The organism is Novosphingobium mathurense, assembly GCF_900168325.1.
Taxonomy (GTDB): Bacteria; Pseudomonadota; Alphaproteobacteria; order Sphingomonadales; family Sphingomonadaceae; genus Novosphingobium; species Novosphingobium mathurense.
The window spans coordinates 55,112-112,782 of sequence record NZ_FVZE01000007.1 but is presented as its reverse complement, the minus strand read 5'-3'; the positions used below and the strand labels follow the sequence as shown (position 1 = coordinate 112,782).

Annotated in this window: 52 protein-coding genes (2 of these 52 running past the window's edge); 24 read left to right on the top strand and 28 right to left on the bottom strand. The window is 62.4% G+C overall.

The window, feature by feature from the left end; all coding sequences use genetic code 11:
* The 4 genes in view from B5483_RS18360 to B5483_RS18345 are tightly spaced (at most 58 nt apart) and all read right to left on the bottom strand, a layout consistent with a single transcriptional unit that may run on beyond the window.
* Positions 1-319 carry the 5' end (the start) of a type-F conjugative transfer system secretin TraK gene (locus B5483_RS18360; RefSeq protein WP_079731463.1) on the bottom strand. Its footprint begins 476 nt before the window's first position, so 319 of the gene's 795 nt are visible here — the first part of the coding sequence; it begins with the start codon at positions 317-319; its stop codon lies beyond the left edge, outside the window.
* Complete coding sequence (locus B5483_RS18355) at positions 319-927, bottom strand: type IV conjugative transfer system protein TraE (protein WP_079731462.1); 609 nt, start codon at positions 925-927, stop codon at positions 319-321. The genes B5483_RS18360 and B5483_RS18355 overlap by 1 nt, the downstream gene beginning before the upstream one ends.
* 1 nt (position 928) lies before the next feature.
* On the bottom strand, positions 929-1,213 hold the full coding sequence (gene traL / locus B5483_RS18350) for a type IV conjugative transfer system protein TraL (RefSeq protein ID WP_079731461.1): 285 nt from the start codon (positions 1,211-1,213) through the stop codon (positions 929-931).
* Between the two features lie 58 nt (positions 1,214-1,271).
* Complete coding sequence (locus tag B5483_RS18345) at positions 1,272-1,586, bottom strand: hypothetical protein (RefSeq protein WP_079731460.1); 315 nt, start codon at positions 1,584-1,586, stop codon at positions 1,272-1,274.
* 336 nt (positions 1,587-1,922) lie between these two features.
* Between B5483_RS18345 and B5483_RS18340 the strand changes: the two genes are divergently transcribed.
* From B5483_RS18340 to B5483_RS18330, 3 genes are all read left to right on the top strand, one after another.
* Positions 1,923-2,282, top strand: coding sequence for a hypothetical protein (locus B5483_RS18340; RefSeq protein WP_079731459.1), 360 nt, complete (start codon positions 1,923-1,925; stop codon positions 2,280-2,282).
* A 105-nt stretch (positions 2,283-2,387) separates the two neighbouring features.
* Positions 2,388-2,894, top strand: a complete 507-nt coding sequence (locus tag B5483_RS18335) for a hypothetical protein (RefSeq protein WP_245829367.1) — start codon at positions 2,388-2,390, stop codon at positions 2,892-2,894.
* Positions 2,895-2,902: 8 nt separating this feature from the next.
* Positions 2,903-3,175, top strand: a complete 273-nt coding sequence (locus B5483_RS18330; RefSeq protein ID WP_079731457.1) for a hypothetical protein — start codon at positions 2,903-2,905, stop codon at positions 3,173-3,175.
* Here the strand turns inward: B5483_RS18330 and B5483_RS23555 are convergent.
* Both B5483_RS23555 and B5483_RS18320 read right to left on the bottom strand, forming a co-directional pair.
* Positions 3,145-3,633, bottom strand: coding sequence for a lytic transglycosylase domain-containing protein (locus B5483_RS23555; protein ID WP_281251253.1), 489 nt, complete (start codon positions 3,631-3,633; stop codon positions 3,145-3,147). The genes B5483_RS18330 and B5483_RS23555 overlap by 31 nt on opposite strands.
* An 892-nt stretch (positions 3,634-4,525) precedes the next feature.
* Positions 4,526-5,005 (bottom strand): Lrp/AsnC family transcriptional regulator, encoded by a 480-nt coding sequence (locus tag B5483_RS18320; protein ID WP_079731456.1) that lies wholly within the window; start codon positions 5,003-5,005, stop codon positions 4,526-4,528.
* A gap of 127 nt (positions 5,006-5,132) precedes the next feature.
* Between B5483_RS18320 and B5483_RS18315 the strand changes: the two genes are divergently transcribed.
* The 3 genes from B5483_RS18315 to B5483_RS18305 all read left to right on the top strand — a co-directional run bounded on the left by B5483_RS18315 (position 5,133) and on the right by B5483_RS18305 (position 10,633).
* Positions 5,133-7,478 carry a transketolase family protein gene (locus B5483_RS18315; protein ID WP_079731455.1) on the top strand — a complete coding sequence of 782 codons (2,346 nt, stop codon included), beginning with the start codon at positions 5,133-5,135 and terminating at the stop codon, positions 7,476-7,478.
* A gap of 2 nt (positions 7,479-7,480) precedes the next feature.
* Positions 7,481-8,749 (top strand): dihydrolipoamide acetyltransferase family protein, encoded by a 1,269-nt coding sequence (locus B5483_RS18310; protein WP_079731454.1) that lies wholly within the window; start codon positions 7,481-7,483, stop codon positions 8,747-8,749.
* 258 nt (positions 8,750-9,007) lie between these two features.
* Positions 9,008-10,633, top strand: a complete 1,626-nt coding sequence (locus B5483_RS18305; RefSeq protein ID WP_079731453.1) for an FAD-dependent monooxygenase — start codon at positions 9,008-9,010, stop codon at positions 10,631-10,633.
* Between the two features lie 370 nt (positions 10,634-11,003).
* Here the strand turns inward: B5483_RS18305 and B5483_RS18300 are convergent, their stop codons facing one another.
* From B5483_RS18300 to B5483_RS18240, 13 genes are all read right to left on the bottom strand, one after another.
* Positions 11,004-12,080, bottom strand: a complete 1,077-nt coding sequence (locus tag B5483_RS18300; RefSeq protein WP_079731504.1) for an IS5 family transposase — start codon at positions 12,078-12,080, stop codon at positions 11,004-11,006.
* A gap of 180 nt (positions 12,081-12,260) precedes the next feature.
* Positions 12,261-13,385, bottom strand: a complete 1,125-nt coding sequence (ribB, locus tag B5483_RS18295; RefSeq protein ID WP_079731452.1) for a 3,4-dihydroxy-2-butanone-4-phosphate synthase — start codon at positions 13,383-13,385, stop codon at positions 12,261-12,263.
* Between the two features lie 281 nt (positions 13,386-13,666).
* Positions 13,667-15,955 (bottom strand): TonB-dependent receptor, encoded by a 2,289-nt coding sequence (locus B5483_RS18290; protein WP_176168104.1) that lies wholly within the window; start codon positions 15,953-15,955, stop codon positions 13,667-13,669.
* Positions 15,956-16,404: 449 nt separating this feature from the next.
* A complete protein-coding gene (tnpC, locus tag B5483_RS18285; protein WP_079731503.1) occupies positions 16,405-17,931 on the bottom strand; it encodes an IS66 family transposase in 1,527 nt (508 codons plus the stop codon).
* Positions 17,932-18,084: 153 nt separating this feature from the next.
* Positions 18,085-18,438 carry an IS66 family insertion sequence element accessory protein TnpB gene (tnpB, locus tag B5483_RS18280; RefSeq protein WP_245829361.1) on the bottom strand — a complete coding sequence of 118 codons (354 nt, stop codon included), beginning with the start codon at positions 18,436-18,438 and terminating at the stop codon, positions 18,085-18,087.
* A complete protein-coding gene (tnpA, locus tag B5483_RS18275; RefSeq protein ID WP_162896113.1) occupies positions 18,435-18,863 on the bottom strand; it encodes an IS66-like element accessory protein TnpA in 429 nt (142 codons plus the stop codon). The genes tnpB and tnpA overlap by 4 nt, the downstream gene beginning before the upstream one ends.
* Positions 18,864-19,318: 455 nt before the next feature.
* Positions 19,319-19,810, bottom strand: coding sequence for a flavin reductase family protein (locus B5483_RS18270; RefSeq protein WP_079731448.1), 492 nt, complete (start codon positions 19,808-19,810; stop codon positions 19,319-19,321).
* A 227-nt stretch (positions 19,811-20,037) separates the two neighbouring features.
* Positions 20,038-21,144, bottom strand: a complete 1,107-nt coding sequence (locus B5483_RS18265; RefSeq protein ID WP_079731447.1) for an AraC-like ligand-binding domain-containing protein — start codon at positions 21,142-21,144, stop codon at positions 20,038-20,040.
* A gap of 278 nt (positions 21,145-21,422) precedes the next feature.
* Positions 21,423-21,749: a DMT family transporter gene (locus tag B5483_RS18260; RefSeq protein ID WP_079731446.1), complete on the bottom strand. Its 327-nt coding sequence runs from the start codon at positions 21,747-21,749 to the stop codon at positions 21,423-21,425.
* 120 nt (positions 21,750-21,869) lie between these two features.
* Positions 21,870-22,727 (bottom strand): fumarylacetoacetate hydrolase family protein, encoded by an 858-nt coding sequence (locus B5483_RS18255; RefSeq protein ID WP_079731502.1) that lies wholly within the window; start codon positions 22,725-22,727, stop codon positions 21,870-21,872.
* Positions 22,728-22,750: 23 nt separating this feature from the next.
* A complete protein-coding gene (locus tag B5483_RS18250) occupies positions 22,751-23,680 on the bottom strand; it encodes a VOC family protein (protein WP_079731445.1) in 930 nt (309 codons plus the stop codon).
* Positions 23,681-23,792: 112 nt separating this feature from the next.
* Complete coding sequence (locus tag B5483_RS18245) at positions 23,793-24,902, bottom strand: LLM class flavin-dependent oxidoreductase (protein WP_079731444.1); 1,110 nt, start codon at positions 24,900-24,902, stop codon at positions 23,793-23,795.
* Positions 24,903-25,092: 190 nt separating this feature from the next.
* A complete protein-coding gene (locus tag B5483_RS18240; RefSeq protein WP_079731443.1) occupies positions 25,093-26,076 on the bottom strand; it encodes an AraC-like ligand-binding domain-containing protein in 984 nt (327 codons plus the stop codon).
* A 307-nt stretch (positions 26,077-26,383) separates the two neighbouring features.
* Here B5483_RS18240 and B5483_RS18235 point away from each other — a divergent pair, with 307 nt between their 5' ends.
* The 7 genes from B5483_RS18235 to B5483_RS18205 all read left to right on the top strand — a co-directional run bounded on the left by B5483_RS18235 (position 26,384) and on the right by B5483_RS18205 (position 32,355).
* On the top strand, positions 26,384-27,340 hold the full coding sequence (locus tag B5483_RS18235) for an alpha/beta hydrolase (protein WP_079731442.1): 957 nt from the start codon (positions 26,384-26,386) through the stop codon (positions 27,338-27,340).
* An 8-nt stretch (positions 27,341-27,348) separates the two neighbouring features.
* Positions 27,349-28,131, top strand: a complete 783-nt coding sequence (locus B5483_RS18230; protein WP_079731441.1) for an SDR family NAD(P)-dependent oxidoreductase — start codon at positions 27,349-27,351, stop codon at positions 28,129-28,131.
* Between the two features lie 24 nt (positions 28,132-28,155).
* The gene (locus B5483_RS18225) at positions 28,156-28,884 is read left to right on the top strand and encodes an SDR family NAD(P)-dependent oxidoreductase (RefSeq protein WP_079731440.1); all 729 of its coding nucleotides are present in this window, start codon (positions 28,156-28,158) and stop codon (positions 28,882-28,884) included.
* Positions 28,885-28,905: 21 nt separating this feature from the next.
* Positions 28,906-29,688, top strand: a complete 783-nt coding sequence (locus tag B5483_RS18220) for a glutathione S-transferase family protein (protein ID WP_079731439.1) — start codon at positions 28,906-28,908, stop codon at positions 29,686-29,688.
* Between the two features lie 28 nt (positions 29,689-29,716).
* A complete protein-coding gene (locus B5483_RS18215; RefSeq protein WP_079731438.1) occupies positions 29,717-30,613 on the top strand; it encodes a sugar phosphate isomerase/epimerase family protein in 897 nt (298 codons plus the stop codon).
* A 66-nt stretch (positions 30,614-30,679) separates the two neighbouring features.
* On the top strand, positions 30,680-31,564 hold the full coding sequence (locus B5483_RS18210; RefSeq protein ID WP_079731437.1) for an NAD(P)-dependent oxidoreductase: 885 nt from the start codon (positions 30,680-30,682) through the stop codon (positions 31,562-31,564).
* Positions 31,561-32,355: a TIM barrel protein gene (locus B5483_RS18205; protein WP_139384060.1), complete on the top strand. Its 795-nt coding sequence runs from the start codon at positions 31,561-31,563 to the stop codon at positions 32,353-32,355. The genes B5483_RS18210 and B5483_RS18205 overlap by 4 nt, the downstream gene beginning before the upstream one ends.
* 51 nt (positions 32,356-32,406) lie before the next feature.
* Here B5483_RS18205 and B5483_RS18200 read toward each other — a convergent pair whose 3' ends face one another.
* Together B5483_RS18200 and B5483_RS18195 are read right to left on the bottom strand one after the other, a co-directional pair.
* Positions 32,407-33,153, bottom strand: a complete 747-nt coding sequence (locus tag B5483_RS18200; protein ID WP_079731435.1) for an SDR family NAD(P)-dependent oxidoreductase — start codon at positions 33,151-33,153, stop codon at positions 32,407-32,409.
* 76 nt (positions 33,154-33,229) lie between these two features.
* The gene (locus tag B5483_RS18195; protein WP_176168103.1) at positions 33,230-33,964 is read right to left on the bottom strand and encodes a dienelactone hydrolase family protein; all 735 of its coding nucleotides are present in this window, start codon (positions 33,962-33,964) and stop codon (positions 33,230-33,232) included.
* 315 nt (positions 33,965-34,279) lie between these two features.
* On the opposite strand from B5483_RS18195, the gene B5483_RS18190 reads away from it, so the two are divergent.
* The 3 genes from B5483_RS18190 (at position 34,280) to B5483_RS23775 (ending at position 37,385) form a co-directional block, all read left to right on the top strand.
* Positions 34,280-35,173, top strand: coding sequence for an acetoacetate decarboxylase family protein (locus B5483_RS18190; RefSeq protein WP_079731433.1), 894 nt, complete (start codon positions 34,280-34,282; stop codon positions 35,171-35,173).
* A 26-nt stretch (positions 35,174-35,199) separates the two neighbouring features.
* Positions 35,200-36,693, top strand: a complete 1,494-nt coding sequence (locus B5483_RS18185; protein ID WP_139384059.1) for a flavin-containing monooxygenase — start codon at positions 35,200-35,202, stop codon at positions 36,691-36,693.
* A gap of 158 nt (positions 36,694-36,851) precedes the next feature.
* The gene (locus tag B5483_RS23775) at positions 36,852-37,385 is read left to right on the top strand and encodes a hypothetical protein (RefSeq protein ID WP_139384058.1); all 534 of its coding nucleotides are present in this window, start codon (positions 36,852-36,854) and stop codon (positions 37,383-37,385) included.
* 59 nt (positions 37,386-37,444) lie between these two features.
* Here B5483_RS23775 and B5483_RS18175 read toward each other — a convergent pair whose 3' ends face one another.
* On the bottom strand, positions 37,445-38,476 hold the full coding sequence (locus B5483_RS18175) for a site-specific integrase (protein WP_079731430.1): 1,032 nt from the start codon (positions 38,474-38,476) through the stop codon (positions 37,445-37,447).
* Positions 38,477-38,611: 135 nt separating this feature from the next.
* Here B5483_RS18175 and B5483_RS18170 point away from each other — a divergent pair, with 135 nt between their 5' ends.
* Positions 38,612-39,583, top strand: a complete 972-nt coding sequence (locus B5483_RS18170) for a MarR family transcriptional regulator (RefSeq protein ID WP_079731429.1) — start codon at positions 38,612-38,614, stop codon at positions 39,581-39,583.
* Here B5483_RS18170 and B5483_RS18165 read toward each other — a convergent pair.
* The 4 genes from B5483_RS18165 to B5483_RS18150 form a co-directional block, all read right to left on the bottom strand.
* Positions 39,556-39,699: a hypothetical protein gene (locus tag B5483_RS18165; protein ID WP_245829379.1), complete on the bottom strand. Its 144-nt coding sequence runs from the start codon at positions 39,697-39,699 to the stop codon at positions 39,556-39,558. The two genes, B5483_RS18170 and B5483_RS18165, sit on opposite strands and share 28 nt — an antisense overlap.
* 48 nt (positions 39,700-39,747) lie before the next feature.
* Complete coding sequence (locus B5483_RS18160; RefSeq protein ID WP_079731428.1) at positions 39,748-40,761, bottom strand: ParB/RepB/Spo0J family partition protein; 1,014 nt, start codon at positions 40,759-40,761, stop codon at positions 39,748-39,750.
* Positions 40,762-40,852: 91 nt separating this feature from the next.
* Positions 40,853-42,055 (bottom strand): AAA family ATPase, encoded by a 1,203-nt coding sequence (locus B5483_RS18155; protein WP_079731427.1) that lies wholly within the window; start codon positions 42,053-42,055, stop codon positions 40,853-40,855.
* 166 nt (positions 42,056-42,221) lie between these two features.
* Positions 42,222-43,382 (bottom strand): replication initiation protein, encoded by a 1,161-nt coding sequence (locus tag B5483_RS18150; RefSeq protein ID WP_176168102.1) that lies wholly within the window; start codon positions 43,380-43,382, stop codon positions 42,222-42,224.
* Between the two features lie 577 nt (positions 43,383-43,959).
* On the opposite strand from B5483_RS18150, the gene B5483_RS23770 reads away from it, so the two are divergent.
* Both B5483_RS23770 and B5483_RS18140 read left to right on the top strand, forming a co-directional pair.
* Positions 43,960-44,802 (top strand): DUF7146 domain-containing protein, encoded by an 843-nt coding sequence (locus B5483_RS23770; protein ID WP_425435055.1) that lies wholly within the window; start codon positions 43,960-43,962, stop codon positions 44,800-44,802.
* A 58-nt stretch (positions 44,803-44,860) separates the two neighbouring features.
* Entirely contained in the window at positions 44,861-49,072 is a 4,212-nt protein-coding gene (locus B5483_RS18140; RefSeq protein ID WP_079731424.1) for a strawberry notch-like NTP hydrolase domain-containing protein, read from the top strand.
* 23 nt (positions 49,073-49,095) lie between these two features.
* On the opposite strand, the gene B5483_RS18135 is transcribed toward B5483_RS18140, so the two are convergent.
* The gene (locus tag B5483_RS18135; protein WP_079731423.1) at positions 49,096-49,686 is read right to left on the bottom strand and encodes a VapC50 family PIN domain-containing toxin; all 591 of its coding nucleotides are present in this window, start codon (positions 49,684-49,686) and stop codon (positions 49,096-49,098) included.
* 12 nt (positions 49,687-49,698) lie between these two features.
* Positions 49,699-50,157, bottom strand: coding sequence for a helix-turn-helix domain-containing protein (locus tag B5483_RS18130; protein WP_079731422.1), 459 nt, complete (start codon positions 50,155-50,157; stop codon positions 49,699-49,701).
* A 258-nt stretch (positions 50,158-50,415) separates the two neighbouring features.
* On the opposite strand from B5483_RS18130, the gene B5483_RS18125 reads away from it, so the two are divergent.
* The 5 genes from B5483_RS18125 to B5483_RS18105 form a co-directional block, all read left to right on the top strand.
* Positions 50,416-52,470, top strand: a complete 2,055-nt coding sequence (locus B5483_RS18125; RefSeq protein ID WP_079731421.1) for a ParB/RepB/Spo0J family partition protein — start codon at positions 50,416-50,418, stop codon at positions 52,468-52,470.
* Between the two features lie 76 nt (positions 52,471-52,546).
* Positions 52,547-54,211 carry an ATP-binding protein gene (locus B5483_RS18120; protein WP_079731420.1) on the top strand — a complete coding sequence of 555 codons (1,665 nt, stop codon included), beginning with the start codon at positions 52,547-52,549 and terminating at the stop codon, positions 54,209-54,211.
* Positions 54,208-54,984 (top strand): ArdC family protein, encoded by a 777-nt coding sequence (locus B5483_RS18115; RefSeq protein ID WP_245829359.1) that lies wholly within the window; start codon positions 54,208-54,210, stop codon positions 54,982-54,984. The genes B5483_RS18120 and B5483_RS18115 overlap by 4 nt, the downstream gene beginning before the upstream one ends.
* 109 nt (positions 54,985-55,093) lie before the next feature.
* The gene (locus B5483_RS18110) at positions 55,094-56,485 is read left to right on the top strand and encodes a tyrosine-type recombinase/integrase (protein ID WP_073974081.1); all 1,392 of its coding nucleotides are present in this window, start codon (positions 55,094-55,096) and stop codon (positions 56,483-56,485) included.
* Positions 56,482-57,671, top strand: partial view of a hypothetical protein gene (locus tag B5483_RS18105; protein ID WP_073974080.1) — the 5' portion only. It continues 598 nt past the right edge of the window; 1,190 of the gene's 1,788 nt are visible here — the first part of the coding sequence; its start codon is at positions 56,482-56,484; its stop codon lies beyond the right edge, outside the window. The genes B5483_RS18110 and B5483_RS18105 overlap by 4 nt, the downstream gene beginning before the upstream one ends.

The window sequence follows — 57,671 nt, the reverse complement described above, 5'->3', positions numbered from 1 at the left end:
GGACCGAGAGGTAGATGTCGCCGCGCACCGGCTCGTTGACGATCTTGAAGTCCTCGGCCGGGTTGCCGGTGCTGATCTTCGAGACCGAGGCGAACTGGTCGCCGGCAAGGCTGATCCGGGTGAGGTCCTTGGCCGAGGCGAGGCAGGCAACCGTGCCGTTATCGGCGGCAGGGATATTCTGGTCGGCCATAGCGGGTGCGGCTAGGCAGAGCGCGCCAAGGCAGATGAGCGCCGCGCCCACCGGTCGTCCAGTAATCGCGTAGGGCCTGCCGGCGAGCACCGCGCCCACCCCAATCGCGCCCCATCCAAGCTGGGCCATCACCCCTCTCCCCCTTCGCTTTTGTTGTTGGTGGGCTTCCCGCGCTCGGTGCCGGCACCATCCTTGATGACGCGCCCGAACCCGGCGAGCTTGAGGCTGACGCCCGAATAGCTCCACACGAAGCGGAAGGTCCGCGCCTCCGCGGTCACTTCCTTGGAGCCGACGACGGTATGGAGCACGCCATTGACCTCGCTGGTCAGGGCATCGGGATCGACGCTCAGCTGCTCGATCGTGAAATACTGCGAGACGTTCGAGCCGTTCTGCTCATTGAACACTTTCATGAGCTCGGCCTTCATCCGGCCGTGGGTCCTCGGATCCGTGATCGCCAGGATCGAATCCATCCAGTACTGGAGGTTGGACGGCGAGCGGTTGAGCGTGAGCAGCGCGGCGTCGCGCGTCACCAGCTCGAGATAGTCCTTGTCGACGTGGCTGGATGACAGCGTAAGCGGTTTGGCCAGCACCGGCTGCAGCACGACCTCCCGGTCGCGGTGCGCGGCGGTGAGCGTCAGCAGTACGCTGAGGCCAAACAGCCCTGTCGCCGTGATCGCCAGGAGGTTGCGCTGCTTCAGGAGCCGCTGCGCCTGGCCGTGGGAAATCGAGAGGTCCATATCAGCCCGCCATCAGTCGAAGATGGGAGGGCGGCGTCGCCTTAAGGCCCATGAAGGCACCAGGCAGGTACCAGTAGGCCCAGTGAATGATCCACGAGACGGCACGTCCCGCCTTCAACTTGCGCAATCCCCACCAGGCCAGCACGCTTGCTGAAATCCCAATCAGAATATGTTGAGACAGGATCCCCCACGCGAAGGGCAGGATCATCGCGAGAAACTCATCGAGCGTCCAAAAACCGATGAGCTCGGGATCATCGAGATGCGCGGGAACCGTGTAGCGATTCATGAGACGACACCGCCCTCCAGGTTGTCCGGCCGAATGGGCCGGAGGGGGACCGCTTGGGTCAGATCGTCGCGGTGACTGCGGCGGTGACGATCGGCACGCCGGTCCCGGCGCCGACACCGACGCCCACCGGAATGGCGACCTGCGCCAAGCTGAAGCGGCCCGAGGCGAGGCCGACGATGCCGCCGGCCAGGCTCAGCACGGTGATGATCTTGCCGCCGGAACCTTCGAGGAAGCCGGTGAAGGCGGTGAGCGCCGTGTTGAAGGTGGCGTCCGCGCCGGCCATCGCGACCTCGCTGCCGAAGACGGCCGCGACTGCGACGACCGCCGCGCCCTGGAGCAGGGTCTGCCCCTTCCCTTGTGTGATGCGTTTCATCTCTCGTCCTTTTTCCAAAAGCCGCGTCATTCACGGCCTTCAGAATGAACAGAGGTGCGCTCCGCCGGGCAATTAACAGGTGGTTGAGGCGCCCAAGCGAATCGGAAGTTTTCCCGGGGCGGCAACTTGGGGCGTGCTTTGTTTCCCGTTTGGGGAAACGGAATCCCCTCTACGGGAACTGCATTTTCCTTTTCGGGAAACGTTTTTGCCCCAAGGGGAATTGCTGTTCCCGCGGCAGGAAACGAGTATGGCGACTCGCCTCGTCCGGACCGGATTCGCCAAATTTACAATTTCGGCCCATTATGTGCTGCGACAGATGTCCTGGATGACCCGCCTATGGCTACCGGAAACCGCAATGTCCGGATCCACCTGAGCCAGCAGTGCTTCGACCTGCTGGCCGAGGCGATGTGCGCCTATTCCAAGCGTACCGGGCGCTTCCAGACGATGCGAACGACGGTGCAAAGGGCCTGTGGACGCCTTAAATCCCATGGGATTTCCAAGGAAGAGCTCGACCTCTTCCTTAGCGAATTCGCGGTCGACGGCGACATCGCGGTGTGGCTTGAGGTCACGCCGAAGTGGTCGAGCGACTACGATGCGCTGCGCGACAAGGTAAAGAAGATCGGAGAGAAACAGGGCGTTGATAAGATCCTCGTGCCGCTCGCAGTCTACCTCGCCGAGCGCCACAATCTGATCTAGGTAGAGCACCGGAGCAAAGCCCAAGCGCTTCTTAAGACTCTTGACAGGTTATGCCATCCCATAGACGTTTTGCCTTGGGAGGGATGGAAAATGCCTCACAGGAACTTGACGCCTGAGACGGTCTTCAAGCCGAGCACTGATCCCGAGACGGAACCGGTCTTTCTCTTTGCCAATCCGAACCCGGGACCCGGGGAACAGGACCAATACAAGCAGCTGATCAACGCCGAGCTTGCACGACAGGGCATCCCGTCCGCGCATCTGGCTGACCGGATGCGGATCTCCCGTGCGAGGCTCCACAAGATTCTCAAGAAAACCAACCCACTGACTGACGGCATGCGCGACAGGATTTTCAACGAACTTGGCATGGACCACGTTCGGGCTAAAATCAGTGTAGCCTTGCTCCACGATCCAAATGCCTACGCCAATCAGGCCGTGTTCCTGGCTGCCGAAAGTCTCAAGAGCTTCTATCTCGAGGTCATGACCTGCCGGCGCGGCTCGATCGAGGTCGACCTGCGGCCGGCGATCATCCACGAGGCCGCCCGGCGGGCCTATGATCTGCTGCTCTCGCATCAGGACCGGGTCATGCAAAACGACCAGACCCTGCAGGCCTGACGAACGTAATGGCCCCTGAGACCGTTCTGGCATGGCAGAAGCTGTACGGCGCTGTAACCCTGCTCGCCGCGATCTGCTCAGCCTGTGCGGCGCTCAAGACATGCTACGACATTCGGACGGGCGTGATCAGGCCCCCGCAAAAGTCGGTAGTGGCCTGGATTCTCTGGTTGCCGCGCGTGTGGTTGCATTTCCAGCTCGCATATTTCCTGGGGTTTCCGAGCATTCTGGCGATCGGTGTCCTCTATGCGCACTATATCGGGTTTGCGGCATTTATGCCGTAATAGATCAATAGATCGACCTCCCTATAACCCGCAGTTCGGACCGCGACAGTGGCGGCGCTGGCTCTTGCCGCCGCGGCTGTCAGGTCGGGGGTATAGGCTGCAAGCCGAGTCCAATTTGTTGTTATCGTGCGCACGTAACCCAAGGTTTCCGGGATCGCCGGAATGTACCCTGCATTGAGAGACTTCCGTTCTGGTCCGGCATTATAGGCGGCTAACGCCAAGTCCATGCGTCCGAACCGGTAAATTTGGTTGCGTAAATAGCGGGCACCGGCGCGCATGTTTGCGACAGGATCCCACGGGAATGCGAGCCCCAACGAGCGGGCGGTCTCCGGCATGATTTGCATCATCCCCATCGCACCTGCCCTGCTGATTACATTGGGGTTATAACCGGATTCATGCGCCACTACTGCATCCATGAGATCAACTGGAATGCCAAATTCGCACGCCACCTGAGTCATAATCGGATAGTACGTTGCCCTTCGAAGCTCCACACTCGGTTTGAGCCACCAAGTCGGATGATACCTGGACTCCAAGCAGCCAAATTCGGCCCCAGCGCCAGCTCGATCTGGTGAGCTCATGGCATTCCGCATGGCAGAACTCACCGAGTTCGCAGAGAGAAAGGAGGTCGAGTACTCTGGCTCGAAAACCGCTACCGAAACTTCATGGGCCTCTACAACTGTCGACATCAAGGCGGTAACCGCAACCGCCACATTCAACATCACACGCATAGCTCAACCTCTTTTCGCGTGATGGCCAAGTGTGAACTGCGCCTCCCGAGCTAATCATATGAAGCCATTCTCGTCAAACATTGAACGATCAAGGCATGGTAGGCATCAGTCGATGCCTGCTGCCTGGGATCGGCATGCGATCAATTATCCAGACGGCAAAGCAGCTCAATCCTAATTGCTGGCTAGGACGCCGTAGCTTCTGGAGAAGCGACAAGGAATGTCCCTTCACTTCACCAAGCCGTTTGGTCGCATTCGAAGGCATCAAACAGTCTCTCAGAGATGACGGCGAAAGCTGGAGTTTGGTTGGAATGGGCGACATTCACTGGAAATATGTAAGCCCAGCGGGCCAACTTAGAGAGCCTCCCAAGTCGGACGAAAAGACATCACGGACGAAACCAATCATTATTTCTCTTAGAGAAATAGTCTGTTGAATTCTTTCTTGAGCTGGACCCCGTTTCTGGACCCCGCTGCTGGCGGCTATCCAGCGCGGACCGTCGGCTCTACTCATAGGTGGAGGAAGGTCGGTACTCAGACTAAATTTAAATACTTAAAAATGACCATTTGCCGATTTCGTGGTGAAATTCGAACTGCTGTTTTGGGGATTGCCATTCCATAAAAAGGATCAGCTTATATCCATTGTAGGCAGGGCAGTCTTGTAGGCAACCGGCCTGAGGGCAAAGCTGGTGGTGACATTGTACACGCCTTTCACGCGGGTAAGACGGTGACGCAGGAAATCCTCGAAGGCGCCCAGCGACTTGACCAGCACGCGTAGCTGATAATCAGCCTCGCCGGTCATTAAGTAGCATTCCATCACTTCGGGAAACCCGACGACCGCGCTCTCAAACATGGCGAGGTGCCGGTCGTCCTGCTGGTCCAGACGGACCCGGACGAAGGCCGTGACCGACAGCCCGACCGCCTCCGGATTGATCAGTGCGACATATCGAGAGATCACCCCCGCACCCTCGAGCAGGCGAACCCGCCGCAAGCAGGGGCTGGGCGACAGGCCGACCTGCTCCGACAGTTCCTGATTGGTCATCCGCCCGTCAGCCTGAAGTGCATCGAGGATTCGGCAATCAATCGCATCTGGAGTAAATTCTGACATGATCCCCTGCAGTATCGCACATTTGCAGCATCTTATGCCAATTTTCTAAGCCAAAGCCTTCCAATTAGCAAGGACATGCCAAGCGTGATTCCGGTACCTTACTGTCGCAGTGCTCCGGAGAGGCCAAATGGCTATTGCTACTAAGACCGATACCCGCGCCGAAAAGGTTGCCACGCTCGAAGTGATTGACGCACGTCTGCGGTGGCTCTCGGCTTGGACGGTTCACAATGCTAACCATCTTCGCGAAAAGCGCGACGGGCTGAAGGTGGGTGGTCACCAGGCAAGCTGCGCCTCGATGACCGCTATAATGGCCGCGCTCTATTTCCATGCGCTGCGCCCGCAGGACAAGGTCTCAGTCAAGCCCCACGCCGGGCCGTTGCTCCAAGCCATTCACTACATGCTAGGCAACCAGAGCCTCGAGCAGCTGCGGCGCTTCCGCGCGCTGGGCGGCGCGCAATCGTACCCCTCGCGGACCAAGGACGAGATCCCGGTCGACTTCTCGACCGGCTCGGTCGGCCTCGGCGTTGCGGTCACCGCCTTCACCAGCCTGGTTCAGGACTACCTGATCGCCCACGGCCACATGGCGGAGGCCGACGCGGGGCGGATGATCGCGCTGATGGGCGATGCCGAGCTGGACGAGGGCAACATCTACGAGTGCCTGATCGAAGGCTACAAGCACGATATCCGCAACTGCTGGTGGGTGGTCGACTACAACCGCCAGTCGCTCGACAGCACGACCGCCGACCGCATGTTCCGCCGGTTCGACGATATCTTCGAGACCTGCGGCTGGCGGGTGGTCACGCTCAAGAGCGGCAAGCTCCAGCGCGAGGTCTTCGCCCGGCCCGGCGGCCAGTCGATCTCGGAATGGATCGACAATTGCCCGAACGCCGAGTTCGCGGTGCTGACCTATCAGGGCGGCGCGGCCTGGCGCACCCGGTTGCTGGCCGACATCGGCAGCCGCCCGCACGTCAGGAAACTGCTCGATTCGTTCGACGACGACGGCCTTGCCGCGCTCATGACCAACCTGGGCGGGCATTGCATAGAAAGCCTGATGGAGGCCTTCGACAGCGCGCAGGACGAAACGCCCACACTGTTCATCGCCTACACCGTCAAGGGCTATGGCCTGCCGCTGGCCGGGCACAAGGACAACCATTCGGGGATGATGAACCCCGCGCAGATCGAACAGCTGCGCGCATCGATGAACATCGCGCAAGGAAGCGAGTGGGAGCCGTTCGGCGGGCTGGGCGACAATCAGGCCGCCCAGCTCAAGGCATTCCTCGCCGAGAGCCCGCTGGCGCGCAAGGGGCCCGAGCCGGTTGCCCCGGCCGTGCCGGTCCCGGCGCGGCTGGCCGTGCCCAAGGGCGATACCCAGTCCACCCAGGCCGCCTTCGGCAATGTCATGCTGGACCTCGCCAAGTCGTCCGAGCCGCTGGCCGACCGCATCGTCACCACGGCGCCCGACGTGACCCAGACCACGAACCTGGGCGCCTTCGTCAACCAGCGCGGGCTGTTCCGCCGTGCCGAGATGGCCGACGTGTTCCGCGCGGCGAAGATTCCCTCGGCCCAGAAGTGGGCTGCCCACGCCGCCGGCCAGCATGTCGAGCTGGGCATCGCCGAGACCAATTTCTTCATCGCCCTCACCTCGCTGGGCCTTGCCGCGCCGCACTTCGGCACGCGGCTGCTGCCGGTCGGCACGGTCTACGATCCGTTCATCGCCCGCGGCCTCGATGCGCTGAACTATGGCTGCTATTCCGATGCCCGGTTCCTGCTGGTGGGTACGCCTTCGGGCCTCACCCTCGGGCCCGAAGGCGGCGCGCACCAGTCGATCAACACGCCGCTCATCGGCATGGGCCAGCCGGGCCTCACCTACTTCGAGCCGGCCTATGCCGACGAGGTGGCGCTGATGATGCGCTGGGCGTTCGATCACATGCAGCAGCCCGACGGCGGCTCGGTCTACCTGCGCCTGTCCACCCGGCAGGTGCCCCAGATCGCCCGCCCGGACGAGAACTGGGAGGCCGACGCGCTGAAGGGCGCCTACTGGGTGCGCCGCCCCGCCCCCGGCGCGGAAGCTGCCATCGTCTACACCGGCGCGATTGCACCCGAAGCCCTCTCGGCCTGGGAGCAACTGGCCGACGACATCCCCGGCCTCGGCCTGCTCAGCGTGACCTCGCCCGACCTGCTCCACCGCGACTGGTCCGCCGCCCGCGCGGCCCGCTGGACCGGCAAGGCGGCCGGCAGGAGCCACGTCCAGGCCATCCTGTCCGACCTCGCGCCGGGCGCTGGGCTCGTTACCGTGCTCGATGGCTCGCCGGGGGCGCTGTCGTGGCTTGGCGGGGTTGCGGGCATGCGGGTCAGCCCGCTGGGCATCGACCGCTTCGGCCAGACCGGCGACCTGCCCGACCTCTACCGCACCTACCGGCTCGACGCGGACGCGATCATCGACGCCGCCGCCGAACTTTTCATGGGGAACTGACCGTGGCGCTTGAACTGAGGATGCCGGCCCTCTCGCCGACGATGGAAAAGGGCACGCTCGCCCGCTGGCTGGTCGGCATCGGCGACGTGGTGAAGGCGGGCGACATCATCGCCGAGATCGAGACCGACAAGGCCACGATGGAATACGAGAGCGCCGACGAGGGCCGGGTCGAGGCCCTGCTCGTGCCCGACGGCAGCACCGACGTGAAGGTCGGCACGGTCATCGCCACGCTGGCGGATGCCGATGCCCCCCAGGCGACACCCGCCGCAAGCGCGCCCGCCGCCCCTCCGGCGGCCCCGGCTGCCGTGGCCACGCCGGCCCCTGCCCCGGCTGCGGCCAACCCGGCTCCGGCACCCGCACCCGCCCCCCTGATTACCGACGATCCGCGCGCCACCCCGCTGGCCGTCCGGCTGGCTTCGGCCCACGCCATCGACCTTGCCGGCATCCCCGGCAGTGGCCCGCGCGGCAAGATCGTCCGCGCGGACCTTGGCCTCGCCCCCGTCGCGCCCGCGCCGGTCGCCGCTCTGGCGCCCGCGCCAGCCCCCGCGCCCGCCGCCGATATCGCCCCGCCGCCGGCCGGCGTGCCGGTCGAGACCGTGCGCCTGTCCGAAATACGCAAGACCATCGCCCGGCGCCTCACCCAGTCCAAGCAGACGGTGCCGCATTTCTATCTCACCGCGCGCTGCCGGCTCGATCCGCTGCTGGCCCTGCGCACCGAGATCAACGCCAGCTTGGCCGCCACCGGCATCAAGATCTCGGTCAACGACATCCTGATCAAGGCCATGGCCCGCGCCATGAGCCAGGTGCCCGAAGTCAACGTCCAGTTCGGCGGCGACAGCCTGCACCGCTTTGCCCGCGTGGACATCGCCATGGCAGTCGCCATCGACGGCGGGCTGATCACCCCGGTCATCCGCGATGTCGGCAATGCCTCGCTCTCGGCGATCGCAGTGCAAAGCAAAGCGCTTGCCGAAAAGGCCCGTGTTGGCAAGCTCCTGCCCGAGGACTGGCAGGGCGGAACAGCCACGATCTCCAACCTCGGCATGTTCGGGATCGATCAGATGTTCCCAGTGATCAACCCACCCCAGGCCCTTATTCTCGGCGCCGCTGCCGCGATCGAGCAGCCATGGAAGGTCGATGGCCAAATCGCCCTCGCCTCGATCATGGCTGCCTCGGCAAGCTTCGATCATCGGGCGATCGACGGCGCAGATGCAGCTCGCTTCATGGCTGCACTCAAGTTTGCCATCGAAAGCCCGATCCAACTACTTTGTTGAGAGACGGATCTGGTCGACCGCCCCCACAGCAGAATCTAAAGGCAATACTCGAATCTCTTGTTACGTATTGCCGGGTCGTGCGCGATCTCTGTTCTCTCAGCGCCACGAGCCGCAGAGCCATTCCCTAGCTCTATTAGCCCGATTAGGCCTGAGCGCCTGGCAACTCACGGCGTGATGATTCCAACACGCAAATTGCATGGCTCAGAGAGCCATGCAGTATCCGGCGAAGCCACCTAGATGTGAAACATCAGAGAGAGAATGCTAATGAACGTTGATGTTGTGATTGCGGGTGCCGGAGCCGCCGGATTGAGCGCTGCGATCGAACTGGGGCGGCGGGGAATCAACGTCGTGATCCTCGAGTGTCTGGATAAAGACGACTACCGCGGGCCGCGGACCTATCTCATTAACAGCCGGTCGATGGAGCACCTGCGGCGCTGGGGCATCGCGGACCGGCTGGCCGAGCGAAATCCGATCGATCCGGAAATGCAGCCCGACGTTATCTTCGCGACACGGCTAAACGGCTACCTGCTGCATCGCTTCGACCGGCCATTCGTGGGCACCGAACGGGTCGAGGAAGCCGCCGAGAACGCACAGTGGATTCCACAACGCTCGATCGAGGAAACGATGATCGAGCTCGTCAATACAATGCCCACCGTGAAGCTGCTGTGGAGGCACGCGCTGGTATCGTTCACGGAAGTCGAGGATGGCGTGTCATGCGTCGCAACCGATCCTGATGGCAAGGAGTTCGAAATCTCCGGCAAATACTTGGTTGGCGCCGACGGCTCGAAGAGCCTGGTCCGCAAAAGCCTTGGCATTCGACTGCAGGGCCGGGGCAATATGCTGGCGGCCTTCGTCTATCACGTGCGCGTGCCTGAACTGAAGCGCATCTCGAAGGTCGGCCACTCGTCGTTCTACTGGTTCGTCAACGGCTCCTACGGGGGCTACTCAGGGGTTACCATCAACTGCGTGCGCGAAGGGGAATACAGTATCGGCAGTTTCCCCTGCCCACCCGGGATAGACGCCAGCGACGAGGCGCAGGTGCGCAAAGTCATCTATGCCGGTTTCGGCGAGGAGACGCCGATGGAGTTCATCGGCGGTCGTAGCTACAACATGCACGCGATCATCGCGCCCGAAATGCTGCGGGGCCGGGTAGCCATCGCGGGCGATGCGGCCCACCTGCTCCCCAATCTTGGTGGCTTCGGTTTCAACGTGGGCTTGCTCGACGGCGTCGATATCGGCTGGAAGCTGGCCTACCTGCTGAAGGGCTGGGGTGGCGACAGGCTGCTGCTGTCCTACCAGAACGAGCGCCAGGAAGCCCTGAACTGGGTCGCCAAGATCCAGATCGAGAACGTCGACGTACTCTCGCACGACATTTACATGCCCGGGCTGGAAGATGACACGCCCGAGGGCGAGCGCCTGCGCCAGCGCGCCAAGGAGATCATCGTTCGCGAGAAAACCCAGGAATTCCACAGCCTGGGCACACAAAAGGGCTACCGCCTGACCAAGTCGGAGATCATCTCCGACGATGGTTCACCGCCTGCGCCGACCGACGCGATCCAATATTTCCAGACATCGAGGCCAGGTTCGCTGGCTCCCCACGCCTGGCTGACCGACGGCAGCTCGCTCTACGACCATTTCGGCCCCGAGTTCACGCTGGTTGTGCGCGATGGCTCGGCAGCCGAGGTGGACAGCACGATCGCGGTCGACGTGCCAATCAAGGTTCTGGTTCTGCCCGACCCGGCGATCGCGAAGCTCTATGATACCCGCTTCACGCTGGTCCGGCCCGACCAGATGGTGGCTTGGCGAGGCGACGAGCTGCCGGAAGACTTGGCTGGTTTGATGGCACGGCTTACCGGGAGGGCCGCATCGGCGGCAACGCACTGACGGCGCGATCGCCGGCGCGCGGGCCGCTACCGAACGGTCGTCAGGACTTGGGTCGCGGTCGCACGCCTTTTCGTCGGTCCCGCCATCTCTGATCGCCCCGCGTAAAGTTCCGGACAAGAAAGGCTCGCGCTTCGTCCGTCCGGGACGCAGATTTCCAGGCTGTTCTGGGTTTTAGAATCGCCGACCGGGCGGCTCTAAAACGGGTGACAACTCCGCAGGAGAGCGGAGCATCCGGACACCCTGATTTACCCGCTCACGGTGCTGGGCATAACCTGAAGGTGCGAGGCCGACCGTTTCGGGTTTCCATATCCGGGCATTTTCCGGTCACCGCGTAGGCGTTACGGGCCGTTTCGGGACCTTGGCCGCGTGATCATGCGGTGCTCGCCCGGTTTTCCCAGTAGAGGAAGCGTTTGAAGTTGAACGCGATGTTGGCGAGGCCGATCTTCACCTTGGCCCGCTCAATGCCGATCGTGCGGATGAACAGGCCCATGCGGTGCTTCTGTGTGGCAAAGACGTGCTCGACAGCAGAGCGCACTTTGGATCGGGCGGCATTGGCGCGTTGGCGCTGCGTGGGAAGCGGCTTTCCTGGTGCGCGGCGGAAGTGGATTTTCGATACCAGCCCCGCGCGCAGGATAGCCCGCTCGTTCTTTTGGCTGCGATAGGCGGTATCCGCCCAGATCGCGCTGCCGGTGTTGGCCGGATCGATCAGGTTCGGCAGTTCGCGGCCATCGTAGCGGGCGGCATCACTGGCGCCCCACGTGCGGATGAAGCCGTGCCGCTGGTCGATGCCGATGTGGGATTTGTAGCCGAACATGGGCGTGGCTATCTCGGCCATGAGTTTGCCATCTGGGCCTTTCTTGCGGCGCCCGCGCTTGAGCGTCCAGCGCGCGTCGCGATCCTTCTGCGCGAGCTTTGCCGGCTTGGCGGCCCAGTCTTCCGGAATGCCGCCGCCCTTGACCAGGGCGCGCTCCTCGTCGGTCATGCGCTGACGCGGAGCGGCGATGATGCTGGCATCGACGATCTGCCCGCCCATGGCCAGATAGCCCAGACCTCTGAGGTGGGCGTCGAAGCGGGCAAACAAGGCGTCGATGGCATTAGCGCGCACCAAGCCCTCGCGGAACCGCCAGATCGTCGTCTCGTCGGGCGTGTTGTCGCCATCGTTGAGGCCGAGGAAGCGCCCGAAGCTGCGCCGGTCGAGGATCTGGAACTCGGCTTGCGCATCAGACAGGCCGTAGAGCGTCTGCAGGATCAGCGTCTTGAACATCATCACCGCGACCAGCGGCGGCCGCCCGCCCTTGCTGCCGTCAGATCGTTGCAGGGCCGCATCCAGCGCGGGGCGAAATATCTCAAAGTCGATCAGCGCCACGAGTTTCTCCAGCGGATCGCCCGCCGCCGACAGCGCCGCATACCGCTCATCCAGATCGAAAAAGCCACGCTGCACAGACACATACGCCTCCATCGCTCAAAACGATGGAATCACATTCACACCCTCACCGCCACCAGTAAATCAGGGTGTCCATCCGTTTGCGCGCGACGCTCGGATCTCAACGGTCGGACGTCGGGGTGCGCGTCGAAGACCCAAAAAATCGTTCCGGATCATTGGCGTCGGACACTGACAAAATCGGGATCAATTCAATTCGCGAAAATCAGCCACTCGCAGGCCATATCCCTCGAGAGCAACGAGCTTATGCTCCTCGATTCCGAGCAACACCATGTCCCGAACCCCTAGGTCGAACAGGATCTGCGCACCGATCCCGTAGCTCCTTAACTCGGGGTTCAATGTCTCGTCGCCACCTCTGAATGGATCAGCATGGCGAGAAGGGAGGAGAACGACAATGGCACCAACCCCTTCGCTACCGATCTGAACCATTGCACGTTGGAGCGTGTTCTTTCTCGGCCCGGCCCGACCAAGCAGGTCGTCCAAACCTGAGAGCGTGTGCACGCGCGTCAGGATCGGCAGATTTGAATCGATCTCACCCTTGACGAGAACCGTGCTGTCCGAGCCATCGACTTTGTTTCGGTAGCTCATGATACGCCAAATTCCGCCATATTCGGAATCAAGCTCATCTTCATGCGTGCGTTCGACCAAATTATCGTTCTGTCTGCGATACTCGATGAGGTCTCTTATCGTCCCCACCATGAGATCGTGGCTCCGGGCGAACGACAGCAGCTCATCGTGCGCGGCAACCTCACCCGCGTCGTTCATGACCTTGCATATGACACCGGATGGGTTGAGACCCGCGAGCCGGGCGACATCGACAGCCGCCTCGGTGTGGCCGGCACGGACCAAGACGCCGCCGTCGCGGGCCACCAGAGGAAAGACATGGCCCGGACTGACGATATCGTCACTCCCTGTCCCTGCATCGACGGCGACTGCCACGGTGCGCGCACGATCCGCAGCTGAAATTCCGGTTGTCACACCCGTCCGAGCCTCGATCGAAACGGTGAATGCCGCATCATCGCGCTTCGCATTTTGGCGCGGCATTTGACTGAGGGCCAACTCCTCGGCCCGTGCTTCAGTGAGCGCCAGGCAGATCAGCCCCCGGCCATGCTTGGCCATGAAGTTAATTGCATCCGGCGTTGCCACCTGCGCCGGGATTACCAGGTTACCCGATGCGCCCGGACTATCCTCGTCGATGACAATGAACATCCTGCCATTTCGAGCCTCTTCAATCAGCTTCGAAATCTGGACGATCGGGCTATTGTCACGCATAACGAAATCAAACTCCCCAAGCGCCACGGTCAAATCCATCGGCGGAAATCGACCTGGCAGGCCGCCGTGTCACCCGCGCAGGCAGCGAAACGTCAGCTTTGCTCATATCATGCGACGGACGTCCGCCACGCTTGTCGGGCGGACAGAGCGGCGGCGGCGGCATCCATCGTTCAAGACATCTGCAGCAAAAAAGGCCTGTGGTGCGACGTTGAGGTGACTTCGCGCGTCGGACTCTGGCGAAGCCACCTCACCCATAAATCGTCCTGTCATGCGGATGTCGCCTCGAGAAGCGATCCGTTCGAACAGTCCTGGTCAGAGCATCAAAACTCGACCCCGATCGTCGCGCCAAAGGTACGACCCGGCGATATGTGCACCGCGTCCCCGAAGGGCTGGGCACTGAACTGCGCCGCATAGACGGTATTTGTGATATTCTTTCCCCAGAGCCTCAGATTAAAACGATCCTGGTCCCCGAAGGTAAAATTGACCGAGGCGTTCAAAATGTCATAGGGACGCTGGAACAGGCGGTTGTCCTCCGAGCCAAACCACCCATCGCTGTGGAAATAATTGATGTTCCACCGCGAATTGGCAAACCCTAGCGGCAAATCGTAGGTCAATGCTGCATTGACCGTCCAGTCGGGCGCATTGGGCAGCTCGTTTCCAGTGGCGTCGCCGGGGCCGATGATATTGCCGCCCGTGGGGGACGGTGTTGTGATAGTGGCGTTCGTAAATGTGCCGAACTCGCTCCGGATGATCGCCGCGCCACCCGTCAATGTCAGTCGGTCTGACAGCTGGGCCTCGATATCGAAGTCGAGGCCGTAAATCTTGGCTTTCGGTCCATTCACGATACGCTGGCCAAATGCCGAAAAGGCAGTGAGCTGAATGTCTCGGTAGTCGTAGTAATATGCCGAGGCATTGAGACGAAGCGCTCGATCGAACATCTGCGATTTGAAACCAACCTCATAGGCATCCAGCTTTTCGGGAAGCACCTGTTCGATCGCGGTTATGAACTGGGTATGGTTGAATCCACCCGTCTTGAACCCGCGATTATAGGACGCATAGACCATGAGGTTATTGGAGAAATTGTGATCGATCGCCAGTCGCCATGTGGGCTCGTTTGTCTCTTGGCGATCCGTCTTTTCGGGAAAATCGACGGTTGGTCCGCCGACGTTTATCACGGTGCCGGATATCGCGAAATCGCGAATTTCGTGCGAGTAGCGAATTCCCGCCGTCACCGAAGTCGCCTCGCCCAAGCGGAGCGTGGCCTGCCCGAATCCCGAGAGTGATTCCACGGCGTGAACGGAGCGGGGCAAACGGGTAAATGCGGGAAATTTGAGGGTGAAGTCGGTCACTCTCGCGCGCGACTTGAGGTAGAAGGCGCCCAATGACCAGGTAAGGGCGCCGCCGCCATCCGAGAAGAGCTGGACCTCCTGCGTGAACTGGCGATCGATGAACTTCTGATCGCCGAACGCAAGCGGTAGCGGACCGACGTCAAGGTCGATGCCGTTTATGATCGTCGTCGAGCGGCGCCAGGCGGTAATCGACTTGAGCAGGACCGCTCCAAAGTCGTGGGTTGCGGTGAGGCTCGCACCGCCTTGTTTGGATTTGAAGATCGGATCCGTGGTCGAGAACACATCGAAAGGACGTCCGGTGAACCGAGGTCCAGCCGAGGGAACAGCTTCATATGTGAGACGCCGCGATGGGACATGGGCATCGACCGTCGAGTAATCGCCCGCCAGGATCAGGGTCGTGTCCTCGCCGGCATCGACCTTCAGCTTCGACCGAATGGCCAAATCTTCAGAGTTGCCGACTTCGGTTCCGGTCGTCGTGTTGATACCGAAGCCGTCCTGCTGGTTCTGGTAGTATACCGCAATGTCGGCCGCTACGCCTTCGGCCAGGCCGCCCGTGAGATAAAGGTCGCCACCGATGGTATTGAGATTGCCATAGGTGACCGCTGCCTTGCCGGAGAATTCCGTGCTCGGATCCCGTGTCTTGACCTGGATAAGCCCGCCCGTGGCATTTCTGCCGAATAGCGTACCTTGCGGCCCCTTCAGCACGGTGACTTGCTCAATGTTATTGAGCGAGAATGTCGCGCTGGACGATGACGCATAGTAGACATCGTCCACATAGATCGACACCGGGGTTTCGTTGCCGCCTTGCGCCGACGCCGCACCAATGCCGCGGATGCGGGGGTTGACCGCTCCAACCACCTGAGGGATCTGGAGGCCTGGCGTCATGATCGCGACGTCGGTCGTGGTGGAGATGCCGTTCGCGACAAGGGCTTCTCCGGTAATCGCCGTGATCGCGATCGGCACCTTCTGCATATTCTCGGCGCGCCGCTGAGCTGTCACGACGATATCTCCGTCCGTCGACGGTTCTACCTGCAATGCGCTCTCGGCTGTCTCATTGGCCATGGCCGGCGTCGACACCGCTGCAACGGCAATCGCTGCCGCGCCAAGCATGAGATGATGATGTGACCGCACCTTGAGCATATCCCCTCCTGATGTTTTATTATGAATCCCTTCAAGCCATGAAAGCTGAGAACCCGCTTGAAACTCCGCGCCGGATCGTGCCGGATGGAGTTGCTCCCATGGATGGACTTGAAGCTTCATGCAGGAATCAGCTGCTGCACAAGCAGATATGAGGCCCCTGTCGCTGTCGAGACGAACTTTAGGCATCAAACGGACAAAAGCGGTGTCGGATGGTGCCGCGCTTCGGGTCCATGTCCAGCCTGCCGTAGCGGCGCGGGCGCCTTTTCCGAATCGGACCCTCAGCCTGCTGCCGGCTTGGTGGGCGCCAAGCCAGGGTGCTTTCGCCTGTCGGAGGCGCCCGATGCGAAGTCGGAAGCACGGTTCCGAGTTCGCCCGTGACGCGTTGAAGACGATCCCTGGATGCGGGCCGACGATCGCCCATGGAGGCAGCTAGCGCACCGATGGTGAGCGTCGTATCTGGCACAATCTGCCGGCAGAACGGATGTCGTGTGGCCTGCATCGTAAGCGGTAAAAATCCCCCACTTGCCTTACGGCGCGGCGACGGTGGTTTGCTGTTGTAATGTTTGTTGTCAGGCGGCGCTGGCGATGCCGGTCATTTCGAACACGGTTTGTCCGGCATTTGTATTGACCCAGTTGTACGGCAACAGGTCGTCGACCTGATCAGTGTCCGCACGGCTGATGACCCTGGTAAGCACATCGGTGAGGTAGGCGTAAGGGTTGATGTCGAGCATCTTGCAGGTTTCGACCAGCGAGGCGATTGCCGCCCAGTTCTCGGCGCCGAGCTGGTGTCCTGCGAACAACGCATTCTTTCTCTGGAGAGTCACTGGCCGGATCGCTCGTTCGGCGGCGTTGTTGTCGATCTCGATGCGGCCGTCGTCGAGGAAGCGGGTGAAGCCTGACCAGCGCTTCAGTGCGTACTTTATCGCGTCGCTGGTCGCTGAACCCGCCATTATGCGCGGAGCCGTGGCCACGAACCAGGCATGGAGTTTGTTGACCAGCGGCTGCGTTCGCTCCCGTCGAACCGCAAGGCGATCTTCAGCCGAACGCCCGCGGATGCCTTTCTCGATCGCGTAGATTGCAGCGATGCGTTGCAAGGCATCCTGGGCCACTGGGGCATCGCTGCCCGCGTCTATAAACCCGCGCCGCAGATGCGCCCAGCAGTAGGATTTCTCGACGCCAGCGTTTGCGCCGTCTTCCTTGCCGAACTGGTCATAGGCTTGCCACGCGTCGACCTGCAGGAGTCCCTGGTATGAACCCAGCAACTGCTTGGCCCACATCTTTCCACGTCCCGGCAGGTAGGTGTAGAGCGCCAAAGGCGGATCGGTGCCGCCATGCGTGCGATCGTCACGCACGATGACCCACATGTAGCCGGTCATCGTCTTGCCGGTTCCGGGCGCCAGCACCTTGACTGTGGTTTCGTCGACGAACAACCGCGCGCTTGCCAGCGCATCGGCGCGCATCCGGGTGATGATCGGCAGCAGAGCCGCGATCCCGCGCCCAACCCAACCAGCCATAGTGGCGCGGCTGATGGTGATGCCTTGGCGAGCAAGGATCTGGGACTGCCGATAAAGTGGCAAGTGGTCACAGTACTTGCCCACCAGGACATTGGCGATCAGCGCCTCGGTTGGCAAACCGCCGGGAACCACATGCTTCGGCGCGGGTGCCTGTTGGACGCCATCTGTACAACAGCGGCAGGCATAGCGCGGGCGGACCGTCACGATCACGCGGTGTTGCGCCGGGATGATGTCGAGCCGCTCGGAACGGTCTTCACCGATCCGATGCAGCGCGCCGCCGCAGCCGCATTCCAGACTGCCGGGCTCGATGACCACCTCGAAGCGCGGCAGGTGTCCGGGCAAGGAGCCGCGCTCGGCATCAGGTGCACGCCGTCGGCGCGGCTTGCGGCCGTAGCGCTCGGCCTCCTCGTCAGCCTTGTCCTGCAGTCCGTCGGCCTCGCCGAGCGCCACATGCTGGTCTTCGAGAGCCAGCGCCAACTGGTCGGCCGGAATCTTTTCGGAACGTTTGCCAAAGGTCGTACGGTTGATCAGCTTCAGGATGTGTTCGAGCCGTGCAGCACGGGCGCGTTCAGCCAGCAGCATCGCCTTGAGCTGCCCAACGTCGTCAGGAAGCTCGTCATATCCGACTTCCACACCGGTCGCCGCAAGGGTTCAGGATGCTCCTCCCCGCTGACAGTCTAGCCGATTTTGCGTGGCGGGAAACGGGTTTGAGCCCAAGGGAATCGGGCGTAAGACCTACTGTGCGTGCAGCGGCTTGGGCACTCGCGGCACGTGTACACGCGACCAGTCCAGGCCCTCGATCAGCGCGGAAGCTTGCGCCGCCGACAGCTTCATCACGCCGTCTCCCGGCCTGGGCCAGCGGAATTTTCCATCCTGGAGCCGCTTCGTCACCAACACCAGACCGGTCCCGTCCCAGACCAGGAGTTTTATCCTGTCTGCCCGCCGAGCACGGAAGATAAACAGCATCCCCGAGAACGGGTCGAGACGCAGTTCACTCTGCACCAGCGCGGTGAGCCCCACCATGCCTTTCCTGAAGTCTACGGGCTGCGTCGCTACCAGCACCTTCAGCGGCCCCGGCGAAATAATCACGAGTTCGCCTGCACCGCCAGCAATACCCGCTCGATGTGATCCGCGCTAACTCCCGCTGGTATCCGGATCGCCAACCTCGCAGTCTCGATCACGATCTCGCCGTCTACGACCCGCAGCGTCTCGCGGAAAGGCTCTTCAACGTGCTCTACCATCGCCGGAACGAACAGCGCGGAATCTGGCCGCATCTTTTCCGCGTGCTCCTGAAACCCGCGTCGCCAAGTGTACAACTGCTGCGGATATATCCCGTGCCGACGCGCCACTTCCGACACATTGACCCCCGGCACCAGGCTTTCCGCAATAATCCGTGCCCGCGCCTCGGGCGTCCAGCTGCGCCTCCCGCGCGGCGCGGCAACCACATCAAGCCGCTCAGGCCGAACCAGTGCATTCGTTTCGAAACTCGTTTCGAAATCCGTTTCGTCGCTCATCACCAACCTCGCCATCCATACAGGCGAAACTACCAATCAGCGCACAATTGAAAATGTGGGGGTTCTCGACCGCTTACCCTGCATCGGACCGACCGGCTCATGAGCGCGCAAGTTCCGCGGACCCCGCGAGATCCCTCGCCTCTCGCTCCCATAGCTTGGGGCCTTCCCGGTCATTGGGCGTCGCGGGTCCCGCTGGTGACCCGGCTCCTCCCGGCACCAGAAGCGCCGCGTTCGAGGTCGCGCGGCCTGACTTCCGCCGTATCGACGTCCGCGCCGAAAATTCCGATAGGTAGCCGACATGAGGCTATTCAACCATCCGCGCCGTCACCGCGAGATCGATGCGAGCTGCGGTTCCGTCTGCGCTAGACGTTGGGCCCTTTCACGGAAAGGCGCCTTCCGAAAAAGCCCTCGCGACCCAAGGGCGTTACCGCGTGACGATCGACGCGGTCAGCATCTCAGGCTCTCCGGGAGAACGCACCATACTCACCCTTGAAGAACAACATGGGATCAGCATCTCGCATGACTTCCATTCCAACGACACGTCCCATGACAAACAAGTGATCGCCTGCCTCAAGGACGCTCTCGAGATGGCACTGAATTGCAGCCAGGGAGTTTTTGAGGACTGGCAGGCCGTGTTCGGAAATTTCGTAATCCACCCCTAGGAATTTTTCGTCGACCGACGCGATCTGCCGACATGTCGTCGCCTGGTCGATGGCCATTACGTTCACGCAAAATCGACCGGCCTTCGCAATTCGCGGCCAGCTCGTCGATGTACGTGCGGGAAAGAAGCCCACTAATGGTGGGTCAAGCGAAATAGATCCAAACGAGCCAACCACCATCCCCAGTGGCTGATCATCTGAATCGGTGGCGGTTACCACGCACACGCCCGTAGGGTAGTTTCCAAGAACTCTTCGAAAGAATTCCGCTTCGATCTGTATCTCGGCCATTGTGGTTCGATCTCTTGGAGAAAGGATGGGAAAAGGATGGATCAGGTGAACGATGGCAGCTTGGCGGGAGACATCGCGCGGATTGCGGAAAGCCTCGAACGACCATCCATACAGGGCACAGCGCCAAGATGCCTCGGCCGCGACTTTGAGAACGCAGCGGATCCAGGCAATTGTTGCGCGCCAGCATGACGCGCCTGCTTAACCAACTGAACCTGCCTTCGGCGCCGCTATTGCCGCATATCGGGCAAAAGGCTCGGGGGTTCCGGCGGAGTGACTTGCAGGCATTCGATCGACTTGGTTCGAAATTGCTTTGGAGTCATGCCGAAGCGAGACCTGAACAAGCTGCTGAAATGGCTTTGGCTACGAAATCCGCACCTGTGAGCGACCTCCTTGATGGAAAGCGGCTTGAGGCTCGCATCAGCCAGGGTCTTGCGCGATGCCTCGAGCCGCATCGCCAAATGGGTACCGTGCACGCTCTGGTCCGCCGCCTCGAAGGCCCGATGCAGATGCCTTACCGAAACCCGAAGTGATTTCGCGATAGCGCAGGGATTCATGTCCGGATCCCCGATATTTTCCTGTATGTACCGGACAGCGCGTCGATGTAAGGCCCAGCGCGCCGAGGTTCCATTTACGATCGTACGGCTTGAATGCTGATCCATCATCATTCCGACCATGTCGAGTAAATTGTCCTCCACCATGCCGCGAGCATCGTTCGGCAGGCCCCGGATTTCGCGCGAAAGACTTACCATGAGATCTCGGGTCATCCGCGAGATGCTGCCGCCGATCAATTTGGACGTGCCGCAGAAAGCATAAGGATCGCGCACGCGCGAAAGAAGCACCGAGCTTGGTATCTTGAGGCAAAGCAACTCCATCGGATCGGAATGCTCAAATTCATAGGGTGACCCTGTGTGCAACAAGGTAAAGTGACCGCGGTCGACAACGATATCACGACCGAACTGGGAATAGCTGGGACGTCCACCCAGCATGATATTCAGGAGAAAGAACTCCTCTGTCTCCGAGCATATATGCTGCTTGGTCCGTCGCGCATATTCAGCGTCTGCGGCTATCCGTGCGATGTGCGTGCGACTTACGGGGTTGATTTCCACATCCCCCTTGAAGGCCGAGCCCCTCGTGGAAAGATCCACTCGCACCAGATGATCGCCAATCAAATCGGTCCAACCTGGCGGCGGGTTTGGCCGCCTGAACGCCGGCCTGGCGAGGCTCGTTCTGGCGGGCAGCGCGACGCCGGCCTCCTCGATCGCGACGCGGACACTCCTCGCGGAGCAACCTGAGTCCATTTTCTCTCTCCCCGCGGCCCCTTCGGAGGCCGTCATTTTTCGTCTTCAAATCTCGGAGCTTCTGACCTGTCACGTCATTCGGTGCAAAGTTCGACAGGCAACGAACCGCCGCGGTTCGTCGAGCGACCAAAAAGCGAAGCATTCTCCGTATCTGCCCGTGCTGGCACGGATCGAAGCGGGACGAAGGCTCATCCTGTCAGTCTTGAAACACCCTGACAACCCGTCGCCTGCCTTGCGTGCACTGAGATATCCAATCGAGTGCACGATCGCTACAATCGTGGTGCACCGCCTCCTCGTCGCAATCGGGCGTCCGTTCAGACGGTCGCCGCATAACCGACCAGGCCTGCAGCGGCGAACAACGCGATAAGCTTGGCCGGCGGTGCTGGTTCGCCAAAGAAGATGACACCGATGAGCACCGCACCTACCGGCATCGCGATGGAAAGAGCGGGGAAGATGATACCCAAGGGGATGCCGGCAGAGACCAGCTTAGCCAGACAGCCAATTCCAATCAGGAACAACGCAGCTCCCAAAAATGTAGGCCAGAACTTCGTGAGACCCTCTGTCAGCGGGATCAAGTAAATACCTGCCCATTGGGTAACAACAGACAGAATTGCAAGCATAATCAATACTGACTTCGACATCCCACAATCCCCATGTATATTTTTAGATTATCGTGAACTCAGATAAGACAGGCCTCGCTTACGGCTTTGCAAACATCCTGTCCGGCACTGGGAGCACCGGACGCTGAAACAAAGCGATCGTCATTCGGGTGCGAAGGCGGCCTCGATATGACCAAGCTTCTCGAACTCGACGCGAACCACATCCCTCTCTGCCAAAAAGCTGGGCGGCTTCATAGCTGCGCCAACTCCGCCGGATGTGCCAGTGAAGATCAGGTCGCCAGGCTCCAGCGTCATGACCTTGGTAAGGTGCGCTACTTGGCTAAACACATTGAAAAGCAGATGCCTGGTATTGGAACTCTGCCTCACTTCGCCATTGACCAGGCAACGAAATGCCAATTGGTGCGGGTCGCCCACCTCGTCGCTTGTGACGATATAGGGGCCGAACGGAGCGTGGGTGTCGAATGACTTGCCGAGGGTCCATTGCGGGGTCATTTTCTGCCATTCGCGCACCGACACGTCGTTGCCGCAACAATAGCCGAACACATATGTTTCCGCGTCGGATTCCGGAATGTGCTTGCCAGCTTTCCCGATTACCGCGACCAGCTCCGCTTCGTAGTCGACGGTGTTCGGTGAAGCTTTAGGCAGCGCGATGGGATCATATGGCGGGTGGGCACTGGTCGATGCCTTGCTGAACCATAGCTGGTGCTCGGGCGTCGCCAGGCCGCTCTCGGCAATGTGATCCTTGTAGTTGAGCCCGATCGCCATGATCTTGCCCGGTCGCGGGATTGGAGCCAGCAGATGGGCCTCCGCCAAGCCGACGGATTCGTGACTCGACGCGACGAGAGCCTCGATCTGCGGACGCAGCGCCTCCCAATTGCGGATGAGGTCGATCATGGTGGAGGCCTGATCGGGAAAGGCTCGGCCGACACAGATGATGCGATCATTTTCGACAACACCGACTTCGGGCCCCCGGCCCATTTCGAAAGTTACCAACTTCATGAACAAGAATCCTTGATTGCAAATCAGAGAGAACCGGGGAATTCTGTCCCCCACAGACGGCTGTGGAGTTCCTTCATACCGTATCGCCGAGCCTGATCGGAGGAGACGAGAAGGTCACCATCGGTCCAATGCTCAAGAACATGGCCGAACGGATCGCGCCAGTAATCGAACACCTGACCGCCAAGCAGGTGCCGGCCAACACCCCAGGACTTTGTAGCACCTGCTTCCTCCAGGTAATCATGTCCGACCAGCAGGTCGTCCATGTCCAGCACCTCGAAGGCAGCGTGTCGGTAGGCCGGATCGCTCCCGTTCTGGGCGAGGAAGAGGCTATGATGGTCCGCGGGTTCGTCACCGCGGTCACAGCGCATGAATGAGCCGAGATAGTGGCCGTCGTCGAGCTCAATGGCATCCGAGACCAGCAGGCCGAAGCGTTCCTGGTACCACGCCTCGGAGGTAGGCGCATGCGCCACCGACAGGACGAGGTGTCCAAGCCTCATAACATGAGACGGTCCCGTCGAGAGTTCCGCATCTTTGCGGCCCATCCGCGTGACCCGGCCATATTGGTTCCAGTTCCGCCCCCCTGGAAGCACGTCCTCTTGCGGAGCGCGCCCGGCGACAGCATCTACCGCAAAGCCATCCGGGTCGGTGAGATGCACGACCTTGCCGCCGCCCGGACCAGCGAGATCCTCGACGGGCAGCCCGTCGGCGATCGCGAGACGCTCAAGGGCCTCAAGCGAGCCGACGTCAAATCCTACCGCAGCAAAACCGGCTTGCTCGCCGCGAATTGTCTTGTGCAGGAAGGGGGCTTTCCCCCATCCGGTCATATACAGGCTGTCGGCATCGCCGCCCTCTGCCTCGCGTAGACCGAACTCGAGGAGAAAGGCACGCATCCTCTCGAGGTCGGGCGCGGAGAAGACCACATAGGCCAGATCTTGTGCACTGGTCAGAGCCATAATGAAGAGTTCCTCGCATTCAGTTCATCTGTGCGCCGGCGCCCGGTGGGTAACGCCGGTGCGATATTGGTGGCGCAGGACCTGGCGACCGGCGCACCGGGCCAGGGCGGTTTCAGGCCGCGGCCACCTGAGGCTTGGGCGACAGCTTCTTGCTCAGATACGGCACGATCTCGTTCTGCAGCTGGCTGATCGAGTTGCGCCATTGCTCGGGCGAGTCGAGATGGTCGTAGGAGTCGGCGCAAAGAACGCCATAGCCGCCCGAGCGATGGTAGAGTTCCTCGAGCTTCTCCTTCACCGTTTCGACCGAACCCACCGTCCAGCTATGCTTGGCCAGATATTCGACGGTGACGTCCGAATCCGGATCACTGGGGTCCCGCTTGAGGGCATCCGCGAGACCGGCCTCCTTGAGCATGGGGAGATAGAAATTCGCCCAATGCTTGCCCATCGGCCCATTGATTGCATAGTCGAGAGCTTCCTTGTCAGTCTCGCCGACGATGATTTCACGGACGATGCGCCAGTTTTCGCGCGACGGCTGAGGTTGGCCAGCTTCCTCGGCGCCCTGCTCGTACGCCTCCCAATGCGACCGGATGTAATGCACGCCGAAGCAAAAGCTGGTCGGGATAAGACCCAGGCGCCCAGCGGTGCGCAAGGAACTCGAACTGGCCGAAGCGCCGGTCATGGCGAGGGGGATCGGATCCTGCTTGGGACGAAGGTGCAGCTTGAAGCGATCTTCGAGCATCGGCTCGGGGATGAATGCCTTCCAGAACTTGCCCGAAATGTCACCGGGCTCTGTACGGGTCCACAGCGTGCGCATGATGCGGATGCTCTCTTCGACCATCTCTCGAGCCACGCCCGACTTGATATCGATACCGAGCATCTCAAGGTCAGTCGGCACACCGCTCGCACCCAGGCCGACCGTCATGCGCCCGTCCGAGATATGGTCCAGCCATGCGATGCGGTGGGCCAGTTCCACCGGGTGGTAGAAAGGCACGATGAAGGCGCCGGGGTTGATACGAAGGTTCTTCGTCTGCGCGAAGCCTTGCGCGATCAGCAGGTCGTTAGGTGCCTGCGGTTCGCTCACCACGGTGTAATGCGAGCCGATCCAGGCTTCATAGACGCCGATCGAGTCCAGCCACTTCAGATAGTCGAGGTTGTGGTAATGACCATCCTTCAGGCTGCGATGCGGCGGATGGCTCGGGGTGTTCAGCGTTCCAAATTTCATGGGTCTCTCTCCCAGCGACAAGAGCGGCGGCCGATTTCGGCTCTTCACCGCGGCTCATTGCAGCCTTGCTGGCGTCTCTGGATTGGGAAAGATTGATTGCGCAGTTGGGCGCTGTCTTGAACGCTTAAGGTCGTTATGATGAAAAATAAGCGTGTGGCGATGTCGATTTCGCGCATTTGCGCGGACGAACCTAGCGCACCGCGGACCGGGCCTGGCGAGGTGTGATGCCGAATCGCGCCCCGAAGGCGCTGGCGAAATGACTCTGGCTCTTGAAGCCGCAGCGGAAGGCAATCTCCTTCATCGACAGCGGAAACAGTTGCGGGTCTTGCAGGGACGCCATCGCGTGCTCGACGCGGAAATTCATTAGCGCATTCCGCACCGAGACACCGCTGTCCTCGAAGACGCGGTGAAGGTAGCGCAAGGAAATGCCTGTACCGTCGGCGATCATCTCAGGGCTCAGTTCGGGCCTGTGCAAGTTGCTTTGCATGAACGAGGTGGCCCGGCGATGGATCGCGCGTCGCGCCGAGGTGCCGTTGATAGGAGTGCGATCTGCGCTCATGTTCAGAATGAGAGCGATCGTGTCGAGCAAATAAGCTTCGATGTGCGGCGCGTCAGCGAGTGTAAGGCCGTAGCTCTCAGCGGTCGCCCCGGTGAGCAATTTCAGACCGCCACGCGAGTAGCTATCTTTCACCTCGATTTGCCGCCCGCAGAAAGCGACCGGGTCGATCACTCTACCGCGCAACGCCAACGCGGGCACCTTGAGACACAAGGCGGATTGCACGTCGGTATGCATGAACGAATAGGGCTCGGTTGTGTCGATCAGCGTGAAGCTGCCCGGGGTCAGCGAATATTCCTGACCCAGATGCTCATAGGCTGTGGTTCCGGACATCTGGATCTGGAGCATGAAATAAGGTTGAGCATGGGGATCGATATGCTGCTGCCGGCGATCTACGCGTTCCGGGTCGGTGGTGTAATGGCTAAGGTCCAGCCTTCCGATACGGTGATGCTGGATCTGTGCGTGGAATGGCCCGCTACGCAACGCTTCGAATTCGAGCGGGATGTAGAGATCAGAAATGATCTCCTGCCAATTTTGCCCCACCGTACGAGAAACGAATTGGCGGCGCAGAACTTCGCGCGCAGACTCCGTGCGTCGGACAACAGTCGTTGTCGGCATCGTCCCGTCCCGTTCGTACCCATCGCTTTGAGCGACGGTGTTGCGCCTCAGTGGCGGCAGGGTGAGCCACCACTGATTCCCGTCCCGGCAGGATAATCAACGCAAAATGGAAGCGCAAGCGTGACGATTTGCGCTGTTTCCCTTCCGGCCCGCGGCGATCTTGCTGGCGAGTTTTGCATCTCGCAGCACTAAATATGTCATCATAGCGCAAACCCCGCTTTGCCGCTCCGTGAGCCTTGACGCAGCCGATCAATTTCCCGCTTCTAGGCGAACTGCCAGAACAAGACAGAAATCGGGAGAATGGCTGATGGCGCACGAAGTCCGCCAGGAGATAATCACGTTCGAGAGCTGCGGCGAACGCTGTGCCGGCACGCTCTTTCTGCCTGCGGACCAACAAAATGCGCCGTATGTGCCGATCGTGATGGGCGCCGGGTTTACCGGCGTCAGGCAAATGATCGAAGAGTTCGCCATCCATTTCGCCAAGCGCGGCTACGCTGCGCTCACGATCGACTACCGACATTTCGGCGAAAGCGAGGGCCAGCCGCGTCAGTTCCTGTCGCCTTGGCGCGAAGTAGAAGACTATCGCAACGCGATGACCTGGTGCGAAAACCGCGCCGAGCTCGATGGCGACCGAATTTGCGTCTGGGGCTCCAGCTTCGCCGGCGGCATCGTCCTCGCCGTCGGCGGGCTTGACCGGCGTGCGCGAGCGGTAATCAGCCAGGTTCCGGTTATCAATGGACACAATTGGCTGCGTGACATGCGTACCCTCGCCCAGTGGGAGGACCTTCTTCTGCGCCTCGAGGACGACCGGCGAATCCGGGCGGCCGGTGGAGAAGGCGGCACGATCCCCTCGGCAGCCGACGTTTCGCAGGGCGAAGACGGTGCGATCTGCGATCCGGGCGGCGCCTATTTCATGTCCACCCTCGAGCAGACCTATCCCACTCTCAAGGCGAAGGTGACCCTGTCGTCGCTCGACGAGATCATCACCTTCGGCTCCGATCACTTCGTCCAGTATATCGGACCGCGTCCGCTGCTGATGATCGGGGTCGAGGGCTGGGACGTCGTTCACTCGCACGAGGAAGTGCTTCGCACCTACCAGCTCGCCCGTGAGCCGAAGCGCATCGAATTGCTGCCCTATGATCAGCTTGGCGTATCCTATGGCGCAGGCCTGCTCCATGCCGCCGACACCGCCGTCGACTTCCTCGAGGAAGTCCTGCCGATCGGGAGCCGCAAGGGCGCACGGATCGGGCGAACCTCGTTCTGAGGCGCGCGATGCAGGTTCCACTACTTCTTCCCGACAAGGTCGCGCTCGTCACCGGCGCAGCGAGCGGCATCGGCCTGGCAACCGCCGAGGTCTTCGCCAAAGCCGGCGCCCGGGTCGTCCTGGTCGACCGCGATGCCGACCGCCTTCAGCAGGCCGCCGCGGCTTTCGCGCCGGACCGCAGCCTCACTCTGGTCGGCGATGCCACCGACGAGAGTGAGGTAGCAGCCTATTTCGAGGATGCGAGACGGCGCTTCGGCCGGATCGACGTGGTGATGGCCAATGCCGGTTGGCTCGGCCCGCCGGCACAGGTGACCGACCTCGCGTTCGGTCAATGGAACAAGTCGCTTTCGGTCAATCTCGGCGCGGCCTTTCTCAACGTCCGCGCCGCGGTCCGAATGTTTCTTGATCAGGGCGGGGGCGGAAGCATCATTTGTACGGCTTCTGGCGCGGCCGTCGAAGGGGTACCGACCCGCAGCGACTATGCCGCGGCAAAGCACGGCGTGCTCGGACTTGTCCGCTCCGCCGCGCGCGAGGTTGGCAATTGTGGCCTGCGGGTCAACGCCTTGCTTCCCGGCGTTACCGAAACCCCGATGATGGAGGAGGATCTCGCCAAAGCCGAAGCGGTCGGTGGTTCGGCCAATGGCATTCGAGAAGCGCTGAGCGCCGGCATACCCCTCGGCCGCTGGGCCGATCCGCGCGAAATCGCGAGTGCCGCGCTGTTCCTGGCCTCCGACATGAGCAGCTACGTCACGGGCTCGGCGCTCGTCGTCGATGGAGGCTTTACCGTCTAGTCTCCAAAGGAAGGAATTGAAGACATGGGCCGATTGAACGGAAAGGTCGCGATCGTTACGGGCGGCGGCAGCGGCATGGGTGCCTCGCACTGCCGCCGTTTTGTTGCCGAAGGCGCGCGGGTGATCTGCACCGACCTCAACGAGGATGGCGGCAACGCCGTGGCGGCTGAACTGGGTGATGCCTGCAGCTTCGTCCGTCACGACGTTTCCGACACGGAAAGCTGGGCAGAGGTCTGCACCGCTGCAGAACGGGTCGGCGCCGTCAATGTTCTGGTCAATAACGCCGGCGTGCTCGGCGAAAGCCCGATCGCGGATTTCTCCGACGAGCTGTTCGACCATGTCGTCTCGATCAACCAGACCGGCGTGTTCAAGGGCTGCCGCGCAGTCACCCCGCTGATGCGCCGCGCCGGCGGCGGGTCGATCGTCAATATTTCGTCGCTCGCCGGGCTCAGCGGCTTTGCCAATGGCGCCGCCTACTGCGCGTCCAAATATGGCGTGCGCGGTCTTTCGCAGGTCCTCGCCGTCGAACTTGGTCGCGAAAATATTCGCGTCAACTCCATCTACCCGGGCGTCATCCAGACTCCGATGATCGAAGGACGCGACGTACCGCGGATGGTGGCCCCGCACATTCCGCTCGGCCGCCTCGGCCGTCCCGAGGAAGTAACCGCGATGGTCCTGTTTCTTGCCTCGGACGAGGCCAGCTACTGCTCGGGCGGCGAGTTCGCTGTCGACGGCGGCCTCCACGCCGCCTGATTGCTTAAGGGAAGAACGCAGATGACGGTGGTCCTCTATCATACCAGCGGCGCGGTTTGCCCGCAGAAGGTTCGCATCGCCCTCTTCGAGAAGGGGGTGACGTGGGAAGGTCGCGAATGTTCGGGCCCTGCCCTTCGTGATCCCGATTATCTCCGGCTCAACCCCAACGGCGTGGTGCCGACCCTGGTTCACGGCGACCGGGTGCTGATCGAAAGCAGGATCATCAGCGAGTATATCGACGAGGCCTTCCCCGGCCCCGCGCTCCTTCCCGCGGATCCGGCCGACCGCCACCTCGCACGGCTCTGGTCCAAACAGATCGACGATGCCTACCACCTCTACCTGTTCATCCTCACCTTCCCATCCGTCGCGGCTGAAATATATCGCGCCATGCCCGATGCGGTTCGGGCCACGGCGATGCCCGGCCTGCGCAACCCGGTGAAGCGCCGGATCTCCGTAGAACTTCTGGATGATGGGCTCGCCTCGCCGTGGGTGGCGGAGGCGATGCGGCAGTTCCGCCGTCTCGTTGACGAGATGGAGCAGGCTCTGTCCCGCACCGAATACCTAGCAGGCGAGGCCTATACCCTAGCCGACGCGGACTACACCACCTACATCGCCCGCCTCTCCGATCTCGGCCTGGCCGCGCTATGGGACGAGCGGCCAGCGCTGCAGCGCTGGTGGGAGGCCGTGCAGGCCCGCCCCAGCTTCGCCGACGCCATCCTGCGCTGGCGCAGTGCCGAGGAGCAGGCCGGCTATCATCGCGCCGCCACGATGTTCCGCAATCAGTTCCCGCAAATCCCGTCGTAATGACCGCCAACCACCGAAAGCTCGCGCCATGACCGAAAAGTTCAACCTCTCATACGCCAGCCACCTCGGTTATCTTCCGCCCGACTTCCGGCCGCTGTTCGAAGCGAGCGTCGATCATTCAACCGATCCCGGCGCGCATGTCGAATTCGCCGCCACTCAGGGTTTGGCTGGCGTGTTCCATCCTTGGGTTGCGTCACACCCTCGCGATCATAGAGAGCGATTTGCGCAAGCCGTGGCTGACCACGGCATGCAGTGCGGTGGAATTGTCTTTGCCCCGTTCGATGTATTGACTACGCCGCTGTGGGTCCGCGACACCGACGAAGCACGAGAAACTGTCGATGCCCACCTTGCCCACTCGGCCCATGTGGCGGCAACGCTGGGCTCGAAGGCATTGGTAACCGTGCTATGCCGAGACGAAACGCTCGATCCCGCTGTCCAATGGCGCACTCTTGTCGACCGACTGCGCCGTGCCGGCGACCAAGTCGCCGCTCGCGACCAGATGCTAGTGGTCGAGCCGATGATGCTGCTTCCGGCGATGTTCCTCGACACCTTCGAACAGGGGGTCCGCCTCCTCGACGAAGTCAATCACCCCGCAGTCAGGCTGATCTTTGACACCGGCCACGTGGACATGATGAGCGGCGACATCCAACGCACCTGGCGCGAATCGCAGCACCGCGTCGGCGTCGTTCAGTTGACCGACATGCCCGGCCGCATTGAACTGGGCGCCGGTCGGCTCGACATGGTCCGCTTCCTCGAGCAGGTGATCCGCGACGGCCACGCCGACTCGCTGATCGAACTCGAATGCGCCTGGGCCGATCCGACGCTCGCGGGCGAGCAGGCCGGCATGGCGGCGCTGCGGGCGATTGACAGCCAGCTTGGTCCGTTGTTGCAGGAGCGTCGCTCCGACACGAGCGCGGCAAATTGAGGAATCGCCAGAAATGAATCAACCCAGCGGGCGGTTCGGCCGCCTTTCGCAAACGGACGAGCGCGCATGAACCTCGCGCGCCGCATTGCCGTGCTCGGCATCGGGATCATGGGCGAACCCATGGCCCGCAATCTCGCTCGTGCCGGTCATTCCGTCGTCTGCTGGAACCGCTCGCGCGAGAAGACAACCCGGTTGGCCGCCGAAGGCCTCGCCGTCGCCGACAGCCCCGCCGCCGCAGCTGCTGGAGCCGACTTCATCGTGGTCATGGTCAGCGACGGCAACATCGCCGATCAGATCCTGTTCCACGGCGACGAAGCCACGGTGCTCGGTGCTGAGGCCGGCACATGCGTCATCATGATGAGTTCGATCGCGGTCGAGACCTCGCGCGAACAGTCGCGCCGTCTAGCCGAACTGGGCATCGCCTACGTCGATGCTCCGGTTTCCGGGGGCGAGAAGGGAGCGATCGAAGCAACACTGTCGATCATGGCCGGTGGTAGCCACGCCGACGTCTCCGCAGCCCGCCCGGTGCTCGAGGCGATGGGCCGCGTAACCCATGTCGGACCGGTCGGCGCGGGGCAGCTGTGCAAGCTCGCCAACCAGTTGATCGTCGGCGTCACGATCGGTGCTGTTGCCGAAGGCTTGGCGCTGGTTGCGGCCGGCGGCGGCGATCCACGCGGCGCATGGACCGCGCTTCAGGGGGGCTTTGCCGACAGCACGATCCTGCGCCAGCACGGGCAGCGGATACTCGATCGACGCTTCGATCCCGGGGCCCGGTCATCGATCCAGCTCAAGGACCTCAACATGATCGTCGCTCAAGCTCGCGGGACCGGGCTGCACCTCGAACACGCCGAACTGGCACGCGACGAATATGAGGATCTCTGCGCCCGCGGTCACGGCGATCTCGATCACGCGGCGCTGTGGCTCAGGATCATGGGTGAGCCGGACCGGTGAAATTCTCTGCCAGCCTCACCTTCATGTTCACCGAACTGCCGTTCCTCGACCGCTTCCAGGCGGCGCGGGATGCCGGTTTCGACGGCGTAGAAATCCAGGTCCTGCCCGACCTGCCGTTGGCCGACATTGCCCGCGCCCGCGAAGCCGCCGATATCACCGTGGCCCTGATCAACGTCGGCATGGGCGACCTGCTGGAGGGCGGCCTCGGGCTGTCGGGCGTGCCTGACCGGCGCGATGCCTATGCCGCCGCCCTCGCCCGGGCCATGGCCGCGACCGAGGCGCTGGCCGTCGCCCACGTCCATGTGGGCCCCTCCCGAACCGGCAGCGCCCGCCGCGAAGATTGCCTCGCCACCTATCGTGACAATCTCGCCCGCTCGCTCGACGCAGCGCAGCGCCTGGCGTGCCCGCCTCGGCTGCTGATCGAGCCGATGAACCGCGTCGACATGCCCGATGCGCTCATCACCGACATCGCCGCTGCTGCCGCCATAGCCCAAAACTCGCCGGAAAATCAGTTGGGCCTGCTGTTTGACATCTACCACGAGACGATGAACGGACACGATCCGGTGGAAAGCTACCGACGCCATTCCGCCGAGATCGCGCACGCCCAGTTTTCTAACGTACCGGGACGACGCGAACCGGGGGTCGGCGAACTGGATCTGAGCGGCATTCTGGCGGCCCTCGTTGCGGCTGGTTACGATGGCTGGTTCGGCGCCGAATACAAGCCATCGGCGACGACCACGGCCACCCTTGGCTGGCTGGCGCCCTGGCGAGCCATTGCTGCGCGCTCCTGAACCGTAGCGGCCGCCGAGATCCGGCAACCGCTGCCGATCAACGCTGTCTACCTACTGCAAGCGATGGATCGCCCGACCGCCGTTCACCTGCAGCACCTGTCCGGTAATGAAGTTCTCGTCGGTCGCCAGCCACAGCGCCGCCTCGGCGATGTCGTCGGCCGTGCCCAACCGCTGTAGCGGTGTGGCGCTGCGGCGCTGCTCGCGGGCGGTAGGATTGGCCATCAGCGGGGCAGCCATCGGGGTGTCCGCGGTTGGTCCTGGGGCAATGCTGTTCACCCGGATGCCGCGCGCTCCGAATTCGGCCGCGACAGCGCTAACCACTAGGTCGCCGGCAGCTTTGGTCGCCATGTAGGTGGCGTGGTTTGGCAACAGGGCGATAGCAGTCACCGAGGAAATCTGGATAACCGACCCTCCATCCGCCATCACCCGCAGCGCGGCCTGGATGAACTGGAAGGTGCCGATGAACTGGATATCGGTGATCCGCCGCAGATCCTCGATCTGCTCCTCAAGAAACGGCGCGAAGTGCGTCGCGCCGCTGGCGTTCACCGCAATGTCGAGCCGTCCAAAGCGCTCCACTGCCGTGTTCATCAGCCTCTTCAGGTCCGCTTCGCTGGTGATGTCGCAATGGACCACTGCCGCGCCCAACGAATCGGCGAAGGGTTTCACTCCCGCCTCGTCGCGCACGCCCAGTACGACCTTCGCGCCTTCGCGCACATAGCGCTGGGCGATTGCCTGGCCCATGTTGCGCAATGCGCCGACTCCCAGGATAACCGCGACCTTGCCCTCAAGCCTGCCCATCTCAGTTTCTTTCTCGTTGTAGTAAACGTTGCTGCCATTGCCCGGTCCGCCGTGGCAGGCGAACCGCCCATATCGGTCAGGACGCTGGCGTCATTGTTTCGGCAAGGAAGTGCGTCATGAAACCCCAACTGCGCTCGTCGATATTCTTGGAATAGGAACCAAATCCCAGCGCGGCGAGGTGTTCGGCCTCGATCATGTTGGTGAAGGCATGGCGCACACCGCCTAGCTTGATCGTGGTCCAGTCGACCTCCGCGGCCGTCATTTCGGCCTCGAAATCGGTAACCTGCTGGTCGGGGATGATCGGGTCGTCCGCCCCGGTGATCACCAGCACCCGCCCCTTGATGTTCCTCGCGTCGGCGGGGTCGGGCGTATCGAGCAGCCCGTGGAAGCAGACCACCGTTCCGACGTCCGCGCCGCTGCGGGCAAGTTCAAGCGCGGCCAGACCGCCGATGCAGTAACCTACCGCCGCAGTGCGTGAACGGTCGACCCCGGGTAGGGCGATCAGCGCGTCGAGCGCGCCGTTGACCCGCGCGCGGACCAGCGAGCGGTCCTCGCGCAGAGGAGTGACGACTTCCATCACCCTTTCATGGGTATCTGCGATCTGTCCCCCGCCGTACATATCGGCGGCGAGGACGCAGTAGCCGAGTTCGGCCAGCATCCGCCCGCGCAGTTGCGCATGGGCGTCCAGGCCGGGCCCTTCGTGGAAGACCACGATGCCCGGCTGCGGCGCCGATGTATCGCGCCGGTAGACGATGCCGCGCGCCGCAATGTCGCCGGCAGAATATTCATGGGTGCTTTCCGCAACGCTCATCATCTACTCTCCGAAATGCCGCCTTCGGCAGTGCGTGTCGCACCACGAGCGCGCCTTGTCCGGACGTCAACTTGGCACAGCACCCGAGGAGTGAAAGGGAGTTTGGCGGATACGTCGCTGTGACGACGAAACTGGTGCGCCCAAATGACAGGTTTCGCTGCACCGTGGACCCGTCGCCAGCATCTATCACAGCAGCGCTCGATAGATGTCACATGAGCGACGGCGCGCGATATTCCGGTTGGCCTGTCGGCTATTGCTGCGCAGCATGGCGGTCTGTGCCAATGCGGCGCAATCCAGTACGACAGGAATAACGACATGGAAAACACGGTCACCGAACGCCTTCCGGCGCACCCGCGCTTCCCCGCCGCTGATGAGAAATACGACGGGCTTTCCCCGATGTACCGGATGCCCGTGGACTTCGGCCCCGTCGGTGGCCCCCGAAACGTGCCGCTGGCCAACCAGCGCGGTCGGTACGTCCACACCCGTACCCAGATCGGTGTTGACGCGCTCACCGATGCCGACGCGATCAGGCCATACCTGCCGCAGGGCTGCACGCTCGACGGCCCGCCAATCGTCCGCATTCTAGTTTCCATGGTGCGCAACATCGGCTGGCTGGCCGGGCGAGGTTACAACATCATCATGGTCCAGTTCCCCAACGTCCGTTTCACCGGCCAATCCGATGAGGTCGTCGCGGATTTCCTTCCCGTCCTATGGGAAAGCCTATGCGATCCGATAATCACCGGACGCGAGGAAATCGGCTATCCGAAGATCTACGCCAACATCCCCGACTACGAGGTACGCGAGGGCAAGACGCGGATTACCGCGGATTGGCAGGGTTTTCAGTTCATCGACATCGAGGTCAATTCCCTCCGCCCGGCCAAGCGGACGAATCCGCCCCTGCCGGTCCTCACCCACAAGTACATTCCCACCACGGGTGACTGGGGTCAGGGCGAAGTGGATTACCTCACCGTAACCCGGCCGGATCCCAACGCGCCCCCGCTCCGTCTCGACGAATATTATAGGGGCAATGGGCGCTTCTCCTTCCGCCATGCCCGCTGGGAAGACCTGCCGACCCAGCATACGGTAGTGAATGCCCTGGCCAACCTGCCCCTGCGCGAATTCCTCGGGTCATTCCTCGCACTGACTTCCCAAGGCGAGACAGACACCATCGGGGGCGGCAACCAGGGCGGGCAGTCGCCGGTCGCCTGAAGGCCCGCCAGGCACGAGAGGATCGGGTGAGCACAGAACAACCCCAACACGCCGCCCGGCAACGGCTCCGGATCGGCATAATCGGCGCAGGTCCAGGTGGCATGGCGGCCGCCCATTACCTGCGCGAGGCCGGTTTTAATACATTGGTTCTGTGGGAAAAGAACAAGGACTTCGGCGGCACTTGGTACCTGAATCGCTATCCCGGACTGGAGTGCGACGTACCGTCGCATCTCTACTCGTTTTCATTCGATCTCAATCCCGGCTGGACCCGTACGTATGCCTCGCAGCCCGAGATTCTCGCCTACTTCCAGGCCGCCGGCGACCGCATGCGGCTGCGCGAATTCGTTCGTTTTGGCGTGGAGGTCACATCTGCCACCTGGGACGGAAAAAAATGTGTCTGGCGCGTTGGCCTTTCCACCGGAGTCGAAGAGGAAATCGATATCCTGGTGAGCGCCCAGGGTATGTTCAATCGGATAAAGTGGCCTGAAATCCCATCGCTCGACAGCTTTGCGGGGAAACTCGTACATGCCGCGCGCTGGCCTGACGAACTCACGCTGGTCGGGCGGCGTGTGGCTGTCGTCGGCAGTGCGGCGAGCGCGATCCAGATGATTCCTGAGATCGCTCGAGAGGTCGGACACCTCGATGTCTATCAGCGAACTCCAAGCTGGGTTGCGCCAAAGGACTGCATGGAGTTCGATGTGGGCACCATCGCCGCCCGCGCTGCTGATCCGGCGCTGGTGGTGGCCGAACGTCGCCGAATCTTCGAGGGATTCGAGGAATTCGCCGATTGGACCAAGCCCAAGAACGAGGAAGAAATCCTGGGCGCCTGCCATGCCAACCTCGCCCTAGTCGAGAACACGGAAGTGCGGCAAAAGTTGACGCCTACTTTCAATTGGGGGTGCGCCCGCCCCCTCTCATCAAATGCTTACTATCCGGCATTCAACCGTGCCAATGTCACGCTAGTCACCGAACGAGTCCAAGCGGCGACGTCGACAGGGCTCGTCGATGCGGGGGGGATCGAACGCCGCCATGACGTGATCATCTGCGCGACTGGTTTCCACGTAGACCTGTTTCTCGCCGTTATTCCGGTGCGAGGCGAAGAAGGAATCGACATAGCCAGCGCCTGGAACGGAACGCCACGTGCGTATCTCGGCATACTGACCGCCGGTTTCCCCAACCTGTTCATGCTCTATGGCCCGAACACCAACAACGGGTCGATCATCGAAATGCTTGAACTTCAGGCGCGCTACATTGTGCGCCATGTAGAGTGGATGATCGCCAATGACATCGTTGCCTTGGCTGTTCGCCCCGAGGCAGAAGCGGCCTATAACGACGAACTCCGGTATGAAATTGCCAAGGTTGGAGTTTGGCAGGGCAATTGCCACAATTACTACCTTAACAACGCTGGCTACAATGTGACGCAATATCCGCGAAACATGGGTTTCTATCGGGAACGGCTCTCACGGCCTGACTGGGATAAGTTGATAATCCACTCCAAAGCTTGCGCTAAAGCCACGTGATCAACTGACGTTGACACCTTAAGCGCAAGGACGCGATCACGGGCCCGCTAACGATCATCTCTGCCCCTCAGGGATGAAAGTCTAAGAGACTGCACTGGAACAAGCATCTACCTTGGGTTGGGGTCAAATCTGCCTAACAGGCACTGCCTGAAGGAAGATTGAGTTTTCCCAAGGAACCGGCAGATGCCAACAGCTTCATCACCCTCGCGGTATATTGCGCCTCTCAGCTTAAAATGTTCTCCGTGTGTTTGGCAGAGCGTTGCCTGACGAACAAAATGAAGTGCAGCCAACAACCTTCCTGCCGCTCCGTGCTCAGCAATGAGATTACGGTTATACAGAAGTGGCATACGTGGGCTTTTCCAGCGCAATGCATCCATGATCCCGGCGAGGTCTTCGCCCGAGGCGAAGTAGTCATGATTGACCCCGACCCACGTGGAACGCACATTCACCTCCTCGAGCTGCATGGCGAAGGTTGCCGCATCGAGATCGCGGAACGCCCCTTTGTCAAAGGCCCGCTGCAGTACCGATCGTACGATTGGACTTACCGAGCCCGGGTGAAGCGTCCCCTCCCCACCTGCTCCTCAACCCGTGCCGCCACCGCGCCCTTCGCCGCGAACCCCTCGGGGATCCAGCGTGCGTTCCGCGCCAGCGAGCCGCGATCGCTGCGTCGTCGTGCAGGCATGACCACGTAACGTCGCACGATGACTGCAATTATCACGAGTTGTATCGATCACTTAGGATCACGAATTCGCTACAAGAATCCGGCTGCCGCATGGTCGTCAAACAGTTCGGCCGAACGCACATAACCCAGCAGCACCTCGACCTTCTTGTGCCGCGACACCTCCTGCATCTTGGCAATGGTCGCCCCGGTGCGCGAGGCCTCGGTGAGGAACCCGGCCCGCAAGGAATGGCCCGCCACCGTCTCCGGGTCCAGGCCCACACGTCCGGCGTACTTCTGGATCAACCGCGCAATCGAGCGGTCCGACATCGGCTTGTCGACCACCCTGCCCTGCGGGTCGATCTGATAGAACAACGGCCCCGCAGTGCTGCCACGGACCGCCAGCCAGGCCTTGAGCCGCGCCACCGGTTTGAGCGTCTTGCCTGCGGGCACCGCGATCACTTGCCCCTCGCCCTCCTGGTCAGTCTTCGAATGCCGCAGCGTCAGTGTCAGGCCCTTATCGACCAGTTCAACATCGCGGAGTTCGAGCGCGACCAGTTCGGAGCGGCGTAGTGCTGCGGCGAGGCCCAGCGCCATGACCGCCCGATCGCGGATCGTGCGCGTGCCTTGCCCATCGGCGGCCACGATCATCGCGCCCAGTTCGCTGGCGGAAATCGCCGCCTTCCTGGCATTGGGCCGCGCGCGCTGTTCACGCCTAATCCCGGCGAGTGTGTCGGCAATGACCATGCGTTCGTCGCGGACCGTCGGCGCAACCAGTCCGTCCTGGCGGTGCTTCCACCCGATCGCCGCGAGGTGGCGGCCGATGGTACTGTCGGCCTTGCCCGCCATGGCTAGAGCGGCGAGGTAGGCCGCCACCGCCTCGGGCCGCGCCGGCAGCGGTTCGAGCCCGCGTTCATCGCACCAGCCTTCGAACTGAGCCCAATCGCTGGTGTAGGCGCGGATCGTATTCGCCGCCTTAGCCTGGGCGCGATAGGAACGAGCGGCCGCGACCTCGTCGCATAAAATCCTCGCCGGGGCCGTGATTTTGGGCGGGAATGCCGCTGCGGTGAAATTCAGCGCGATCAGCACTCCGTTTGCTGGGAAATCTTCGCTGCCATCGGCCATTATCCACCCTTCCCTGCGGCAAATCCCGCTCTGACATACCCTCAAATCTACTGTCCGTGAAGAGCCATTATCGGACAGTGGTTGCAGCATACAAGCAGAGTATACTTTATTGACGTATAGTATATTATCTGGTCGATGGATGACGCCCCTCCCCCGTGGCAATTGGCCCTCGCGCGGATCGAGGGGGCGCTGCCGTTCCTGCGCGCGGAGGTGGCGGACGGACTGGCGCGGGCCTCGCTCAGGCGGCTGTGGCGCGTCCATATCCGCGACTTTCCTCAAGAAAACCAAGGCCCCGAGCACAATCCGGGACTTGAGGCGGCCGAACTGACCCGCTCGTGGTATGCGGCCGAACGGCAGGACTTCCTGTCGTGGATAAGCCGCCGCGGCCCCCCTCCCCTCGCCCAGGCCGCGCAGCTCACCCTCGCCGCCAAGGACGCGCGCGAGAGCTTCTCTGGCACATTTGAAGCCGCCGACCGGGCGCTCGAACGGCTCGACGCCCTGTTGCCGGCGCGCGATCCGCTCGCTGCTCTCACCGAATGGGTCCGCCAACTCCGCACCGACGAAGTCGAGTTTCTCGAAGGCGGCAGCGAGGAAGTGCTGATCGAGGGCCGCGTGTTCCAGCGGTTCGCCCCGCGCGGAAGCGCCTGGGCCGCCTCGCTGGCCGCCGCGATGCGCCCGCAGCTGTTCGCCCTCGGCGCGGCGCCACTGGCGCTCGCCGGGCTCGCCCCGCGTGCGCTGTTCCGCTCCGAGCCCGAACGCCCCCTCCCCGCCCTGCTGGCGGGCGCGATCGGCGTTGCGGCCAGTGACGTGGCAACCGACCTCGCCGCCGTCACGGCCATGGTTGCGCGCGGGGAAGAATGCCTCGCGGGCCTCTATGCCTCGTCGCAGGCGCCGGCGATGTGGCAGCTGATTGGCGGGCTGGGTCCCCTCACCCGCGCCGAACTGGCCCGCGCGCTTGGCGTGACCCGCCGTACCGCTTCACAGGCTGCTACCGCGCTCGAGAAAGCCGATCTGGCGACGCTGCGCCCGGGAGACCATGCCCTGGCCCCGAAGGCGCTCACAGAGGCTCCTGAGGCCTCCTACGGTGCCAACGCGACCTCGCGGTAGGGCACGCCGATCCGCTTGGGCGCAGACGCCCGGCGGCGCAGCAGCTGGCGGGCAAAAAGCGCCGCCTCATCCGCGCAAGCGAACGAGACCGCCCTCCCCTGCCCTTTGGTCCCGATCCGCCCCCAGGCGATTTGTCTTCGTCTCAGCCATCAATAGGAACGACCTTAGGCCCAGTACTGGTCCAAAACCGCCCGCACAGCCTCCTCCGCCTCTTGGCGCGTTGCTCCGCCCTTGCTCAGGAGCGTGAGCCGAATACCCTTGCGATCAGCGCCTTCGATCCGGAGTACCGGCTTTCCGCTCGCGCTCGCAATGGTTTCCGCCTTTCCTGACTTCTTGGGGGGTCCTGACTTCTTGGGGGGGTCAACTGCCAGCGACAGCGCCTTGATGACATCAATCACTGGCATAGATTTGCCGGTGGCTTGGCGCTCTTCGGCAAGGCGGGCCGCCTCTCGGAAGGCACGCTCCCTGCGCTCATCTGGTTTCAGAAGGGCTTTGAGAGCGATGGCGTTGCGGATGCCCAATTCTTGCGGATCAGCAAATGCCCGGATTAGTTCGTCAGGAAGGCGAGCGAGATCAAGATACCGCGTGAGCCAACTTTCAGAAACCTTCAGCCGCTCAGCCATCGTTTTTTGACGGCCGTCGTAATAGGCTGAGAGCGCGCGCAGATAGTCCCTCGCCCTTTCGAGGTCTGTGAGATCGTCTCGGGCGCGATTCTCGATGTCGGCGAGTCGGAATGCCTCTTCGTCGCCAATCTCACGAACATCGACGAGGAATTTGAAGTCAGGGTAATTGTGGGACCTCAGCCAGCTGATCGACCAATGTCGCCGGGCGCCGCAGATTACCTCGAAATCATACCCCTCGTCACCGGACAAGCGGCGAACAATCGCGGGAATTTCCTGACGGCCTTGCGCCTTGATACTCTCAATGAGATCGGAACACCGTTCCTCGGTGAGCAATGCATAATCGCGGTTATGGCCTGCCCACATCCGACATCTGGCAGGATCAACCAGTTCATGGGTTCGATTGACAATCGCCCCTGATGCAAGGTCGGCAAGTCGGTTTGAACGACCGGTAAGCACGTTTGAGGCAATGCTCGATCGACGAGGCGCCGCGCCAGCATCGGTCAGGTCGATTCCTGCCGCCAAATCGGCCGCAAAACCGCTGTTTTTCTTACTCATGTGACCCTCCCGTCAGACGAATTGCACGCGTGCAATTTTTGCGGGTCGACGTGATTTCCACGACCAATTGCACGCGTGCAATTCCCCGATTTCATGCCAACGCCTGTTGGCGCAGCCGCTTGTGATGGCTGGGCCACATCGAACGAATATCGACTTCGATTTCAGCGTTCACGCCATCCAGATAATTCAGGCACCGGTTACGCACGGCCGAGCTGGTGGCAGGCCCATCAAGCTCATAGACCGTCATCAAACGCGCAGTTGCATTGTCGATCTCGGCTGAATCCTTCAGCGGCGTTCTGACCATTGTATGCCCGAAAAGCGTTCGCATGAGCTGGATCAGCTCCTTCTGCATCGATTTATTCTCGTCGACCTTCGACGCAACGAAGCGGAGAAAATTCAGCTCTGGCGCGAGACCGCGATCAGCGAGCTGCTCGATCGTCTCATCCAGCATCGACAGGAATGCTGCGGTCGACGAGAAATCCATGACGGTTGGCGGCACCGGCACCACCAGCGAATTAGCCGCGCGCAGCACTGAGAGGGAGATCGCACCCAGCGCCGGTGGAGGATCCATCACGATGACGTCAAACCGATCCGAGATGCTCTCGATGCCCTCCTTCAATCGGTCCAGAAGCGACGCATTCCCTTGAGCCATTCGCGCAGCCAACTCGTACTCGGAGTTGAACAGGCGAAGGTTTGCGGGGATCAATTCCAAGCCATCGAAATGGGTCTTGCGGAGCGCATAATCGAGGGATGATCGTTCGCCTTCGCGAAGGAACGGGTAAAGGGTATCATCCTCGGTAAGGTCAAGATCGGGAACGTAGCCGAAAAGCGTTGTTGCCGATGCCTGGCTGTCGCAGTCGACCAAAGCCACACGGTATCCTCGAATGGCAAGATATTGAGCTAAATGGACAGCCACAGTCGACTTGCCGACGCCGCCCTTGAAGTTCTGGACCGCTACGACGCAGCATGGGTCGCCCGCAGCGCGGTAAGGCCTCGTTCCGAAGACGCCACGCATGTCGTTGAGTTGCGCCAGCGTGTATCGCTCGCGCCTGTTGTTATCTGTCCTGGCAGGCTCGGGAAGCCGACCATCCTTCTCTGCATCGCGTATCGCAGCTGGGGTTCGTCCTACAAGCTCTGCAGCCTTGCCGATCGTGAAAGTCGGCTCGCGGCGGTCATCCGACCGAGCGCTCCGGGCCGAATCCCGCAATTTTTCGAGCACTGATGAGGTTCGACTGGCGAGCGTCGCGACCGAAACCAAGCGCTCCGCTTCCTCAATTTGAAGTCCGTTCGACACATGCCCACCTTTCGCAACTGGGCGTGTGCTACACTCACTTGCGCTTTTGGGTCAAGAAATTCGCAATTTTCGAAAGTGCGGTCATCAACATGGGGTCAAACTGCCCCCTGATGCCTCCAACCTGACTCGGTGGGGGATGTGGAAATTGCACGCGTGCAATTTCCGCTCATTGCGGTCGGCCGCGACGATTAACCCAGCCCTCGCAGAACCCCTTCCACGCAGCGGCCAACTTGGCCCCGCGGAGCCTTTCCAATCGCTCGCCCATCTGAGCACGAAAGCCGTCGGCGATCATATCCACATCCCAACCGCCGCCATACTGCCGGCCGATCGAGCGAAACTCGGACTCGTATTCGCCATAACGCAGCGACCCCGTTGGAAAGCCGGTCTCTGTGGGCTTTTTGCGTTCGACAACCTTGGGCGGCGCCGGGGTAGCCCCCTTCCCCACGGAAATGCTTTCAACCGCCCCCTCCCGGCGCGCTTGGCGGCCCGCTGAATGACGATCGAGTTCGTCGACTGTCTCAATAACCTCGGGTGCACCCTTTGGCTCGAACCGGAATTCAAGCTCGGTCACAGTTCTACCCTGTCGAATCTCGCGCCATTCGACACGGAAGTGCGCCAATTGGTCGATCTCGGCTTTGGCCTTTTCAAGCACCTTGCGCCGAAGCTGGGCAAAGTCCGTATATACCTCGGGTGGAATACCAAGGGCTGCTCGGAGCGCTTGCATGTCCCCCCTCCAAGTCGCCTGACGACGATGCAAGCGAAGAGCACCCAGTTCATAAAGCTTGAGTGCGTAGTTGGAACGAAAACCGAGGACCGCCTGACGATTAAGCACGGCGTAGGTCTCGGACGCTTGAATCAGTTTACGCGCATCCGGCGTGAACTCCCACTCGATCCAGCCTGCTTCACCGCCCTCCTCTTCCGTTTCCTCCCGTGACCGCGAGATCAGTGAAAACAGGAGCGTCGCCTTCTTGCCCCGCCAAGATTTGTCATCAACGGCGAAGAGCGTCCGGTGTAGTTCCTGGAGCATGTCGGTGATCCGCTCATTGCCCTTATGCCCGCGCCGAATGTCAGCTTTGCGAATTCGGTGTGGGCGATCCTCCCAAGCATCTCCTCCAGCAGTCAAGATCATCAGGGCTAGCAGCCGAGAAGCCGTGAGGCTGAGCGATTCACCTTTCACAAATTTGATTTCGATGATGCTACCTGGCTTGGCGAATTCATCTCCGCCCTTAGCCTTTAGAGCCGCGGCAACACGCATGGCACGGCCAGGAGATACTTCCTCCGCAGCCTCTTCAACACCTTCGGCTATTTGGCCAACTTCACTTTCCATGCCATATTTCGATTAGAGAGTGATTCTCCAGCCTTGCTTGCTGCCTGACCTGACCTCCTTCGTCAAGTCAGGTCAGGATAGAAGCGCGGCACCCACCCCCAAACGGTCAGGATGGAAACGCAGTGGCTCGGGGCGCAAAGCCGCCGATCAACACGAGTCGGCTTTCCTTTAGCCCAATTTCGACTCTGGCCTTGCCTTCGACCACTGCACGATTCAGATATTCGCTTCAGGGGACGAGGAGCGCACGTCCATTTGTTTCCCCCAATAAGTCAGGACGGCCCCAAACGGTCAGGCAAGTTCCCCCGATGGGTCAGGCTATTGCCCCCACAAGGTCAGGCAAACTCCCCCATAAGGTCAGCCATACACCCATAAACACTTGGAATAGCGTATCTTTTAGACCCGTGAATCTGAATCCCTTAGAATCACGAATCCTTCCGCTGCAAGCAGCGGCGTTTTCAAATTGATTCTTGGAAGATCACATACCGATTCGTGGGTTCCAACATCGACCGCCCATTTGGCAAGAACGAGACACAAGATTCTCGACGGGGGGAGGGGAGCGGGGACGAAATGGGCGATTATGCCCCTTGTCGCTAGTATCCCAACTCCAGACCTACGCACTCTCGTTGCCCGGCTAGGTGGCAGCTGGTCAGGCAATACCGCGATGTGTCGCTGCCCTTGCCATGCCGACAGAACCCCATCTCTGTCCATCCGCCAGGGTGATCGAGCCATTCTCGTGACATGCCACGCAGGTTGCGACAGCCGGGACGTAATCAGAGCTCTTCGACGCATCGCAGACCTGCCGACCGTCGATGCCTCCGACATGAAGCCCAGCTTCCAGTGCAGCACTGGAATTCACCTCGCAATCTGGCAAGCCGGTCGACCAATCGAAGCGACTCTGGCGGAGCGATATGTGCGCGAGGTGCGCCAGATATGGGTACCCCTCGAAGACCTGCGCTTTCACCCGCGGTGTCCACGAGGGAAGGGGATGCTTGCGAGCTTCGAGCCGGCACTCCTCGTCGCGATGCGCAAGGCGGGCGCGATCGCCGCGATCCAGCGGATATTCCTCGATCCGTCGACAGCGGACTACACCGAGAAGCGCGTCCTCGGCCAGGCTATCGGCGCTGCATGGACCAACGGCCCGCCGGGCAAGACCATCGGCATCTGCGAGGGGTTCGAGACTGCGGCTGCTTATACCTCGCTCACAGGTATCCAGGCCTGGGCGACCATGGGCGCCAAGCGCTTCCACCAGGTCGATATCCCGGCATCCGTCGAAACCGTGATCCTGCTGGCCGACAACGACGCCGAGGGCAGGCGCGCGCGCGAACGCGCAGCCGAATCCTACCAACGCCCCGGACTTGCAATCGAGACCGAATGGCCGCCGGGTCGCATGAACGACTGGGCGCAGCTCCTGAAGCGGTGAGGGGAGGGGGGATGGAGCGGGCGTGCCGCTGATCGGCACGAGCTCAGGAGTTCTCCGCATGACCACAACGATTCCGCGCGCCAGCGCCATTCTCGGCGCCGCGCGTACACTGGCCGCCAAACTGCTCCTCGCTGTTCCGATTGACCGCGCTGCTTTGAGCCAGGCCATGACCAAGAGTGCAGGCGGCAATGACGCCGCAGGTGCCTGGCAGCAGCGTGACAGTTTCGAAGCGCTGGAAGTAGCTCTCTCCCTGGCCATTCCCGAGATGGTCGGCCGAATGGAGGTGGGAGCGGCGATCGCCACGTTGGAGGCGCTGGCGAAAGAACTGCCAACCCACACGGTACGCAGCGAGGACCAGATCCAGTTTCAGCAGTTTTCGACGCCGCCGGCGCTGGCCCGTCTGGCCGTTCATCTGGCGCGGCTTTCGAGCGATGACGTGTTGCTCGAACCGAGCGCAGGCACCGGGATCATCGCTTCGCTTGCCAAGGGCGCGGCCAAGGATCTGATCCTCAACGAACTCGAACCATCCCGTGCCGACCTGCTCGAGGCCGTGTTTCCGGGCACGAAGGTCTACCGCCACGACGGCGCAAAACTCAGCGCGCTGCTCTCCGGAACTGAACGGCCAAGCGTCGTCCTGTTGAACCCGCCGTTCTCGGTGTCGCAATCACGTGGGCAAGATCAGAACACCGCCGCCAGGCACTTGCGTGCCGCGCTCGACCATCTGCTGCCGGGCGGCCGGATCGTTGCGATCATGCCGGACTGGTTCTCACCCTCGGCCAGGTACGAAGAAATCTTCCGGCGCACCCTCGAAGGCGCGCGGGTCGTCCTGTCGCTTCGCCTGGACAAGGGCGGCTATGCCAAGCATGGCACCGGGATCGCCGTTCGCGTGCTGGTGGTCGACAAGGTGCCGGGCGAGATCGGCGTATCCACCATCAATCGCAGCTCGGTCGGCGAACTCTTCGCGGCGCTGCCAACCGTGCCACTCCGGGCGATATTGCGCGACCCGACGCAGGCGGTAGCGCCCCGACCAAAGCTCAGCCTGTTCCGCTCGGTGAAGTCCGGTCCAGCCCGGCCCGTGATCGTGCGAGCTCCCCAGACCAACGAGGTCCGCCCCGTCGCCTACGACGTGCTGGACGTACCCGCCGCGATGGGCGAGCAGCGCGGGGTCTATGCCGATTACCGGCCCTCGCGCGTGGTGATCGCGGAAGCTGGCGAACACCCGACGCACCTCGTCGAATCCGCCGCGATGGCCTCGATCGCCGCGCCGATGCCCAACTACGTGCCCTCACTGCCCGAACGCACCGTGACGGCAAGACTGCTATCTGCCGCCCAACTTGAAACCGTGATTTATGCGGGCGAGGCCTGGAGCCGCGACTTGCATGGCCGCTTCAGCCATCCTGCCGGCGAAGTTGCGCTCAAGGAGGATCCTGAGGGCAAGCTCTACCGCACCGGGTTCTTCCTGGGCGACGGCACCGGGGCAGGGAAGGGGAGGCAGGCAGCGGCCTGCATTCTCGACCAGTGGCTCAAGGGCAATCGCCGTCACATCTGGATTTCGAAGAATGCGCCGCTCCTTGAGGACGCGCAGCGCGATTGGACCGCGATCGGCGGATTGCCGTCGGATATTCTCGACCTTGTCCGCTGGAAGATCGGTGAGGAGATAACCTCGCCCGAAGGCATCCTCTTTGTCCCCTACGGCACGCTGCGCAGCTCGCGCGTCGAGGATACCCGGCTCGACCAGATCGTCCGCTGGGCCGGCGAGGACTTCGAAGGCGTGATCGTCTTCGATGAGGCCCACGAAATGGGCGGCGTCGCGGGTGGGGAAGGGTCGCTTGGCCAGAAGCAGGGCTCACTGCAGGGCATCGCCGGGGTCCTGCTCCAGAACACACTGCCGCGCGCCAGGGTGCTCTATGCCTCGGCCACCGGCGCTTCGGACGTCAACAACCTTGCCTATGCCGTCCGGCTCGGTCTGTGGGGACCGGGCACGGCGTTTGCGAACCGCGAGCAGTTCATCAGCGAGATCCGCGACGGCGGCATTGCCGCGATGGAACTGGTGGCGCGCGACCTCAAGGCCTCCGGTCTCTACCTCGCCCGGGCGCTCAGTTTCGCAGGGATCGAGTACGACATCCTCCGCCACGATCTGACCCCGGAGCAGATCGCGGTCTACGACACCTATTGCGAGGCCTGGACGATCATTCACCAGAACCTCGAGGCTGCACTCGAACTCACCGGGATTGTCGACGGGCTTGAGAACAAGACCCTCAACAGCGGCGCCAAGGCGGCGGCGCGCAGCCGGTTCGAAGGCACCAAGCAGCGCTTTTTTGCGCAAGTCCTGCTCTCGCTGAAGTTGCCCTCAATCTATCCCGCGATCGACGAGCATCTGGCGAACGACGAAAGTGTGGTCGTCCAACTCGTCAGCACGGCGGAATCGATCCTCAATCGGCGCCTAAACGAACTCGATCCCGATGAGCGCGAGGCGCTGGAACTGGACCTGTCGCCTCGCGAGGCGATCGTGGACTACCTCACCCGGGCCTTCCCGACCCGGCAGATGGAAGAATACACCGACGAGCTCGGTGATGTGCGCTCGCGGCCGATGTGGGACCAGGCAGGCAATCCGGTCCACAACCCGCAGGCCGAAGCCGCGCGGGCCGATCTGATCGAGCATATCTGCGCCATGCCGCCGATCCCGACAGCGCTTGATGCCCTGCTCGAGCACTACGGCGTGACGGCCGTGGCCGAGGTCACCGGGCGCAGCAAACGCCTGGTCCGCGACGGTTCGGGCCAGCAGCGCCTCGAAAGCCGTTCGCCCCGGACCAATCTTGCCGAGACCACTGCATTCATGACCGGGGCCAAGCGTATCCTCGTCTTCTCCGACGCGGGCGGTACGGGGCGCAGCTATCACGCCAGTCTTGATGCCAAGAACCAGCAGCGCCGGGTGCATTTCCTGCTCGAGCCCGGATGGCGCGCGGACCGTGCAATTCAGGGGCTAGGCCGCACCCACCGAACGCACCAGGCCTGCCCGCCGCTGTTTCGTCCGGTTACCACCGACTGCAAGGGCGAAGCGCGCTTCACCAGCACCATCGCCCGGCGCCTCGATGCATTGGGCGCGCTGACCCGCGGCCAGCGCCAGACCGGCGGGCAGGGGATGTTCGATGCGTCCGACAACCTCGAGAGCATCTACGCCAAGCACGCGCTCCACGACTGGTACGGCCTGCTCGCGACCGCCAAGCTCAAAAGCACGACCTTGTCCGAGTTCCAGCGGATGAGCGGGCTCGAGCTCACCGACCAGGACGGGATCCTGCGCGAGGACCTGCCGCCGATCCAGCGCTGGCTCAACCGCATCCTCGCCATGAAGATCGCCGTCCAGAACGCGATCTTCGACGAGTTCCTGACCCTTGTTGAAACCCGCGTCTCCGCAGCAAAGGAAGCCGGGACTTTCGACATCGGGGTCGAGACGGTGGCTGTCGAGGCCTGTGAGGTGCTGTCGGACACGGTGATCCGGACCGATCCTGTGACCGGCGCGACCTCGCACCTCCTCGAGCTGTCGCTGACCCAGCGGCGCAAGGTCCTCTCGCTCGAGCGCGTGCTCAAAATGGCATCCTATGAGGAACAGCCGCTGTTCCTGCGCAATGACAAGTCGGGCAAGGTCGCACTCGGCATCGCGGCGCCCTCGCACATGGACGAGGAGGGCCACATGATCCGCCGCTACGAACTCGTGCGGCCGCTCCGCAGCGAGTACCTGCGCGCTGATCGGCTCGACGAGTCCGCCTGGGGGCCCGTCACCAAGTCCAAGTTCAGCGCGCTGTGGGAGGAAGAATACGCCGCCGACGAGAGCCAACTGGTCACGGAGACCGTCTATCTCGCGACGGGGCTGCTGCTGCCGATCTGGGGCGCGCTTCCGAAGGAGGATCTCACGGTCAACCGCATCGTCGACAAGTCCGGCGCCTCCTGGCTTGGGCGGCATGTCCACGACCTCTACGTCGATGCGACCCTCGAGAAACTCGGCGTTGCCCGCAAGGCGCAGACCGATCCGACCAAGATCGCCGCCGCCATCCTTGGCGGGGGCACCTGGAAGGCGCCTCATCCCCTCAATTTTACGATCCGCACAGCCCGCGTGAACGGTTCCCGAAGGATCGAGATCGTCGATGCCGAAGCCGCGCGCATTCCCGAGCTCAAGGCCAAGGGCTGCCTCACCGAGATCATCGCCTACAAGACGCGGGTGTTCGTGCCGGTAGAAGGAGCAAGCGAGATACTTCGGCGGGTCATCGCCTAACCGTCGGCTCGCGTCATTGCAGGTCAGATGGATTCAGCGTGGCCGCTCAGGATCGAGGCGGTAACGAACAGGCCATGCGCCTCAAGCGATCGCAGGTAGTCCTCAGCGGACATTTCCGGCCGCTTCAGCCGAATGCGCAGCGTCCGGATGGCAGCAACCGCCTTGCCCTCGTCGAGCGCAATCGTGTCCGCAATGAACTCGTCTGCGGTCCGCGCTTCGATATTGAGCGGAGCGAGAATTGCGGCTGGGAAATCGCTGATGTTTTCAGTCACGACAGCCTGGGCCTGCGTCTGGACTGCGGCGGCGAGCACGTGCTCGTCATTGGCGTCGGGAAGCGCGAACCTCAGGGCCGCGACCGAAGCGTGCGCTTCAACGAGGGCTTCGGGGAAGGCCCGGTGCATAGCTTCGACCGATCGGGCTGCCCTTGCGGACGCGTCCTCGAACCCACGCTCGGCGAAAATCTTGTCCAATGCCGCGCGAGTTTCATCAAGGATGCGCTGCGACCAGCGCACACGGAAGAATTCCGCCTCGGCGAGGGTGAGCAGCAGATCTCGGCGAGGCACACTCACCAGTGCGCAGGCATCGACCAGAGCGGTGTAACGATTGGCGAACATGGCAGCGTCAGATCAATACAGGTCCGAGCCGTCCGCAATCAGTTCGTCCATCGCCTTCGAACGGATCTTGTCGCGCGCTGCCTTGTACGCAAACACGTCCTCGGCCTTGAGCCGCCGATGCCGTCCTACCATGCTGTGCGGGATGTCACCCTTCTCGATCAACCTGATCAGGTAAGGGCGGGAAATGTTGAGCAGATCTGCTGCTTGCTGGGTCGTCAACATCTGCTGGATTGGCACGAGCGTGACAGCATCCCCGCTCCCGATGTGACGTAGCAACTCGAGGAACAGGTCCGACATCGCCGGTGTCAGCGAGATTTCTACCGGCTTCCTGGTCTTGGGATCGGGTATGTGCAGCTTGGCCTCACCGGCCTTCTGCGAGGCAAGGATGCGCCGAAGCTGGTTGGCGATCTGCCGATCATCGGCAGAGGGCAGCCTGTTGCCAAAGGGCAAGGCATTGGCTGGCAGTGTCATCGTTTCTCTCCGCAGATGGCCATATTCCCTAGCGCATATTCGCAATAAACGCAACCAAGTTGTGCGTCTCAGGTTCCGGCGCAGGTCCGGTCCATGAGGCATAGATGATCGATTTATGCCTCATGGGCCCAATCGAACCGCCTGGAGAGACGCACCATCGCGCCTGAGAGTTCGGGGAATCCTGAAGCCGTGAGGGGAGGGGGGCTGGAAGGGGTGAGCCGAAGGGCTCGGCCAAATCCGGCTTTCAGGAGCACCCCAATGAACGACATCGAGTTGATCCCGCTCGGCAAGCTACGCCTGTCCGAAGCCAACGTCCGCAAAAACGACAGCAACCTCTTCATAGAGGAACTCGCCGCCAATATCGAGGCCAAGGGCCTCCTTCAGAACCTGATCGTCGTGCCCGCCAAGAAGCGGGGCATGTTCGACGTGACCGCAGGCGGCCGCCGCCTGCGCGCCCTCAACTTTCTTCTGACCGCCGGCAAGCTCCCCAAGGACCACCCCGTCGCCTGCCGGGTGCTCGACATCGATGCCGCCGAGCAGTCCGAACTCTCGCTGATCGAGAATGTCATCCGGCTCGACATGACGCCGACCGATGAAATCCGTGCGTACAAGCACTTCGTAAACGAGGGCAGCGACCTCGACGCGATCGCCAAGCGGTTCGGCCGCACCCGCCGGTTCATCGAAGGCCGCCTGCGGCTTGCCGACCTCGCTGATCCGATCTTCGCCGCGCTCGAGGAGGGCAAGATCACCCTCGACGTCGCCAAGGCCTACGCGACGACGCCCAATCACGACCGCCAGATGATGGTCTGGAACGAGCTGTCGAACTCCTGGCAGGGCAACAATCCGGATTCGATCCGCCGCATGGTCACGCACAGCGCGATCCGCTCATCCTCGCCGATGGCCAAGCTGGCGAGCGAAGCCGAATACCTCGCCGCCGGCGGCAAGATCGAGCGCGATCTCTTCACCGAGGACGGCGGCGAGACCTGGATCGATGCCGAGATCGCCCAGCGTATTGCTGGCGAGAAGCTCCAGGCCTTTGCGGCCGAGGTCGCCGAAACCTCCGGTTACGCCTGGGTGCGTCCGATCCTCGAGACGCGCGTCACCTACAACGCGACCGAAGATCTCCACCAGGTCCATCTCGAACCGGCGCCGCTCACCGACGAGGAACAGGTCGAGGCTGACAAGCTGCTCGAGACGATCTCGGCGCTCGAAGCCGAAAGCGAAACCCTCGACGAAGACGACGAGGCTGCCGCTGCCGCGTTTCAGGAGCGCTGGGATGCCGCGAGCAGCGCCTATGATGCGCTCCACGACAAGCCCCCGGTGATCCCGGAGGAGATGAAGGCCAATGTCGGCTGCTTCGTGATCATCGGCGCCGACGGCCAGCCCACGGTTGCCAGCGGCCTTTATAGCGACAAGCCGCTCGAACGGCGCAAGGCGCGTGGGGCCGACGCCGCCGAGGGTGCCAGCGGAACCGCAGGGGAGGGCGGTAGCGCCTCGTCCGCGCCCAAGCCACTGTCGCAGAAGCTGGTCGAGGAACTCGCCGTCCAGCGCCGCGATATTCTCGCCATCAACCTCGCCTCGAACCCGGCGATCGCGCTCGACTACCTGATCTTTGCCATCGCCGACTCCCGCGCACTCTATAGTGCGCAGGCCTTGGGTACGACGCTCCGCGCGCCGTCGCCCTCGCTCTACCTCGCCGATTACCCCGAAAGCCCTGCCCACACGCTGATGGCCGACATGCGCGAGACGCTCGACCTGTCGTGGACCGAACATCGCCGCACGGTCGACCGGTTCTCGGCGTTCAGCGCGCTCGACGACGATGCCAAGGCAAGCTGGCTCGCCTGGTGCATGGCAAAGACGCTGGAGGCCAGCATGGGGATCGACAAGAAGGCAGGGCAGTCCGGCCCTGAGCCGATCGACCTTCACGACCATCTCGCCGCCCTGATGGGGATCAACGTCGCCAGCCACTGGCGGCCGACCTCGGCCAACTACTTCGACCGCGTCAGCAAGCAGGCGCTGCTCGCCCATGTCAGCGAAGTCGGCGGACCAACCATGGCGGCGAGTTTCATGGGCTCGAAGAAGGGCGATCTCTCGGCCTCCTGCGAGAAGCTGTTCGCTGGCGAGACCATCGTCGCCCCCGAAGTGAAGGAAGCTGCCCTCGCGTGGGTGCCCGAAGCCATGCGGTTCCGGGTGCTCGCTGCGAGCGAGCCCGATGACGAAGCGCCGGTCGAGCACGAACCCGAGAGCGATGCGGGCGACCTCGAACCTGCCGAAGAGCAGGACGCTGAGGCCGATGAGACCGTCGACGCCTGACCCAGCCTTGCCGGCACGCTGCCCGCGCATCCCTTGCGCCCTGCGGCAGCGTGCCGGCCCATCCAGGAACCACCCCATGACCATGATCACCAAGCTGCGCGCCCGGGTCTCTCCGCACGCGATCTCGAAGGTTACCCGGATATTCAACGGGACCCTCGACGACATCTTCAACGAGCTCTTCCAAAATGCCCGCCGTGCGGGAGCAACGAGCATCACGGTCACCGCCGAGCACATGGGCGATGCCTGCCTCATCACGGTGAGCGATGACGGCGCCGGGATCGCCGACCCGGTCGACCTCCTATCGCTGGGCCAATCCGACTGGTCCGACGAATGCCGTACCCGCGAGGATCCGGCAGGCATGGGCTTCTTCAGCCTCGCGGGCCTCGACACCGTGGTCAGTTCGCGGAGCGCTGACGGCGCGTTCTCGCTCGCGATCACGGGCGATGCCTGGACCGGCGAGGCCGACATCGATGTGCTCCCGTGGGATGGAGCGCACGGCACGACAATCGCCTTCCGGTTCGGTCCGCAGCCCGATGGCAAGCTCGAACGCTGCGTCGAGGCGGCGGCACGGTTCTTGGCCGTCCCGGTCAGCTACAACGGCAAGGACCTCGCCCGCGCCGATTTCCTCGCCGATGCGCACAAGGTCATCGAGCGGGACGGCTTCCGCATCGGCGTGTTCCGCGACCGGCACTCGCCCCACATCGCGACGCTCAATTTCCACGGGGTCACGCTGAAACACGCCTTCCCGGTCGTGAAGGAAGTCCACCACACCCAGTGGTCCGTGCAGGTCGACGTGATCGACGCACCCGATCTCGTCCTGGTGCTGCCCGCCCGCAAGGAAATCTACCGCAACGTCGCGCTCGACCGGCTCGTGGCGCTCTGCCGCGAGGCGATCTTTTCGGCCATCCGCGAGGAGCCGTTCCACCGCCTGAGCTTCGAGAACTGGCTCGAAGCAAGCTTGTATCACGACGACTTCCCGCAGGCGGCGCGGCAATTGCCGCTGTGGTACCCGACGCTCGCCCGCGACAGCTACCGCGAGGTGCCGCGCTTTGCCGACCTCGAACCGGGCGCAGCGATCTACGATGACACTGATTCCTTCGATGCCGTCACTTTCGGCCGCGCCTTGCGGCGCTCGAACGGCGGCGAGATGCACCGCCTCGGCGGCCCCGAGCCGCGCGCCTTCTACGAGCCGATCACCAATTTCATCGGTTATCCCTGGTACGACGCCCTCCCGGCCTTCGTGCGCACCGGTGAGCGCTTCACCTTCGACGGCGGAATGCCCACCGATGAAGAAGGTGCCGTTACCCTGCGCCCCGACGCGATCACGCTCGAACTCACCGATCAGCACGACCGGCGGCTCGATCTCGAGACCGACTTTGCGATTCTGGAAGATGTCGACTCCTGGGGTGATCCCGACTGTGCGCGCATTGCACTGACCCGGAGCAGTGCGCTTTGCCCCGATGATCTCACCCACCTCATCATCGATGCGGTGTTCAGCCCTTCCGACGATTCCGATGCGGACAGCTACGACACCCAGGAGACCCGCTTCCGCCACGACGCGGCGGTGCGCGCCCACGCCATTCTCGAAGGCGAGGACGCGGCAATTCTTGCCGGCATCCGCATGGCCTTCGCCGACCGGGTCGCCTGGCGCATCCCGCACGGTAGCACGCTGCGCCTCTCCTGGTCGAGCGCCGCCTCCAACCTCTCCCTCGATCCTGCCCCGGAGGGCCCGGCCCAATGACCCGTCATCCCAAACCCGACGTCGCGCAGGTCATCACCGACCTGATTCTCGAAAAAATCGCCGCCGGCACCGCCCCGTGGCTCAAGCCCTGGACCTCGACCAGCACGCGGCCGCTGCGCCACAACGGTGTACCCTATTCGGGGATCAACACCTTCTTCCTCTGGGCGGTCGCCGAGAGCCGGGGCTACGTCAGCCCCTACTGGATGACCTTCCGCCAGGCGCTCGAACTCGGCGCCCATGTCCGCAAGGGCGAGAGCGGCTCGTTCAGCGTGTTCTACAGCTCTGCGCGCAAGACCGACACCGATCGCGAGACCGGTGAAACGACCGAGAAGACGATCCGGTTCATGAAGTGGAACCACGTCTTCAACGCCTCGCAGATCGAGGGGCTGCCGGCGCACTACTACCCCGAGCCGCCCGATCCCAAGGCGATCGGCGCGCTCTCGGCCGGGGTGCAGGCCTTCCTCGAGGCGATCCCAATCCGTGTCGTCCACGGCGGCGACAGCGCGCATTACTCGCCGGGCACCGACACGGTGACCCTCCCGCCGCCCCTGGCGTTCCACTCGATCGAGGCTTACTTCTCGACCCGCTGTCACGAACTCGGCCACGCCACAGGGTCGGCCAAGCGGCTCAATCGCCAGTTCGGCAAACGCTTCGGGGACGACGCCTATGCATTCGAAGAAATCGTCGCGTTATCTGGACAGTCTGCACCGTGCCTGACGCACCATCGAACGGTATGTTCTTGGCACAACGCAGGGGGCCATCAGGCCGGATGAAGCGCTATCCATAAGCTGGCGTAGTCCGGCCTGATGGCCACCGTCCCGCAGCCGCGCAACGTGCGCGATCTGGAGTCGGGAGGGGGTCCGGGGGAGGGACTGGCAAGCTGTGGATACTTCAGACACGTCGATCGTCATTCATGAACGCCGGGCGGCGGATGGCTTGGATTCCTACGTCCCGGTGATCCTGCGAGGTGGAGAGATCTACGATCCAGACCTCGACCGCTACTTTCTTGATCTGCCGTTGAGCGGGGCGCGGTCTCGCCATTCGCTACGCGCCCACGGCTATGATGTCCTGGTCTGGGTTCGCTTCCTCGCCTCAGTCTGTGGCAAGTCTGTCTGGCAAGCCGATACCGATGATGTCAGTGCTTATCATCGGGCACGTCGGCGTAGTGACGCTGAGTTCCGGGTTTCGACGTCGACGTGGAACCGGGCGATTGCCTCGCTCGACAAGCTTTATCGATGGGCCGAGCGGGAGGGCCTGATCGAGCGCACCCCATTTACCCACCGTCAGGTCTGGCGAAGTTCGCACGGAGGGCGTCGAGCGGCCGTCACGGGCCGCAACGACGCCTATGAACGCGCGGCCCGTCGGTCAGATGTCCGCTTCATCGATCTCACCGATTACCACGCCTTTCGCGAGGTTGGCCTGCGCGGCCTGACCGTAGAGGGAACAGAGCGTCCTGGAGCACGTGACCGCAATGGCGCGCGCAACGCGCTGTTCGCCGATCTGTTGGTCACCACTGGCCTGCGCCTGGAAGAGGCATCTCACCTGCTCACTGCCGAGATTCCGGTTGGCGGCGCCCGGGCGGAACGGCAGCGGCGGGTCGAACTTCCGGCGGCACTTACCAAGGGGGATAGGGGGCGTGGCATATTGCTGCCGCGCCGTTTGTTGCCGATGTTTGACGCCTATATCGCCGTGGAGCGAGCCGCAGCCGTCGCCAAGTTCGCAAGGCGCCGTGGCTGGGAAGCCATTGACCGCCCGATCTTCATACACCGCCCCTCATTCAGGCTGCGCGCATTGCAGCTGGTTGGCGGTGGCACGATGGATATGGAGGTCGTCACACCGGATGAACGCGCAAGGCTTGTAATTTGCGCCGACGATGGAACGCCTGGCGAAGCGGCGGTGCTCTGGCTGACCGAGGTCGGGCATCCGGTGCTCCCCAACTCGTGGGAAGCGATCTTCGCGCGGGCGAGCCGCCGTTGCACGGATGCCGGCATCCCGGTCCGGGTCAGCCCCCATCAACTCAGGCATTCCTTTGCGGTCCACATGCTGGCGATGCTGATCCAGCGCCGCCTTGCCGAGGCGGCGGCACCGGTGGGTGCCATGGAAGGGTATCGCCAGTTGGTCGGCGATCCGCTTCAACAGGTTCAGCGATTGCTTGGCCATTCAAGCCTCGCCACGACCTCGATCTATCTCGATCACCTCGCCACGCGTGCCGATACCGTCGATGCGGCGGTCGAAGAGCTGTTGGCACTCGTACCGGACTATCTTCCATCATGACCGCTGCTCCACGCAAAGGGCGCAAGGTCAGTTTCGAGGCCGCCGCGACTGCGCCCGAGGCCGATCCATGGTCGCAGATCAGCACGCTGCGCTTCATGATCGATCCGCCATACGGCGGCGAGTTGCTCGTGGATTTCACCAGCTTGCGGCCACGAGGCCTGGCTCTCGCCTTTGCACGGGGCCTGTTCATGCTGGTTGCCCCGCGCGGCCCCATTTTGGTGCGTTCGTCGATCAAGACATACGTGACGCAGTTACCGAGCTTCTTTGCCTATCTTGCCGGGACAGGCGACCGGATCAACGGGCCGGCAGACCTTCGCACCGACCATATCGACGGGTTCGAGAGGTGGCTCGCCGCGCAGGGCAAGTCGCGGACACACGCGCCGACCTATGTCGCCAAGGTCGTCTCGGTCCTTCGCCGCATTGCGGCCGATGGTCCCGAGCTTGTCGATCCTGGCTTGCGGGAACGGCTGCGCTACGTCAGCTCGCACCCCCACGTTCGCCCCCGTCCACGCGATGCCTACAGTCCGTATGTCGCTCGCCAACTCCGCGATGCGGCCCGCGCCGATCTTGTTGCGATCGAGGCGCGCTTGCGGTCGGGGCCGCGTTTCGATGAGGTGCCGGAGACAGAAGGTGCTTACCGCGAAGCCCACGCTGCGATCGACGCGCGCGGTGTGCTGCACTACCGTGACCCCGCATATCAGAGCCTGTATAAGCTGCGGTGGATTCGCGAACTGAGCGGCGCAAGGTTCAACCTGAGCCTCCATGCTGCCCACTACCTTACTGCACACGACGTCGTGCCGCTTCTCGTTCTGCTCTCGCTGGAGACGGGGCTCGAGCTGGAGTGTTGCAAGTCGCTCACCATCGATTGTTTGCGCAATGCTTCGGGCGGTACCGTCGATGTCGCCTATACCAAGCTTCGCGCCCACGGCGCCGAGCACAAGACCATCCGGGTCCGTGATGGCGGCTCATCGACACCGGGCGGCCTGATCCGGCGGATCATCGCACTCTCCGCCAAGGCCAGGGTGCATAATTCCAGCGACAACCTCTGGGTCTATTATCAGACCAACGAGATCACCGCTGGTATCCGCCAACCGCGCATGACGATCGACGCCTGGACGCAGCGTCACGGCATTGTCGATGACGCCGGTCGACCGCTATTCCTGCGCCTCTCGCAGCTACGCAAGAC

Bases quoted from the DNA above. Each gene is read 5' to 3' on its own strand.
- B5483_RS18355 (WP_079731462.1), bottom strand. From the start codon at position 927: ATGGACCTCTCGATTTCCCACGGCCAGGCGCAGCGGCTCCTGAAGCAG.
- traL (WP_079731461.1), bottom strand. From the start codon at position 1,213: ATGAATCGCTACACGGTTCCCGCGCATCTCGATGATCCCGAGCTCATC.
- B5483_RS18345 (WP_079731460.1), bottom strand. From the start codon at position 1,586: ATGAAACGCATCACACAAGGGAAGGGGCAGACCCTGCTCCAGGGCGCG.
- B5483_RS18340 (WP_079731459.1), top strand. From the start codon at position 1,923: ATGGCTACCGGAAACCGCAATGTCCGGATCCACCTGAGCCAGCAGTGC.
- B5483_RS18330 (WP_079731457.1), top strand. From the start codon at position 2,903: ATGGCCCCTGAGACCGTTCTGGCATGGCAGAAGCTGTACGGCGCTGTA.
- B5483_RS23555 (WP_281251253.1), bottom strand. From the start codon at position 3,633: ATGACTCAGGTGGCGTGCGAATTTGGCATTCCAGTTGATCTCATGGAT.
- B5483_RS18320 (WP_079731456.1), bottom strand. From the start codon at position 5,005: ATGTCAGAATTTACTCCAGATGCGATTGATTGCCGAATCCTCGATGCA.
- B5483_RS18315 (WP_079731455.1), top strand. From the start codon at position 5,133: ATGGCTATTGCTACTAAGACCGATACCCGCGCCGAAAAGGTTGCCACG.
- B5483_RS18305 (WP_079731453.1), top strand. From the start codon at position 9,008: ATGCTAATGAACGTTGATGTTGTGATTGCGGGTGCCGGAGCCGCCGGA.
- ribB (WP_079731452.1), bottom strand. From the start codon at position 13,385: ATGGATTTGACCGTGGCGCTTGGGGAGTTTGATTTCGTTATGCGTGAC.
- B5483_RS18290 (WP_176168104.1), bottom strand. From the start codon at position 15,955: ATGAAGCTTCAAGTCCATCCATGGGAGCAACTCCATCCGGCACGATCC.
- tnpC (WP_079731503.1), bottom strand. From the start codon at position 17,931: ATGCTGCTGGCTGAACGCGCCCGTGCTGCACGGCTCGAACACATCCTG.
- tnpA (WP_162896113.1), bottom strand. From the start codon at position 18,863: ATGAGCGACGAAACGGATTTCGAAACGAGTTTCGAAACGAATGCACTG.
- B5483_RS18270 (WP_079731448.1), bottom strand. From the start codon at position 19,810: ATGGCCGAGATACAGATCGAAGCGGAATTCTTTCGAAGAGTTCTTGGA.
- B5483_RS18265 (WP_079731447.1), bottom strand. From the start codon at position 21,144: ATGACGGCCTCCGAAGGGGCCGCGGGGAGAGAGAAAATGGACTCAGGT.
- B5483_RS18260 (WP_079731446.1), bottom strand. From the start codon at position 21,749: ATGTCGAAGTCAGTATTGATTATGCTTGCAATTCTGTCTGTTGTTACC.
- B5483_RS18255 (WP_079731502.1), bottom strand. From the start codon at position 22,727: ATGAAGTTGGTAACTTTCGAAATGGGCCGGGGGCCCGAAGTCGGTGTT.
- B5483_RS18250 (WP_079731445.1), bottom strand. From the start codon at position 23,680: ATGGCTCTGACCAGTGCACAAGATCTGGCCTATGTGGTCTTCTCCGCG.
- B5483_RS18245 (WP_079731444.1), bottom strand. From the start codon at position 24,902: ATGAAATTTGGAACGCTGAACACCCCGAGCCATCCGCCGCATCGCAGC.
- B5483_RS18240 (WP_079731443.1), bottom strand. From the start codon at position 26,076: ATGCCGACAACGACTGTTGTCCGACGCACGGAGTCTGCGCGCGAAGTT.
- B5483_RS18235 (WP_079731442.1), top strand. From the start codon at position 26,384: ATGGCGCACGAAGTCCGCCAGGAGATAATCACGTTCGAGAGCTGCGGC.
- B5483_RS18230 (WP_079731441.1), top strand. From the start codon at position 27,349: ATGCAGGTTCCACTACTTCTTCCCGACAAGGTCGCGCTCGTCACCGGC.
- B5483_RS18225 (WP_079731440.1), top strand. From the start codon at position 28,156: ATGGGCCGATTGAACGGAAAGGTCGCGATCGTTACGGGCGGCGGCAGC.
- B5483_RS18220 (WP_079731439.1), top strand. From the start codon at position 28,906: ATGACGGTGGTCCTCTATCATACCAGCGGCGCGGTTTGCCCGCAGAAG.
- B5483_RS18215 (WP_079731438.1), top strand. From the start codon at position 29,717: ATGACCGAAAAGTTCAACCTCTCATACGCCAGCCACCTCGGTTATCTT.
- B5483_RS18210 (WP_079731437.1), top strand. From the start codon at position 30,680: ATGAACCTCGCGCGCCGCATTGCCGTGCTCGGCATCGGGATCATGGGC.
- B5483_RS18200 (WP_079731435.1), bottom strand. From the start codon at position 33,153: ATGGGCAGGCTTGAGGGCAAGGTCGCGGTTATCCTGGGAGTCGGCGCA.
- B5483_RS18195 (WP_176168103.1), bottom strand. From the start codon at position 33,964: ATGAGCGTTGCGGAAAGCACCCATGAATATTCTGCCGGCGACATTGCG.
- B5483_RS18190 (WP_079731433.1), top strand. From the start codon at position 34,280: ATGGAAAACACGGTCACCGAACGCCTTCCGGCGCACCCGCGCTTCCCC.
- B5483_RS18175 (WP_079731430.1), bottom strand. From the start codon at position 38,476: ATGGCCGATGGCAGCGAAGATTTCCCAGCAAACGGAGTGCTGATCGCG.
- B5483_RS18170 (WP_079731429.1), top strand. From the start codon at position 38,612: ATGGATGACGCCCCTCCCCCGTGGCAATTGGCCCTCGCGCGGATCGAG.
- B5483_RS18160 (WP_079731428.1), bottom strand. From the start codon at position 40,761: ATGAGTAAGAAAAACAGCGGTTTTGCGGCCGATTTGGCGGCAGGAATC.
- B5483_RS18150 (WP_176168102.1), bottom strand. From the start codon at position 43,382: ATGGAAAGTGAAGTTGGCCAAATAGCCGAAGGTGTTGAAGAGGCTGCG.
- B5483_RS23770 (WP_425435055.1), top strand. From the start codon at position 43,960: ATGCCCCTTGTCGCTAGTATCCCAACTCCAGACCTACGCACTCTCGTT.
- B5483_RS18140 (WP_079731424.1), top strand. From the start codon at position 44,861: ATGACCACAACGATTCCGCGCGCCAGCGCCATTCTCGGCGCCGCGCGT.
- B5483_RS18135 (WP_079731423.1), bottom strand. From the start codon at position 49,686: ATGTTCGCCAATCGTTACACCGCTCTGGTCGATGCCTGCGCACTGGTG.
- B5483_RS18130 (WP_079731422.1), bottom strand. From the start codon at position 50,157: ATGACACTGCCAGCCAATGCCTTGCCCTTTGGCAACAGGCTGCCCTCT.
- B5483_RS18125 (WP_079731421.1), top strand. From the start codon at position 50,416: ATGAACGACATCGAGTTGATCCCGCTCGGCAAGCTACGCCTGTCCGAA.
- B5483_RS18120 (WP_079731420.1), top strand. From the start codon at position 52,547: ATGACCATGATCACCAAGCTGCGCGCCCGGGTCTCTCCGCACGCGATC.
- B5483_RS18115 (WP_245829359.1), top strand. From the start codon at position 54,208: ATGACCCGTCATCCCAAACCCGACGTCGCGCAGGTCATCACCGACCTG.